This is a genomic window from Micromonospora sp. C41 (genome assembly GCF_018070485.1).
GTDB lineage: Bacteria > Actinomycetota > Actinomycetes > Mycobacteriales > Micromonosporaceae > Micromonospora > Micromonospora chalcea.
In genome coordinates, this window is sequence record NZ_JAGPXP010000004.1 from 112684 (window position 1) to 170081 (window position 57398).

Here is a 57398-nt window from a genome sequence, read left to right on the forward strand (position 1 = left end):
CTGGCCGGGAGCGTGCCGTCGGCGACCAGCTGGTGCATCAGCGGTCGCCGCTGTTCCTCGCTGTCGTAGTGCACGCCGTTGCCGTACGGGAGCCAGCCCAGCCCTTCGGTGAAGGGCCGCAGCGTCGGGCCGTAGCTGTCGGTGGCGCCGCCGGTGTGCCAGCAGATCGAGCCGGCGGAGACACCGCCGAGCACCACGCCTGCCTGCCAGCACTCGTGCAGGATCTCCGGCAGACCGTGCACCCGCCAGACCGCGCAGAGGTTGGCCACGCTGCCGCCGCCGACCCAGATGACGTCCTGCGCGAGCAGGTGGGCGCGGATGTCCTCGACGTTCGGCATCGGGTAGAGCGCCAGGTGGGAGGCGCGGAACCGGGTGCCGGCGAAGGCGCCGTAGAAGACGGTGAACCCGGTCGGCTGGTCCCCGGTGGCCTGGCCGAGGTAGCAGACGCGCGGCGCGTCACCGGCCCCGGCCAGGTCGGCCATCAGGTCGAACAGGGCGCTGGGCCGGGCGTCCCAGGGGCCACGACGACGGCTGGCGAAACCCATGCTGGTGGCGACGATCGTCGGTTCAGTGGCGGGCACGGGCGTCCTTCCGGCCGATGACAGTGACGATCATTGTGCCGGACCGGAGGTGTCGGCCGCGGCGAGCAGCGTACGCAGCAGGTCGGCCAGCCGCTCCTGGTCGGCCGGCGGCAGCGCGTCGAGGATCCGCCGCTGCACCGCGAGCCCGGCCTCGGCGGACTCCTCGACCACCCGGCGACCGGTGTCGGTGAGTGTGACCCGCAGCGCCCGCCGGTCGGCCGGGTCCGGCGAGCGCCGTACCAGGCCGGCCCGTTCGAGGCGGTCGAGCCGCCCGGTCATGCCGCCCGAGGTGAGCATCAGCGAGGCGGCGAGCGCCTTCGGCGCCAGCGTGTACGGCTCACCGGAGCGGCGCAGCGCGGCGAGCACGTCGAACTCACCTCGGCCGATGCCCCAGGCCGCGTACACCTTCTCCTGGCCGTCGCCGACCAGCCGGGCGAGCCGGTAGATGCGGCCGAACACGGCCATCGGCTCGGGCCGCATGCCGGGTCGTTCCCGCCGCCACTGCTCAACGATCGCGTCCACCTCGTCGCCTGTCACGGCTGCCGATTGTGCCCCACGTCCCACTTCCCTTTTCGCTCGGGCCTGAGTAGCTTAGCTCTAAGATACTTAGAGCTGAGGAAGCTGCTGTGAACTCTCGCTGGACCGACGTCGCGCTCACCGCCGCCGCCCCCGTCACCTGGGGCACCACCTACCTGGTCACCGCCGAACTCCTGCCCCCGGACCGGCCGCTCTGGGCCGGCGCGATCCGCGCCCTCCCGGCCGGTCTGCTGCTGCTCGCGCTGACCCGAAGGCGACCACACGGCCGCTGGTGGGGGCGGGCCGCCGCGCTCGGCGCGCTCAACATCGGGGTGTTCTTCCCGCTGCTCTTCCTCGCCGCGTACCGGCTGCCCGGTGGCACCGCCGCCGTGCTCGGCGCCGCCCAGCCGCTGCTGGTGGCGGTGCTGACGGTCGCGCTGCTCCGCGACCGCCCCACCCGGCCGGCGCTGGTCGCCGCCGTGGCCGCCCCGCTCGGCGTCGCCCTCGTGGTGCTGCGCCCCGGCGCCGGCCTCGACCCGCTCGGCGTCGCCGCCGGGCTCGCCGGGGCCGTGGCGATGGCCGCCGGGCTGGTGCTCACCCGCCGCTGGGGCCGGCCACCCGGAGTGGGCGTCCTGGCCGCGACGAGCTGGCAGCTCGTCGCCGGTGGCCTGATGATCGTGCCGGTCGCCGCCGCCGTCGAGGGCGCGCCGCCCGTGCCCGACGGACCGGCAGTGCTCGGGTACGCGTGGCTCGGGCTGGCCGGCACCGCGCTGGCGTACGTGCTGTGGTTCCGGGGCGCGGCGCGACTGCCGGTGTCCCGCGTGTCGGTGCTCGGCGCGTTGAGCCCGCTGACTGCGGCGACGCTCGGCTGGGCGGTGCTCGGTGAGGCGCTGGACCCGGTCCAGCTCGCCGGTTTCGCGGTGGCCGTGGCGGCGATGGTGCTCGCCCAGATGCCGGACCGGCCTCCTCGCCCGCGGCTGGGTGGCGACGCGGACCACCCGGCGATGGCGCTGGTCGGCGTTCGGGCGGGCGGCGGAGCGGTGGGCTGGTGGCGGCGCCGTCAGCCGGCCCGCAGCCGGCGCCAGTCGTCCGGCCACGCCTCGGCGGCGACACCCTCGGGCAGCGCACCGGCCGGCAGTTGCGCCGCGGCGGCCAGCGGCAGCGTGAACCGGTGCGCGGCGGCGGGCCCGGCCTCGTACGACCGGTCGAGCAGCCACCGCACCTCGTCGGCGGTCCAGCCCAGGCCGGACCGGGCGGCGATCTCCCGGACCAGCCGCAGGCCGACGCGGGTGTCGTCGTCGTAGAAGCGCATGCACCAGTGGTGCGCCCACATGCCGAGCGCGCGCAGCCCGTCCGGGTCGAGCGAGCCGGCCAGCCGGCCGCAGGCGGTGTCGGGGAAGGGGCGCCCGGGGTCACCGGCCCGGTCGCGCTCGATCGCGCCGTAGGCGGCCGGCGCCACCAACCTCATCCGCTCGTAGAAGCCCTGCACCACCGCGGCGTCCAACGGTGCCCGCCCCGATCGCATCAGCGGACACCCCGCCCGGCCACGCTCGCCATGCCCCGCACCTTTTCTTGAGTTGGTGGCGGGACCGTACCGACCACTTACGACACTTTCTCGGGTCCGCCGGGCATGATCCACACCATTCCGCCGAGGTGGCGGCATCCGGGAACCGGCGATACCGCCACCTCCCCGAGCTGGCGCGACTGCCACACGTCATGTCCGAATACCGCCAGCCACGCCGGCGGGGCGGGGGGCAGGATCGGGGGCATGGAGCTGGACTTTGAGCGGTGTTACCGGGCCGTCGACAGCCGCGATCCGCGGTTCGACGGCTGGTTCTACACCGGCGTGACGTCGACCGGGATCTACTGCCGGCCGTCCTGTCCGGCGATGACACCCAAGCGGCAGAATGTCCGCTTCTTCCCGTCGGCCGCCGCCGCGCAGGGTGCCGGGCTGCGGGCGTGCCGCCGGTGCCGGCCGGACGCGGCGCCGGGCTCCCCGCAGTGGGACGTCCGGGCCGACCTGGTCGGCCGCGCCATGCGGCTGATCGCCGACGGCGTGGTCGACCGCGACGGGGTGCCCGGGCTGGCCGGCCGGCTCGGCTACACCGAGCGGCACCTGCACCGGATGCTCCAGGCCGAGCTGGGCGCCGGCCCGCTGGCGCTGGCCCGGGCACAGCGCGCGCAGACCGCCCGGATCCTGATCGAGACCACCGGCCTCGGCCTGGCCGAGGTGGCCTTCGCCGCCGGGTTCGGCAGCGTCCGGCAGTTCAACGAGACCGTCCGTGAGGTCTACGGCGGCACCCCGTCCGAGCTGCGCGCCGGGCGACGCGGTCCGGCCTCGGCCACCGGCGCGGGCACGCTCTCGCTGCGGCTGGCATACCGGCCACCGCTGCACGCGGGCGCGCTGCTGGACTTCCTCTCGCTGCGCGCGCTGCCCGGCGTCGAGGTGGTCCGCGACGGCACCTACCACCGGGGGCTGCGCCTGCCGCACGGTCCCGGCACGGTGGCGCTGACCCCGTCCGACGGCCACATCGACGCCACGTTGCGGCTGGCCGACATGCGTGACCTGGCTCCCGCGGTGGCCCGCTGCCGCCGCCTGCTCGACCTGGACGCCGACCCGGTCGCGGTGGACGCCACCCTGGCCGCCGACCCGGCGCTGGCCCCGGCGGTCGTCGCCGAGCCGGGCGTCCGGCTTCCGCACGCGGTCGACGGCTTCGAGCTGGCCGTCCGCGCCGTCGTGACCCAGCAGGTCTCGCTGACCTCGGCGCGGACCACGCTCACCCGCCTGCTCTCCGCCGTCCGGTCGGCGAGCGGTTCGGGCACCGACGACCCGGCCGACGGCCTGGTGGCGTTCCCGGGTCCCGCCGACGTGCTCGCGGCGCCGGACCCGGCGTTCCGGATGCCGGCCGCCCGCCGGGAGACGATCCGGGCGCTGGCCCGCGCCGTCGCCGACGGGACGCTGGACCTGGAACCCGGAGGCGACCGGGAGGAGACGGTCCGGCTCCTGGCCGCGGTGCCCGGCGTCGGCCCGTGGACCACCGGCTACCTGGCCATGCGCGCACTCGGCGACCCCGACGTCGCCCTCACCACCGACCTGGGCGTACGCCGCGGCGCAACCGCGCTCGGCCTGCCCGACACCCCCAAGACCCTGCTCGCGTACGCCGAACGCTGGCGCCCCTGGCGGTCCTACGCGACGATCCGACTCTGGAGAGCAGCATGAGCACTGTGGACAGCACCGTCATCGACACACCGGTCGGCCCGTTGAGCGTGCTCGCCGGCCCCGACGGCGCGGTACGCGCGGCCGGCTTCACGCCCGACCCGGCGGCCCTGGCGCCGTTGACCCACCCGAGCCTCCGTGGTGACCTGCGGGAACGGGCCGACCTCGGTCCGGTCACCGCCGCCGTCCGGGCCTACCTGGACGGAGACCTCGCCGCGATCGACGCGATCCCGGTGGAGCAGCACAGCGGCGGGCTCTTCCTGACGCACGCCTGGCAGGTGCTGCGCGACGTCAAGCCCGGCGACCCGGTCACCTACACCGGGTTCGCCGCGCTGGCCGGACGCCCCGCCGCGGTCCGCGCCGCCGCGGCGGCATGCGCGCGCAACGCGGCAGCGCTCTTCGTGCCCTGTCACCGGGTGCTGCGCACCGACGGCACGCTCGGCGGCTACCGCTGGGGCCTGCCCGTGAAGAAGTGGCTTCTCGGGCATGAGGGACGGGTGACGGCTAGCTGACAGCGGAAACGTCACCCCCGGCGGCTACCGTCGGGTAGTGCCCGCGCCCAGCGACGGCAACCTCGCGGCGCAGAACGACGCCCGGTCCAAGCCGCTGCGCAACCTCTGGCGGCTGCGGCCCTACCTGCGCCCGTACGCGACGGAGTTCGCCTGGCTGCTGGTGGCGGCGCTCGCGGCCACCGCGGCGAGCCTCGCCGTTCCGCTGGTGGTGCAACGGGTGGTCGACGGGCCGGTGGCCCGGCACGACGAGGCCGGGCTGCTGCGCCTCGGCGGCCTCGCGCTGCTGCTCGGGCTGGCCGAGGCGGTTCTCATCTTCATCCGCCGCTGGACCCAGTCGTCGTCCTCGGTGGGCATGGAGGCGGCCATCCGCGCCGACATCTACGCCCACTTGCAACGGCTCCCGGCCGGCTTCCACGACCGCTGGCAGTCCGGCCAGTTGCTGTCCCGGATCACCAGCGACCTCTCGGTGATCCGGCGGTTCCTCTCCTTCGGGCTGCTGTTCCTGGTCCTCAACCTGATCACCTACGTCGCCGTGGTGGTGCTGCTGATCCGGCTGCACCCCTGGCTGGGGTCGCTGGTCGCGGCCAGCGCCGTTCCGCTGTTCCTGATCAGCCGCCGCTTCGCCCGGCACTACCACGCGGCGTCGCGCCGGATGCAGGACCAGCAGGGCGACGTGGCCACGCTCGTCGAGGAGACCGCGCAGGGGCTGCGCACCATGCGGGCGTACGGGCGGGGGCCGGAACTGGCCGCACGGTTCGCCGTCGGCGCGCGCCGGTTGCACGACACCGGGATCGGCAAGGCGCGGCTGCTGGCCCGCACCTCGGCGCTGTTCGACCTGGTGCCCAACCTGACCCTCGGCGCGGTCCTGGTGACCGGCGCGGCGGCCGTCGCCGAGGGCGCGCTGTCCATCGGGGAGCTGGTCGCGTTCGTCAGCCTCCAGCTCATGCTGATCTGGCCGGTGCAGTCGCTCGGCTGGATCATCGCCAACGGCCAGGAGGCCGCCACCGCCGCCGACCGGATCCAGGAGGTCCTCGACACCCGCCCGACGATCGTGGACGCGCCGCACGCCCGGTCGCTGGAGCGCGCCGACGTACGCGGCCGGCTCCGCTTCGAGGGGGTCACCTTTCGCTACCCGGGCACCTCGGCGCCGGTGCTGCACGACCTGGACCTGACCGTCGAGCCGGGCGAGACGATGGCGCTCGTCGGCGTCACCGGCTGCGGCAAGAGCACGCTGCTGTCGCTCGTCCCGCGGCTGCACGAGGTGACCGGCGGCCGGATCACCGTCGACGGGCGCGACGTGCGTGACCTGCGGCTCGGCTCGCTGCGACGGCTGGTCGGGGTGGCGTTCGAGGAGCCGACCCTGTTCTCCATGTCGGTCTGGGAGAACCTGACGCTGGGGCGGCCGGACGCGGGCGAGGAGGAGGTCCGGGCGGCGCTGGCGCTGGCGCAGGCGGACTTCGCGTACGAGTTGCCCTGGGGGCTGGCCACCCGGGTCGGTGAACAGGGGCTGTCGCTGTCCGGCGGGCAGCGGCAGCGCCTCGCGCTGGCCCGCGCGGTGCTCGGGCGGCCTGCACTGCTGGTGCTCGACGATCCGCTCTCCGCGCTCGACGTGCACACCGAGGCGCTCGTGGAGGCGGCGCTGCGCCGGGTGCTGCGGGAGAGCCGCACCACGGCCCTGCTGGTGGCGCACCGCCCCTCGACAGTGGCGCTGGCGGACCGGGTGGCGCTGCTGGACGGCGGCCGGATCGTCGCCGTCGGCACCCACTCGGAGCTGCTGGCCCGGGTGCCGGCGTACCGGGCGGTGCTCTCCGCCGAGCCGGAGCGCCGTTCCGGCGGCGTCGGTCTGGTGCGCTCGTGACCGGCGGCGCGCCGCGGGTGCCCCGGCCCCGCGACGCGCCGCGCGACACCGGCGCGCGCACCGCCGGGCACGGGCAGGCGCACGGCGCAGCCGGCGCACGCCACGACGACGCGAACCGCACCGGCGGACGCGACGACCTGTCCCGCTGGCGCGGCCGGGCCACCGACCCGGACGCCGACCGCAGCCGCGCCGAGGACTCCTCACCGGCGGCGGTGGCCCGGCTCCGCGCCCGCAGCCGGCTCCTGCTGCGGCAACTGCTGCGGCCGCACCGCCGTGCGCTCGGGCTGGCGGTGGCGCTGCTGCTGGCCCAGAACGCCGCCGCGATGTCCGGCCCGTACCTGGTCATGCTCGGCATCGACCGGGGCATCGGGCCACTGCGGGCCGGTGATCCCGGCCCGCTGATCGCTGTCGCCGCCGCGTTCGTGGTGGCGACAGCCGTCGAGTACGCGGCCCGGCGCGCGTTCCTCACCCTCGCCGCCCGGATCGGCCAGGCCGTCCTGCTGGACCTGCGCCGACGGGTGTACGGGCACTTCCTCCGCCTCGACGTCGGTTTCCACGAGCGCTACACCTCCGGGCGGATGGTGTCCCGGCTGACGAGCGACCTGGAGTCGATCGCCGAACTGGTCGACGGCGGCATCGACAAGCTGGTGATGGCCGGGCTGTCGGTGCTGTCGGTGGCGGGCATCCTGCTCTGGCTGGACCTGCCGCTGGCGGCGGTGACGCTGCTCGCGTTCCCGTTCCTGTTCCTGCTGTCACGCTGGTTCGCGCGCGCGTCGGCGGGCGCCTACCGGCGTACCCGGGAGGCGGTGGCGCTGGTCATCGTGCACTTCGTGGAGTCGCTGCGCGGGATCCGGGCCGTGCAGGCGTACCGGCGGGAGCCCCGCAACGAGCGCATCTTCGCCGCCGTGAACGACGACTACCGGCGCTCCAGCCTGCGCGCGTTCCGGCTGATCGCGATCTACTCGCCGGGCATCCGGCTGATCGGCAACCTGACCACGGCGGTGGTGCTCGGGTACGGCGGCTGGCGGGTGCTGGGCGGCGGCGTGGAGGTGGGTGTGCTCGCCGCGTTCCTGCTCTACCTGCGCCGGTTCTTCGAGCCGATGGAGGAGCTGAGCCAGTTCTACAACGCGCTCCAGTCGGCGACCGCCGCGTTGGAGAAGCTGGCCGGGGTGCTGGACGAGCGCCCGGCGGTGGCCGAACCGGCGGACCCGGTGCCGCTGCCGGCCGGGCCGCCGCGCGGGGCGGTGACGTTCCGCGCCGTCGACTTCGGCTACCGGCGGCAGACGCCGATCCTGTCCGGCCTGGACCTGACCGTGCCGCCCGGGCAGACGGTGGCGCTGATCGGGCCGACCGGCGCCGGGAAGTCCACTGTCGCGAAGCTGCTGGCCCGGTTCCACGACCCGGACGCGGGCGCTGTCGACCTGGACGGGGTGAACCTGCGTGACCTGGCCGACGCCGAACTGCGCCGGGCGGTGGTGCTGGTGACCCAGGAGACCCACCTGTTCAGCGGCTCCGTGGCCGACAACATCAGGTTCGGGCGGCCGGACGCGGACGACGAGGCGGTGGTCGCGGCGGCGCGGGCGATCGGCGCGCACGACTTCATCGCCGCGCTGCCCGACGGGTACGCCACGGACGTGCACCGGCGCGGCGGCCGGCTGTCCGCCGGGCAGCGGCAGCTCGTCGCGTTCGCCCGGGCGTTCCTCGCCGACCCGCGGGTGCTGATCCTGGACGAGGCGACCTCGTCGCTGGACGTGCCGACCGAGCGGTTGGTGCAGCGGGCCCTGCACAACGTGCTGCGCGACCGCACCGCCTTGGTGATCGCCCATCGTCTCTCCACCGTGGAGACGGCGGACCGGGTGCTGGTGCTCGACGACGGCCGGATCGTGGAGGACGGCCCACCGGCCGAGCTGATCGCCGCCGACGGCCGCTACGCCGCCCTGCACCGCCAGTGGCGCGACTCGCTCCTCTAGCTCGCTCCTCCGACCCTCGTTGATCTTGCACTTGCGGCCCGAGGGATGCCCGAAAAGCGGCTTGTGCCGGGGCGGCAAGCGCAAGATCGGCGAGGACGCGCGGGGTGGGGAAAGTCGTGGAGTGCGGCAACCGGGCTGCCTACCATCGGCTGATGACCGACACGACGATCAGCGCCCGCGGCGGCGTCCCCGAGCGTCCGAGCCTGGACGGCATCGAGGAGACCTGGGCCCGCCGCTGGCAGTCCGACGGCACGTACGCGTTCGACCGTACGAAGGAGCGGTCGGACGTATACGCGATCGACACTCCCCCGCCGACCGTGTCGGGCGAACTGCACATGGGGCACGTGTTCTCGTACACGCACACCGACACGGTGGCCCGGTTCCAGCGGATGCGCGGGCGCACGGTCTTCTACCCGATGGGCTGGGACGACAACGGGCTGCCCACCGAACGCCGGGTGCAGAACGTGTACGGCGTGCGTCCCGACCCGGCGCTGCCGTACGACAGCAACTGGCGGCCGCCGTCCGCGCCGGTGGACGACACGGCCCGGAAGAACCCGACGGCGATCTCCCGGCGCAACTTCATCGAGCTGTGCGAACTGCTCACCGTCGAGGACGAGAAGGCGTTCGAGGCGCTGTGGCGGCGGCTCGGGCTGTCCGTGGACTGGTCGCTGACGTACACCACGATCGGGTCGGCGGCCCGCGCCGCGAGCCAGCGCGCGTTCCTGCGCAATCTGGCGCGGGGCGAGGCGTACCAGGCCGAGGCGCCGACGCTGTGGGACGTCGGGTACGGCACCGCCGTGGCGCAGGCGGAACTGGAGGACCGGGAGCGGCCCGGCGCGTACCACCGGCTGCGGTTCACCGGGCCGGACGGCCGCGAGGTGCTGATCGACACCACCCGCCCGGAGCTGCTGCCGGCCTGCGTGGCGCTGGTCTGCCACCCCGACGACGAGCGGTACGCGGACCTGGTCGGCGCGTCCGCGCGTACCCCGGTGTTCGGGGTCGAGGTGCCGGTGCGCGCGCATCCGCTGGCGGACCCGGCCAAGGGCACGGGCATCGCGATGGTCTGCACGTTCGGTGACCTGACCGACGTGACCTGGTGGCGTGAGCTGCGGCTGGACACCCGCGTGGTGATCGGCCGGGACGGGCGGCTGCTGCCGGAGCCGCCGGCCGGCGTGCCGGCGGCGCCCTACGCGGCGCTGGCCGGGCAGACGGTGAACGGCGCCCGGCGGACGCTGGTGGAGCTGCTGGCCGACGCGGGTGATCTGGTCGGCGAGCCGCGCCCGATCACGCACCCGGTGAAGTTCTACGAGCGCGGCGACCGGCCGCTGGAGATCGTCTCGACCCGGCAGTGGTATCTGCGCAACGGCGGCCGGGACGCCGGCCTGCGCGAGGAGCTGCTGGCCCGGGGTCGGGAGCTGCGCTGGGTGCCGGAGCACATGCGGCACCGCTACGAGCACTGGGTGGGCGGCCTCACCGGTGACTGGCTGGTCAGCCGGCAGCGGTTCTTCGGCGTGCCGGTGCCGGTGTGGTACCGGCTCGACGACACTGGCGAGCCGGACTGGACCCACCCTCTCACACCGGACGAGGCGACGCTCCCGATCGACCCGAGCAGCGAACCGCCGCCCGGATACGAGGAGTCGCAGCGCGGCGTGCCGGGCGGTTTCACAGGCGACCCGGACGTGCTGGACACCTGGGCCACCTCGTCGCTGACCCCGCAGATCGTCGGCGGCTGGGACACCGACCCGGACCTGTTCGCCCGGGTCTTCCCGATGGACCTGCGCCCGCAGGGGCACGACATCATCCGGACCTGGCTGTTCGCCACCGTCGCCCGGTCCCACCTGGAGCACGGCGCGCTGCCCTGGCACACGGCGGTGCTCTCCGGCTGGATCCTCGACCCGGACCGCAAGAAGATGTCGAAGTCCAAGGGCAACGTGGTCACGCCGATGGCGCTGCTGGAACAGAACGGCTCCGACGCGGTCCGCTACTGGGCCGCCAACGGCAAGCCGGGCATGGACCTCGCCTTCGACCCGGCCCAGGTCAAGGTGGGCCGGCGGCTGGCCACCAAGCTGCTCAACGCGTCGCGGTTCGCGCTCGGGCTGGGCGCCGCCGACGCGCTGCGGGCCGCGGCGACCCAACCGCTGGACACCGCGATGCTCGCCGAACTGTCCGGCGTGGTCGCGACCGCGACCACCGCCTTCGACGGGTACGACCACACGGCCGCCCTGATGGCCACCGAGGCGTTCTTCTGGCGGTTCTGCGACGACTACATCGAGTTGGTGAAGGAGCGCGCCTACGGCACCGGGCCGGCGGCCGACTCGGCCCGGGCGGCGCTGGCGACCGCGTTGTCGGTGCAGTTGCGCCTGTTCGCGCCGGTGCTGCCGTTCGTCACCGAGGAGGTCTGGTCGTGGTGGCGGTACGGCTCGGTGCACCGCTCGCCGTGGCCGACCACGTACGAGGTGGGCCGCGCGACGCAGGCGCCGGGTGACCCGGAACTGCTGCGACTGGCCGCGGACGCGCTGGGTCAGGTGCGCCGCGCCAAGTCGGAACGGAAGCTGTCGATGAAGGCGGACGTGCCGCTGGCCGAGGCGCTCGGACCGGCGGCGGTGCTGGACCAGCTCGGCACGGTCGCCGACGACCTGCGCGCGGCGGGCCGGATCGCGAAGCTGGACCTGCTGCCGGATCGCACCACCGAACTGGTCATCGCCTGCGCGTTCTGAGCGCCGCCGGCGATGTAAGGAAGGGCCCCTTCTTAACGCCTGGCGTCGTAGAAGGGGCCCTTCTTAACACCCCGAAGGGCCGGCCGGACCGGCCCGCGGCGGTGCATTCCTCAGTCGGCCGCGCAGGCCGCCTTGAGCTTGTCCCGGGCGGCGGTGAGATCCGCCCTGCTCGGCGCCTTGCCCGGCGCCTTGGCCCAGGCGTCGGCGAGGTCGCTCATCTCGGTCGCGACGCCCTTCACCGCGCTGTTCACCTCGTCGCTGTTGGTGAAGGCGTGCGTGTAGAGCGTGGCCGCGCCCGCCGAGTACTGCGCGCTGACCGCCGAGTGACCGGCCGGCGGGCCGATCTTCTCCGCCTCGGCCACCTCCTTCAGGGCGGCCGTGATGTCCTTCTCCGCCGTCGTGCAGGTCTTCCGGGTGGCCTCGTCGAGGCCCACCGGGGCCGGCGTCACCGGCGGCACGGACGTGGCGGCCGGGGCGGAGGGCGCCGCCGACCCGGCCGAGGGGGTGTCCTCGTCGTCGCCGCAGCCGGACATGACGATCATCGCCACCGCGGCCGGAGCGAGCAGGGCGAAGCGAGCTGAACGCACAGTGTTCTCCCCGTGTCGGTGTTCGTAGCCGCCGCAAACTAGCAGACCGGACACGGCAGGGCGGAACCCGTTTTCCGTCGCGAACGCCGGAAAACGGGTCCCGCCCTGCGGGCTCAGCTCGTCTCGCCGGCCACGCTGAACGAGCGCAGGCGGTCGATCGCCAGCACGGTGAACCCGACCGCCACCAGCGCGGTGAGCACCGCCGCGACCGGCACCGAGACACTGGTGCCGAGCAGCGGCGTCGGCGCCATCCGGTCGGCCAGGGCGATCACCCACTGCTGGATCGACAGCACCCGGGTGCCGCTGACGAACCGGCCCAGCAGGCCTTCCCAGATCAGCACGTAGACCAGGCCGAGCAGCACCGGCCGCCGGGTCACCAGGCTCAGCGCCAGGAACAGCGCCGAGTACGCCAGCGCGCCCGCCGCCGAGGCGGCGACCAGGGCGAGTCCGAGGCGTACCGAATCGGCGAGCACGCCCGCGACGTAGATCGGGACACCGACGGTGACCGCCGTGACGCCGGCCGCGACCGCCAGCTTCGGCAGCACGATCTGCCAGCGCGGCAGCGGCTTGGTGAGGATGTGCACGACGGTGCCGTCGTCGATCTCCGCGCCGAGCACGCCGGTGCCCACGATCAGCGCCACCACCGGCAGCACCACCGCCAGGCCGAGGCCGACGAGCACCGGCGGGCCCCACTGGCCGGGGTCGACGCCGAGCGACCGGCAGAGCACCGCCAGGCCGATCAGGATCAGCGGCAACGGCAGCAGCATGAGGAACCGGCTCCGGCCGAACAGGCCGCGCGCGGTGATCCAGGTGACTGTCGACATCATGCCTCCACCAGATACGAGAAGACGCTCTCCAGCGACTCGTCCTCCGGCAGGAGCTGCCGGACCCGGATGCCGTGCCGGAGCGCGATCCGGGGCAGGGCCCGGGTGAACGCGCCGTAGTCGCCGGCCTTGACGGTCAGGCCGGTGCGGCCCAGCTCGACGCCGGAGACCGACGCCTCGGCCATCAGCGCCACCGCCAGGGCGCGGTCGTCGGTGGAGCGGACCGCGAACACGTGCGGCCGGTTGGTCATCAGGCGGCGGATGGTCCGGTAGTCGCCGGAGGCGGCCAGCCGGCCGGCGACCATCACCTGGACGGTGCCGGAGACCTGCTCGACCTCCTCCAGGATGTGCGAGCTGAACAGGATGGTCCGTCCCGCGTCGCCGAGCCGGTGCAGCAGCGCCATCATGTGCAGCCGCTGGCGCGGGTCCATTCCGTTGAACGGCTCGTCGAGCAGCAGCACCTGCGGGTCGTGCACCAGCGCGGCGGCGACCCGGGTGCGCTGCCGCATGCCCTTGGAGTAGGTGCCGATCCGGCGGGTCTGAGCGTCCTCCATCTCGACCAGCTCGATCGCCCGCTTCGTGGCGGCCTCCGGGTCGGGCAGCCGGTGCAGCTTCGCGCTGGCCAGCACGAACTCGTACGCGCTGAGGAACGTGTGCACCGCCTCGCGCTCGCTGACCAGGCCGAGCCGCCGGTAGACGCCGGGGTTGCGCCAGGTCGGCTCCCCGTCCAGCGTCACGGTGCCGCGCGACGGCGACAGGAAGCCCGCCATCATGTGCAGCAGCGTGGTCTTGCCGGCGCCGTTGGGGCCGAGCAGGCCGGTCACGCCGGGGCCGAGCCGCATGGTGACGTCGTTGACCGCCACCACGTTGCCGTACCAGCGGGAGACACCGGCCAGGTCGAGCGTGCTCGTCGCGGCGGCGGGCGTACCGGCCGTCGACTGGGTGCTGATCGCCGTCATCGGGCGGCCACCTTCCGGTATCGCAGGAGCAGCAGGCTGACGCAGGCGGCGACCAGCAGCACGGCGACCGCGGCGTAGACCGGCCCGAAGTCGCCGATCGGCATGCCGCCCCGTCCCTGGGTCAGCCGGTCGCCGAGCGCCCAGTTGCCCACGCCGCCGACGAGCGTCGGCGGGGAGGCGACGAAGGCCAGCTCGTTGATCGTCCGCGAGGGCAGGATGGACAGCACGCCGACGACCGGCGTGGTCATCAGGAAGACCGCCACGATGCCGCCGGCCGCGAACGCGCGCTTGCCGGTCAGCGAGGCGACGAGCAGCGCGATCGAGGCGAACACCACCGCCCAGAGCCCGGCGTAGAGCAGCCCGGGCAGCAGGTCGAGCAGTTCGTCCCACACCCCGCGTACGCCCCGGTTCGTGGTGAACGCGGCGCCGAGGAACATCACCAGCTGCGGGCCGCCGAGCAGCAGCCACAGCGCGGTGACAAGCGCCAGCAGCTTGGACAGCGCGTAGTCGCCGCGCGGCAGCGGCCGGGAGAAGTACAGCGGCAGCACGCCGCTGCGCAGGTCGCGGGAGACCAGCTCGGGCGCGGCCACCGCGGCGAAGAAGATGACCAGCCAGCTCATCGCGTCGGCGAACTGGGCGTACGTCATCACCACCTCGCCGATCTGGCTGCGCACCGCGGTGACCCCGGCGGCCACCACGGTCACCACGGAGACGACCAGCCACGGGAAGATCTTGGCCTTGGCGCTGCGGCCCAGCCCGAAGACGGTACGCACGCCGTGCAGGTAGAGCGCGCCGAAGACCTGCCGGCGGCCGAGCCGCGGGCCAGTGTAGCGCTGGTAGCCGATGTCGTGGATGACCCCGGTCGCGTCAGACATGGCTGGGCTCCCTCGCGGCGAAGAGTTCGGCCACCCGGTGCCGCCGCTGGTCCAGCCGGTGCAGCGGCAGGTCCAGCTCGGCGACCGCGCCGAGGATCTGGTCGTAGGTGGCGTCGTCGGCGAGCGGGACGAGCAGCAGCCGCCCGTCGCGGGTCACCGGCAGGTCGAGCGCGGCGAGCCGGGCGGCCAGGTCGTCGGTGCCCTCGCTCACCTCGACGGCGAGCACGTCGGTGGCGGTGGTCATGGCGGACACCCGGTCGGCGCGCAGCAGCCGGCCGCCGTCGATGGCGACGAGCGTGTCGCAGATCCGCTCCACCTCGCCGAGCAGGTGCGAGCAGACCACCACCGAGATGCCGAACTCGGTGCCGATCCGGTGGATCAGCGCGAGCATGGCGTCCCGGCCGGCCGGGTCGAGGCCGTTCGTCGGCTCGTCGAGCAGCAGCAGATCGGGATCGTGTACGAGCGCCTGGGCGAGCTTGACCCGCTGCTTCATGCCGGTGGAGTAGCCACCGACGGCCCGGTGCCGCTCCTCGTGCAGGCCGACGTGGCGCAGCGCCTCGGAGGCCCGTTCCCGGGCGACGGTGCGCGGCAGTCCGCTGATCCGGCCCAGGTGGGTGACCAGCTCGGCGGCGGACAGGTCGGGCGGGAGGGCGTCGTGCTCGGGCATGTATCCGACCCGGGCGCGGACCGCGGCCGGGTCGGTGGTCGGGTCGAGGCCGAGCACCTGTACCCGGCCGCTGGTCGGCGGGAGCAGACCCAGCAGGATCTTGATCAGAGTGGACTTGCCGGCGCCATTCGCGCCCACCAGCCCGATGATCCCCGGCTCGACCGATACGGTGAGGTCGGTCAACGCGGTGACCCGGCCTCCGTACGTCTTGGTCAGCGACTCGGTCGCGAGCAGTGTCACGCCGTTCAGCGTAGAACTCCGGGGCCGCGCCGGAGCCCGTCCTGACCCGGGCGATCCCCTGATCCCTCGGCTCCGGGCCCCCTAGGTGACCGACGGGGTAGCGGCGTCGCGGGGAAGCTGCCACCGTGTGAGGCGACTCGACGGGGGGCGTCATGAGCGACGGTACGGACCGGCCGGCGGTGAGCGTGGTGGTGCCCACGTACAACTGCGGGGCCCACCTCGATCCGCTCGTCGCGTCGCTGTCGCGGCAGGGGCTGCCGCCCGGCGGGTACGAGGTGATCTTCGCCGACGACGGGTCGACCGACGGGACGCCGCAGCGCCTGGACGAGCTGGCCGCTGCCGACCCGCACGTGCGGGTGCTGCGCCTGCCGCACTCGGGCTGGCCGTCGCGCCCGCGCAACCAGGGGCTGGAGCAGGCACGCGGCGAGTACGTCTTCTTCGCCGACGACGACGACTGGTTCGGCGACGAGGCGCTGGCCCGCCTGCACTCCTGCGCCCGGGCACACGACGCGGACATCGTCGTCGGACGGATGATCGGGCACCGGCGGGGCGTACCGCGGGAGCTGTTCCGGGAGAACCGGTTCGACGCCACCCTGGCGAACGCGCCGCTGGCCGACAGCATGACCTGTCACAAGCTGTTCCGGCGGTCCTTCCTCGACCGGCACGGGCTGCGCTTCCCGGAGGGCCACCCGCGACGCCTGGAGGACCACCGGCTGATGGCGGCGGCCTACCTGCTCGCCGAACGGATCTGCGTGCTGGCCGACCACCCCTGCTACCACCACGCCCGCCGCGAGGACGCGGGCAACGTCACCGCCACCCGGATGGACCCGGCGGAGTACTACGCGGCGCTGCGGGCCGCGATGGACATCGTGGACGCCCACCGCCCACCGGCTGCGGCCCGCCTGCGGCTGCACCGGCGCTGGCTGCGCAAGGAGATGCTGAACCGGCTGCGCGGGCAGGCGCTGCTGAGCGCGCCGGAGCCCTGGGCCGGGCAGGTGGCGGACGAGGTGGGACAGCTCGTGAAGGAGCGTGTCGCACCCGAGGCGATCGCCGGGGTGCCGCCGATGTACCAGGTGATCGCGCATCTCGCCGCGCAGGGGCGGATGGCCGACCTGCGCCGGCTGGCGGAGTGGGACGTGAGTGTCCGGGCGCACGCCGCCGTCGACCGGTGGCAGGTGGAGGGACGGACGCTGACCGTCGCCGTCTCCGCCCACCTGCGCGCCGGGGACGAGCCGCTGCGCTTCGACGACCGAGGGCTGCCGGTGCTCCCGGTGGCCGAGGCCGCGCCGGACGGTGTCGTGATGCGGGCCGGCGGGGCGAGGACCGACGTGGTGATCCGCCGCCGGGAGACCCGGGAGGAGTTCTTCCTGCCGGTCGACGCCACCACCGAGCCGGCCGCCGACGGCCGGGTCTGTCACCGCAGCACCGCCACCGTCGACTTCGCGGCGCTCGACGGCGGCCGGACCCGGGGCACCTGGGAGGTCCGGGCCCGGGTGATTCAGGCCGGGTGGGCGCTGGACGCGAACCTGCCGCTCGTGGTGCGCTGCGCGGCCGACGGCGGGCCGCCCCGGGTGGAGGATCCGCGCCGGCTCCGCGCCCGGATCCGGCGGGCGGTCCGGCGGATCCGGGATCGCGCGCTCGGCCGGACGGCGCGCGCCGGCAGCCGTTCGCACGATCGACCGGCGGCGGCCCGGCGGTAAGGATTCGAAGACCCCGGTTCGTCCTCGGCACGATCGCCGGAACGCGCGATTACCGGGAGGCCGGGTGGCGCTCTCGACCGATCGCCGGTGGGCTGCGAAACTGTGTGCCGGCCGGTGAGTTGGGGGTTCGATGAGCAACGGGTGGCTGCTGCCCGAGGACGTTCTGCGGGATGCGCCGTCGTACGCGCCCAGACCCGCTGAGCTGGCCGATCTCCAGTTGTTGCTGAGCGGGGCGTACGCGCCGCTCACCGGTTTCATGAGCCGGGCCGACCTGACCTCGCTGAGCCGGCGCGGCCGGCTGGCCGACGGCACCCCGTGGCCGGTGCCGGTGACGCTCCAGGTGCCGGCCGCGCTGGCCGACGGGCTCGACCCGGCGGACCCGGCCCGCCGGGCGGTGGTCCTCACCGACGGCGAGGGCGCGCCGGTCGCGGCGATGGACGTGACGGACGTCTGGCCGGGCCGCGAGGGCCTGGTGGGCGTCGGTGGCACGGTGCGCCGCCTGGGCGACGGCGGCCACGGACCGTTCCAGCGCCTGCGGCGCGGCCCCGACGAGGTACGCGGCCTGCTGCCGCCGGGCCGGGTGCTCGGGGTCTTCGCCGACCGTCCGCTGCACCGCCCGCAACTGGCGCAGATCGCGCACGCGGCCCGCACGCTCGGCGCGCACCTGCTGGTGCTGATCCCGGTGGGCGAGGGGTCGACCGGTGGCCTGCCGTCCGAGGCGCTGGTGCGTACCGTGTTCGCCGCCCGCGACCGGATGCCCCCGGCGACGCTGGTGGCGGTGCCGCTGGCCCGCCGGCGTGACGAGATCAGCGACGCGCTGCTGCGGGCCCGGGTCGCCGCCGCGTACGGCGTGACCCACCTGCTCTCCACCGAGGGCATGCTCTCCGGCGCCGGCCTGCGCGTGCTGGTGCCCCGCGAGCTGGCCTACGACAACCGGGACGGGCAGTGGCGCTGGCGGGAGGACATCCCGCCGCGCAACCGCCGGCTGGCGCTGAGCGTGGAGGAGATCGACGACCTGCTGGACCGGGGCTTCCCGCTGCCCGAGTGGCACACCCCGCCGGCGGTGGCGAAGGAACTGGTCCGGGCCCGCCCGCCGCGGCGGTACCGGGGACTGGTGATCTTCCTGACCGGGCTGTCCGGCTCGGGCAAGTCGACGATCGCCCGGGGCCTGGCCGACGTGCTCCGTGAGCAGGGCGACCGCACGATCACGCTGCTCGACGGCGACGTGGTGCGGCGGGAGCTGTCCGCCGGGCTCGGGTTCAGCAAGTCCGACCGGGATCTCAACGTGCGCCGGATCGGCTGGGTGGCCGCCGAGATCGCCCGGCACCGCGGGGTCGGCATCTGCTGCCCGATCGCGCCGTACGCGGCGGCCCGCGCCACCGCGCGGGAGATGGCCGAGGCGGCCGGCGCGGGCTTCCTGCTGGTCCACGTGGCGACGCCGCTTGAGGTCTGTGAGCAGCGCGACCGCAAGGGCCTGTACGCCCGCGCCCGGGCCGGCCTGCTCACCGGGATGACCGGCATCGACGACCCGTACGAGGAGCCCACCGACGCCGATCTCGTGGTGGACACCTCGGACATCAGCGTCGAGGAGGCCATCGGGAAGGTGATGGAACACCTCACCGAGACCGGCTGGGTGGAGCCCCGACTCCAGCCCGCCTGACCTTTCGGCCGCCGGACGCGTCCGGCCTGCGAGCACCTCGACCGCCGTCGTCCGGCCTTACGGACGACGGCGGTTTCGCATCGCCCCTCGCTGCGCGGTAGTGTTCGCCTTTGTTGGAACACGTTCGACCGCGTGAGCATCGCGGTCGGTGACGCTCGGAGGTGGGCCGGAATGCTGGCGCGGCAGCGGCAGACGGCGATCCTGGAACGACTACGTCTCGCCGGCGGCGTCCGGGTCACCGAACTGGCCGCCGAGTTCGGCGTGTCCGACATGACCATCCGCCGCGACCTGGACACGCTGCACGAGCAGGGCCTGCTCGCCAAGGTGCACGGCGGCGCGACGCCCGCCGGTCCCGGCTCGACCGACGAGCCCGGCTTCCGCGCCAAGGCCGACCGCCAGTCCGCCGAGAAGGCGGCGATCGCCGACCACGCCGCAGGGCTGGTCCGGCCCGGCGCCGCCATCGCGCTCTCCGCCGGCACCACCACCGCCGAGCTGGCCCGGCGACTTGTCGACGTGCCCGGCCTCACGGTGGTCACCAACTCGCTGCCGGTGGCGGAGGCGCTGCACGTCGGCGGCCGGCCCGACCAGACAGTGGTGCTCACCGGCGGGGTACGCACGCCGTCGGACGCGCTCGTCGGGCCGCTCGCCGTGGCCGCGATCGCCGCGCTCCACCTGGACGTGCTCTTTCTCGGCGTGCACGGCATCAGCGAACGGGCCGGGTTCACCACGCCCAATCTGATGGAGGCGGACACGAACCGGGCGCTCGTGGCCGCCGCGGACCGGCTCGTGGTGCTGGCCGACCACACCAAGTGGGGCACCGTCGGCATCTCGTCGATAGTGCCGCTGGACGCGGCGGACGTGCTGGTCACCGACGACCGGTTGGCGCCCGAGGCACGACGGGTACTCGACGACAGGGTGGGCGAGCTGGTGACGGTGCCCGCGCAGAGGGGGGCGCAGTGAAGCGTACGCAGATCGCGCTGGCCGACGGCCGCGAGCTGATCTACTTCGACGAGCGGGACGACGCGGTCCGGGACCAGCCGGACCGGCGGGACCTGCCCCCTCCCCCACCCGCCTCGCAGCTGCGGTACGACCCGCTGACCGACGAGTGGGTGGCGGTCGCGGTGCACCGGCAGACCCGCACGTTCCTGCCCCCGGCCGACCAGTGCCCGCTGTGCCCGTCCCGAGGTGACCGGCACAGCGAGATCCCGGCACCCGAGTACGACGTCGTCGTGTTCGAGAACCGGTTCCCGTCACTGAGCCAGCGGGTCGCCGACGAACCGGCCGAGATCACGCCGTTCACCCCGGTACGGCCCGGCCTCGGCAGGTGCGAGGTGGTCTGCTTCACCGACGACCACAACGCCTCGTTCGCCCGGCTCCCCCCGCACCGGGTGCGGACCGTGCTGGACGCGCTCGCCGACCGCACCGAAGCGCTGAGCGCGCTGCCCGGCGTGGAGCAGGTCTTCCCGTTCGAGAACCGGGGCGTGGAGATCGGGGTGACGCTTCACCACCCGCACGGGCAGATCTACGCGTACCCGTTCGTCACGCCGCGCACCCGCGACATGCTGGCCGCCGCCCGGCGGCACGCCGAGCGCACCGGCGGCAACCTGTACGCCGACGTGCTGGCCGCCGAACGCGCCTCCGGGGAACGGGTGGTGACGAGCAACGAGCACTGGACCGCGTACGTCCCGGCGGCGGCGCGCTGGCCGTTCGAGGTGCACGTGGCGCCGCACCGGCCGGTGCCGGACATCCCGGCGCTCGACGACGCCGAGCGGGACGCGTTCGGGCCGCTATACCTGGACCTGCTGCGTCGCTTCGACGGGCTGTTCGACCTGCCGATGCCGTACATCGCGGCCTGGCACCAGGCGCCGGTACGGATCGACAGGGAGTTGGGCCACCTGCACCTGCAGCTGTTCAGCATCCGGCGGGCCAAGGACAAGCTGAAGTACCTGGCCGGGTCGGAGTCCGGCATGGGGGTGTTCATCAACGACATCGCCCCCGAGCGAGCCGCCGAGCTGCTGCGCGCCGCATGAAAGGAAGGGCCCCTTGTTAACGCCTGCGGTAGAGAAAGGGCCCCTTCTTAACAACCGCAGCCCGGGCACGGGGGCGCGGGGGGCCCGGGACAGGACCCCCCGCAGGGAAGGGACGGCTGGCTGCGCTCAGCAGCCTCGAAGGTCGGCCGGCCGGCGCGCGGCGACGGCCCACCTTCACGGACGCGACTGGCATCTCGTCCACCCTGTCAACGAGAACGCACCGAGCGAGGTCACGCCGCCCCGACAGCCCTGAGGTGTTAAAAAGGGCCCCTTCTACAACGCGAGGCGTTAAGAAGGGGCCCTTCCTTACACGTCAGGCGGCGAGCCGGCGCGCCAGGTTCTCGTCGAGCGCGTTCATGAACTCGTCGGTGGTCAGCCACGGGGCGTCCCGCGAGATGAGCAGCGCGAGGTCCTTGGTCATCTGGCCGCCCTCGACGGTGTCCACGATGACCTTCTCCAGCGTGTTCGCGAACTCGGTGACCGCCGGGGTGCCGTCCAGCTTGCCCCGGTGGGCCAGGCCCCGGGTCCAGGCGTAGATCGAGGCGATCGGGTTGGTCGAGGTCTTCTCGCCCTTCTGGTACTGCCGGTAGTGCCGGGTGACGGTGCCGTGGGCGGCCTCGGCCTCGACGGTGCGGCCGTCCGGGGAGAGCAGCACCGAGGTCATCAGGCCGAGCGAGCCGAAGCCCTGCGCGACGGTGTCGGACTGCACGTCACCGTCGTAGTTCTTGCAGGCCCAGACGTACCCGCCCTCCCACTTGAGCGCGGCGGCGACCATGTCGTCGATCAGCCGGTGCTCGTAGGTGAGGCCGGCGGCCTCGAACTCGGCCTTGAACTCGTTCTCGAACACCTCGGCGAAGATGTCCTTGAACCGGCCGTCGTACGCCTTGAGGATGGTGTTCTTGGTGGACATGTAGACCGGGTAGTTGCGGTCCAGGCCGTACCGGAACGAGGCGCGGGCGAAGTCCCGGATCGACTCGTCGTAGTTGTACATGCCCATGGCGATGCCGCCGCCGGGGAAGTTGGCGACCTCCATCTCCATCGGGGTGCCGCCGTCGGCCGGGGTGTAGGTGATGGTCACCGTGCCCGGGCCGGGGACGACGAAGTCGGTGGCCTTGTACTGGTCGCCGTGCGCGTGCCGGCCGATGATGATCGGCTTGGTCCAGCCCGGGACGAGCCGCGGCACGTTCGACATGATGATCGGCTCGCGGAAGACCACGCCGCCGAGGATGTTGCGGATGGTGCCGTTCGGCGACCGCCACATCTTCTTCAGGCCGAACTCCTCCACCCGGGCCTCGTCCGGGGTGATGGTGGCGCACTTGACGCCGACGCCGTGCTCCTTGATGGCGTTGGCGGCGTCGACGGTGACCTGGTCGTCGGTGGCGTCACGGTGCTGGATCGACAGGTCGTAGTAGTGCAGGTCGACGTCGAGGTAGGGCAGGATCAGCTGCTCCCGGATCTGCTTCCAGATGATCCGGGTCATCTCGTCGCCGTCGATCTCCACGACCGGGTTGTTTACCTTGATCTTCGCCATCGGCCGGCGCTCCTCTCGGGGGACACGTGCTCAAGCAGTACGAGCGTACTGGAAACTGGCCGGCAGTCCCCAGGCGGCCCGGGTGGGCCGCCGGAAAAGCGGGCTGCGCCGTACCGCGACCCGCTGGCATCATCGTGCGATGCCGCGCAGCCGCACCCTCGGGTCTATCACGGTCACCGCGCTGTCCGACGGCGAGGGGCCCTTCTTCCAGCCCCGCGACGAGGCGTTTCCCGGCGCCACCCAGGCGCACTGGGCGGCTGCCGACCGGCTCGACCCGGGCGCCGTCACCGCCGACGGCCGGTGGTGGCTGCGGTTCCGCGCGTTCGCGGTGCGGACCGGCGACGGGCCGGTCACGCTCGTCGACGCCGGCATCGGCCCGGCCGACTCGCTCGCCGCGAGCTGGGCGCCGGTCCCCGGCCGGCTGCCGGCCGAGCTGGCCGCCGCCGGGATCGATCCGGCCGACGTCCGCACCGTGGTCCTCACCCACCTGCACACCGACCACGTGGGCTGGGCCGGCGCGCTGTTCCCGAACGCGGACCACCTGGTCCAGCGCGCCGAGCTGGACGCGCTGGAGCTGTTCCACCCGGAACTGCCGGCCCGGCTCCTGGGGCCGTTGCGCGCCGCCGGCCGCCTGCGGGTGGTCGACGGCGAGACGCCCCTCACCCCGGGGGTACGGCTGCTGCACACCCCAGGCCACACGCCGGGTCACCAGTCGGTGCTCATCGAGGCGGACGACGAGCGCCTCCTGATCACCGGCGACCTGCTCGTGCACGCGATCCAGTTGGTCGCCCCGGAGCTGGCGTACGCCCACGAGGTGGACCCGGACGAAGCCCGCCACTCCCGCACGACCCTGCTGGCAACCCTCTCCCCCGCCACCCTGGCCACCCCCCACCTGACCGCTCCCTTCACCCCCCACCCCCGACCGGGTCGATCATGAGGTTGGCGGCGGAATTGGAGATCGAATACGCCGTCAACTTCATGATCGACGGGGAGAGTGGGGAGAACTGGGAGGGCGGGGAGAGACGCGGGCGGGACAGCGGCAGGCCCGCCGGCGGAAGCCGGCGGGCCTTCTGCGCGGTTGGTCGGGCTCACATGCTGGCGACGTCGCCCTGCTTGGCGCGGACGGCCTCGGCGGCCTCCTTCAGCGCGGCCAGCTCGTCGGCGTCCAGGTCGGTCTCGACGACCCGCTTCACGCCCTCGGCGCCGATCTCGGCCTCGACGCCCAGGTAGACGCCGGAGATGCCGTACTCGCCGTCGACCCAGGCGCAGACCGGCATGACCTCGCCGGAGTCCTCGGCCACTGCCTTCGCCATCCGGGCCGCGGCGGCGGACGGGGCGTAGTACGCCGAACCGGTCTTGAGCAGCGCGACGACCTCGGCGCCACCGTTGCGGGTCTTGACGACCAGCTCCTCGATCTGCTCGGCCGGCATGACGTCACGCAGCGGCTTGCCGTTCACGGTGCTCTTGGACGGCACCGGGACCATCGTGTCGCCGTGCGAGCCGAGCGTCAGGGTCCGTACCGACTTCACCGGTACGCTCAGCGCCTCGGCGACGAAGTTGGTGAAGCGGGCGGTGTCCAGCATGCCGGCCTGGCCGAGCACCCGGTTCTTCGGGAACTGGGTGGCGAGCTGGGCCAGCGCGGTCATCTCGTCGAGCGGGTTGGACACCACGATGACGACGGCGTTCGGCGCGTACTTGGCGACGTTCTCGGAGACCTGCCGGACGATCTTGGCGTTGGTCTCCAGCAGGTCCATCCGGCTCATGCCCGGCTTGCGCGGCAGGCCGGCGGTGATGACGACCACGTCCGAGCCCTCGATGGCGTCGTAGCCCTCGCCGTTCGGGCCGGTGGTGACGCCGACAACCTTGGTCTCGAAGCCCTCGACCGCGCGGGACTGGTTGAGGTCGAGCGCGAGACCCGCCGGCTTGCCCTCCACGATGTCGGTGATCACGACGGTGTCGAAGACGTCGTACTCGGCCAGGCGCTGTGCGGTGGTCGAGCCGTAGAAGCCGGCGCCGACGACAGTGACCTTCTTACCCATGGTCGTCCCACTCCCTGATCCCAGTCGGTTTTCCGGACCGTATCAGCCATCCTGGCACCGATCGGGCCAGGGGCGGACGGTTATGACCTGGGTGGGTGTCAGCCCGCCCGCTCGGCCCGTTCGACCACGTTGGTGAGCAGCATCGCCCGGGTCATCGGACCGACGCCGCCGGGCATCGGCACGAGCTTGCCGGCGACCTCGGCGACCTCCGGGTCGACGTCGCCGGTGTAGCGGCCCTTGCCGTCGTCGCCGATCACGCGCGTGATGCCGACGTCGACCACTGTCGCGCCCGGGTTGACCATGTCGGCGGTGAGCAAACCCGGTACGCCGGCGGCGACGATGACGACGTCGGCGGCGCGGGTGTGCGCGGCGAGGTCGAGCGTGCCGGTGTGGCAGAGCGTCACCGTGGCGTTCTCGCTGCGCCGGGTCAGCAGCAGGCCCAGCGGACGGCCGACCGTGTTGCCCCGGCCGACGACGGCCACGTTCGCGCCGCGCAGCGGCACGTCGTGGCGGCGCAGCAGCTCCACGATGCCGCGCGGGGTGCAGGGCAGCGGAGCGTCGTACCCGAGGACGAGCCGGCCCAGGTTGACCGGGTGCAGCCCGTCGGCGTCCTTGTCCGGGTCGATCGACTCCAGCGCGCGCTGGGTGTCGAGGTGCCCGGGGAGCGGGAGCTGGACGATGTAGCCGTGGCAGGCCGGGTCGGCGTTCAGCTCGGCCAGAGCCGCGTCGAGCTGCTCCTGGGTGGCGTCTGCGGGCAGCGTGACCCGCAGCGAGGCGATGCCGACCTCGGCGCAGTCGCGGTGCTTGCCGTTGACGTACGCCTGGGAGCCGGGGTCCTCCCCGACCAGCACCGTGCCGAGGCCGGGGGTGATGCCGCGTTCCGCGAGCGCCTTGACCCGGGCCCGTAGCTCGTCCTTGATCTCCGCCGCGGTGGCCTTGCCGTCCAGGATCGTCGCCGTCACGTCGTGATCGTCTCACGCCCGCTGGCGGGCCCGGACGACGACGGCCGACGATCACGCTGCGCAACGTGCGCTAAGTCACGGAGAGTCACCAATCACGGTGACGCCGCAGCCCGGTCACACCCGGACGGGCAGGGACCGGACAGCGGGAACAGCCGTCGCAGACCGCCCGGCCACGCGCGGACCGGAACAGAGGCAACCAGGAAAGAACCAGGCAGGAGCGAGGTTTAGCACGCGCGAGCGGCAACGACAAGACAGGGCGAACACGATCCGTCATCGATCAACCACGCGCCAGTTGTCGATGGGCCGAACCGCGACCTACCGTTACCGCTCGTTGCGCAGAGTCACCCAACGTCGGGACGACCGCGCAGCGTGAGGAGATGAGGAGACCCCATGCGTGTTCGTAGGCTCGCGGCCTGGGCCGCGCTCCCGCTCGCGGTGACGCTCGGCCTGACGGCCTGCGGCTCGGGCGGCGGCAGCGGCGGTGCCGGCAACCCCGACGCGGCCGTGCGGATCGAGATCGCCGAGCCGCAGCACCTGGTGCCCACAAACACCAACGAGACGAGCGGCTCCCAGGTCCTGTCGGCCCTGTTCAGCCCGCTCGTCGACTACGACGAGGCGAACAAGCCGCACGAGGTGGCGGCGGACTCGGTGACGACGTCGGACAACAAGGTCTGGACGATCAAGCTGAAGCCCGGCTACACGTTCCACAACGGCGAGAAGGTCACCGCCGACAACTACATCGACGCCTGGAACTACGGCGCGTACGCCCCGAACGGCCAGAACTCCAGCTACTTCTTCGAGAAGGTGGCCGGCTACGACGACCTCCAGGGCGAGACGCCGAAGGCGAAGACGCTCAGCGGCCTGCAGAAGGTCGACGACCTGACCTTCACCGTGACGCTCAACGAGCCGTACGTGGACTTCAAGTCGATGCTCGGCTACACCGCCTTCTACCCGCTGCCCGAGGCGGCCTTCTCCGCGCCGAGCGTACTGGCCGAGGGCTACGAGCAGGCCCCGATCGGTCAGGGCCCGTTCAAGATGAAGGGCAGCTGGCAGCACGACGCCAAGGTCGAGGTGGAGCGCTACGACGCCTTCCCGGGCCAGCAGCCCAAGGTCGCCGGTGTCGAGTTCCGCATCTACCAGCAGCCGACCGCCGCGTACGCGGACGTGCTGTCGGACAACCTCGACGTGATCAAGACGATCCCGACCGAGAACCTGTCCACCGCCGCGACCGACCTGGGCGACCGCTACCAGGAGAGCCCGGCCTCGTCGCTGCAGGTGCTGGCCTTCCCGACGTTCCAGGAGGAGTTCAGCAAGCCCGAGGTGCGCAAGGCCATCTCGATGGCGATCGACCGGGACGAGATCACCAAGTCGATCTTCAAGGACTCGCAGCGGCCGGCCCGCTCGTTCGTCTCGCCGGTGGTCGCCGGCTACCGGGAGAACACCATCGGCACCGCGGGCGCGTTCGACCCGGTCAAGGCCAAGGCCATGTACGAGGCCGCGGGCGGCCCGAAGAAGATCGAGCTGTCCTACAACGGCGACGGCGGCCACAAGGACTGGATCGACGCCACCTGTAACCAGCTCAAGGCCAACCTGGGCGTGGACTGCGTCGGCACCGCCGAGCCGAAGTTCGCGGACCTGCTGACCAAGGTCAAGAAGAAGCAGCCGGTCGGCCTGTTCCGGATGGGCTGGGTCATGGACTACCCGTCCATGGAGAACTACCTCGGCCCGCTGTACAGCAGCACCGGCTCGTCGAACTACTACGGCTACAGCAACCCGGAGTTCGACAAGCTGCTCGCCGAGGGCGCCCGCGCGGCGACCGAGGACGAGGCGATCAAGAAGTACCAGGCGGCTGAGGACCTGCTCGCGCAGGACATGCCGGTGATCCCGCTGCGGTACGGGCAGAACAACTTCGGCCACTCGACCAAGGTCAAGAACGTCCACGTGGACCTCTTCGACCGGGTGGACCTGCTGAAGATCGAACTCGCCTGACACCCTGCTGACGGGCCGGGCCACCCCCACCGGGTGGCCCGGCCTTGGCATTGGCCCGCATTTGCGCCGTTTTCGGCAGACTTGCCAGCATGCTCCGCTTCATCCTGCGGCGACTCCTGCAGATGGTCCTCGCCTTCTTCGGGACCACTCTGATCGTCTACGCGCTGATGTTCGCCGGGCAGGGCGACCCGATCCAGGCCCTCGCCGGGGAGCGGCCGGTGACCCCCGCGCAGCGGGCCTACCTGACCGAGAAGTACCACCTGGACGCGACAGGGGTCGGCGGCTTCTTCTACCGCTACTTCAACTACCTCGGCGGTCTGGTCCAGGGTGACCTCGGGCAGTCGCTGACCGGGCGGCAGATCAGCGACATCCTCGCCGCCGCCTGGCCGGTCACCCTCAAGCTGGCGGTGATCGCGATGGCGGTCACGGTGATCTTCGGAGTCACCGCCGGCGTGATCGCGGCCATCCGCCGCTCCGGCGTGTTCGACCACGCCACGCTCGTGCTCACGCTGCTGGTGCTCGGCATACCCACCATCGTGCTCGCGCCGCTGGCGCAGTACTTCCTCGGCGTACGCTGGCCGATCTTCCCGCCCACCGCCGGAGCGCAACCCTCCTTCTACGCGCTGCTGCTGCCCGGCATCGTGCTCGGCTCGCTGTCCCTGGCCACCGCGCTGCGGCTGACCCGTACCTCGGTGACCGAGAACCTGCGCGCCGACTACGTCCGCACCGCCCGCTCGAAGGGCCTACGGCGACGCCGCATCGTCGGCGTACACGTGCTGCGCAACTCGCTCATCCCGGTGATCACCTTCCTCGGCGTCGAGCTGGGCAACCTGATGGGCGGCGCGATCATCACCGAGGGCGTGTTCAACGTGCCCGGCGTCGGCTTCAACCTGTTCCGCGGCATCCGCACCGAGGACGGCCCCCTGGTGGTCGGCATCGTCAGCGTGCTCGTCGTGGTCTACCTGCTCTCCAACCTGGTGGTGGACGTGCTCTACGCCGTCCTCGACCCGAGGATCCGCTATGAGTGACTTCGAGACGGTGGCGGCCACCGAGAACCAGGCGGCGCGGCGCGGCGTCTCCGGCGAACCGGGCACGCCCGGCCGGGCCGGGCGGCCGGACCGGGCCCGCAGCCTGGCCGGGGACGCGTGGCGGGACCTGCGCCGCAACCCGGTCTTCTGGATCAGCCTGCTCCTGGTGGTGCTCGTCGCCGCGATGGCGGTGGCCCCCGGGCTGTTCGCCGCGAACGACCCGCGCGACTGCGTGCTCTCCCGCCAGCACGCCGGGCCGTCCGGCGGGGCCATCTTCGGGTACGACTTCCAGGGCTGCGACACGTTCGCCCGCGCGGTCTACGGCGCCCGCGCCTCACTGCTGGTGGGGGCGCTCTCCGCGCTGATCACCGGCGTGATCGCGCTCGTCGTCGGGATGCTCGCCGGCTACTTCGGCGGCTGGGTCGACGCGGTGCTCTCCCGGGTGATCGACATCGTGCTCGGCATCCCGCTGCTGCTCGCCGCGATCGTGCTGCTCAAGCGGGTCAGCACCAGCGGCGACACGGTACGGCTGTTCGCGGTGATCTTCGTGCTGGCGCTGCTCGGGTGGACCACAGCGGCCCGGGTGGTCCGCTCCTCGGTGATCACCGCCCGGGAGCAGGACTACGTGGCCGCAGCCCGGATGCTGGGGGCCGGCAACGGTCGGATCATGTGGCGGCACATCCTGCCGAACGCGCTCGCCCCGGCCATCGTGGTGCTCACCATCGCGCTCGGCTCGTTCATCGCGGCCGAGGCGACGCTGAGCTTCCTCGGCATCGGCCTGAAGGCGCCGACCATCTCCTGGGGCATCGACATCGACGCCGGGCGGGTGCACATGCGCGAGTCGGCGACGCCGCTGATCGTACCGTCGGCCTTCCTCGCCCTGACCGTGCTCGCCTTCATCATGCTCGGCGACGCGATCCGCGACGCCTTCGACCCGAAGCTGCGGTGACAACCCATGACCCAGTCGTCGGCCCGGCCCACGCCGGCCTCGCCCACCCCGCCGGGCGGGCACCTGCTGGAGGTACGGGACCTGCACGTCGAGTTCCGCACCCGCGAGGGCGTGGCCCGGGTCATCAACGGGGTGACGTACCACCTGGACGCCGGGGAGACGCTCGCGGTGCTCGGCGAGTCCGGCTCCGGCAAGTCCGTCACCGCCCAGGCGATCATGGGCATCCTGGACACCCCGCCCGCGTACGTGCGCGGCGGGCAGATCCTCTACCAGGGGCGGGACCTGCTGACCCGGCCAGAGGAGGAACGCCGTCAGATCCGGGGCACCGAGATCGCGATGATCTTCCAGGACGCGCTGTCGGCGTTGAACCCGGTCTTCCCGGTCGGCTGGCAGATCGGCGAGTCGCTGCGCGAACGGGCCGGGATGTCCCGGGCCGACGCGCGCAGGCGCACGATCGAGCTGATGGACCTGGTCCGGATCCCGGCCGCGGCGAAGCGGCTCGGCGACTACCCGCACCAGTTCTCCGGCGGCATGCGCCAGCGGGTCATGATCGCCATGGCGCTGGCTCTCGACCCGAAGGTGCTGATCGCCGACGAGCCGACCACCGCGCTGGACGTGACGGTGCAGGCGCAGATCATGGACCTCCTGGCCGACCTGCGCCGCGACCTCGGCACGGCGCTCATCCTGATCACCCACGACCTGGGCGTGGTCGCCGGTGTCGCGGACCGGATCGCGGTCATGTACGCGGGCCGCATCGTCGAGCACGCCGACGTGCACGCGCTGTACCGGGCGCCGGCCCACCCGTACACGAAGGGGTTGCTGGAGTCGATCCCGCGCCTGGACGTGCGCGGCCAGGAGCTGTCGAGCATCCGCGGCCTGCCGCCGAACCTGATGGCGATCCCCTCCGGCTGCCCGTTCCACCCCCGGTGCCCGTACGTCCAGCAGGTCTGTGTGGACGAGGTGCCGCACGACCTGGTGCTCGGCGACGGGCGGACCAGCGCGTGCCACTTCGCGCAGGAGGTGCACGATGACAGCGCCGGCTGACGCCACGAAGGTGCGCGGCGAGACCATCCTCTCCGTCGACCACCTGGTCAAGCACTTCCCGATCAGCCAGGGCGTGCTGTTCAAGAAGACCATCGGCCATGTCAAGGCGGTCGACGGCGTCTCCTTCGAGCTGCGGCGCGGTGAGACGCTCGGCGTGGTCGGCGAGTCCGGCTGCGGCAAGTCCACGCTGGCCCGGCTGCTGATGCGCCTGGAGACGCCCACCGCCGGGCGGGTCACGCTGGAGGGCCGCGACCTGCTGCGGGCCGGCGGGGCGGACCTGCGCCGGCTGCGCCGCAACATGCAGATGGTGATGCAGGACCCGTACACCTCGCTCAACCCGCGGATGACTGTCGGCGACATCGTCGGCGAGCCGTTCGAGATCCACCCGGAGGTGGCGCCGAAGCGCAGCCGGCGGCAGCGGGTGCAGGAGCTGCTGGACGTGGTCGGGCTCAACCCGGAACACGTCAACCGGTACCCGCACCAGTTCTCCGGCGGCCAGCGGCAACGCATCGGCATCGCCCGGGCGCTCGCGCTGCGGCCCGAGATCATCGTCTGCGACGAGCCGGTGTCGGCGCTCGACGTCTCCATCCAGGCCCAGGTGATCAACCTGTTGGAGCAGCTCCAGGACGAGTTCGGGCTGTCGTACATCTTCATCGCCCACGACCTGTCGGTGGTGCGGCACATCTCCGACCGGGTCGCGGTGATGTACCTGGGCCGGATCGTCGAGATCGGCACCGAGGAGCAGATCTACCAGCGGGCCACCCACCCGTACACCCAGGCGCTGCTGTCGGCGGTCCCGGTGCCCGATCCGGAGGCCCGCGACCGGCAGACCATCATCCGGCTCAGCGGCGACGTGCCCAGCCCGGCCGACCCGCCGTCCGGCTGCCACTTCCGGACCCGCTGCTGGAAGGCCGAGGAGGTCTGCGCGGTCCAGGACCCGCAGACCGTGCCCCGGGCGGCGGACCCGCACCCCAGCGCCTGCCACTTCGCCGAGGTCCGCACCGACGTGTGAGCGTGACGAAGGCCCCGTCCCCCGGAGGAAGAGGGGGCGGGGCCTCCGCTGCGGCGGGTTGGGCGTGGACCCGGGGCGATCCCGGCGGCGTTGAGGCGCGCCGCCGTACGTGATCGGTGTCCCGCGACGGAACCGCCGGGTCGACGCGGCGGTCCGGTGCGGCTCGGGTGAGGTGTCCCGGCGTGCGGGTCCCGGGTCCGGCGTGGCTCAGGCGGCCGGCGGGGCGCGCGCGGCGAGCGGGTCCCGGGTCCGGCGTGGGTGAGGCGGCCGGGGGGGCGCGCGCGGCGAGCGGGCCGCGGGGCGGCAGCGGCACGACCGGCGGCCGGGGCGCGGGCACGACTGGTTCCGGCACGGCCGGAGCGGCCACGCGCGGGCGCGCGGCGGGGGCCAGGTCGTCCGGTCCGTCGGCGTAGCCGAGGCCGCCGCCGTGGTCGTGCCACGGCCCGGCGGCAAGCTCCGACCAGGAGATTCCGGGGTACGCGGTACGCAGCGCGACCGGGCTCGTTCCGGCGGCCGGCGCGGCGGCGAGCGTTCCGGCGGCCGGCGCGGCGGCGAGCGTTCCGGCAGGTGGCGCGGCGGCGGGCGTATCGGCGGGCGGCGCGGCGGCGAGCGCGGCAACGATCGGGGCGGGGGCCGGTGCGACGGCGGGCGCGGCGGCCGATCCCAGTCCGGCCAGGACGAAGGCCAGCGTGACGACGACGGCGGTCAACCGGTCGCGAACGCGCATGGCACACCTGCCGGTCTCACGGGCGGCGGAGACGGTCGATCGTCGCCGCGCACACGCTAGCAACCGGTTCCGGCGGCGGGCAACGGCCCGGCGTCCGGGTGCGTCCGTCGGGTGGACGACCGACGCACCCGGGCGATTACGGCCTGGTCAGTGGAAGAAGTGCCGCGTCCCGGTCAGGTACATGGTGACGCCGGCCGCCTTGCAGGCCGCGATGGTCTCCTCGTCCCGGATCGAGCCGCCCGGCTGGACGATCGCCCGTACCCCGGCGTCGATGAGGATCTGCGGGCCGTCGGCGAACGGGAAGAACGCGTCGGAGGCGCAGACCGAGCCGCGGGCCCGCTCGTCGCCGGCGCGGCTGACCGCCAGCCGCGCCGAGTCCACCCGGTTGACCTGACCCATGCCGACGCCGACGGTGGCGCCGTCGCGGGCCAGCAGGATCGCGTTGCTCTTGACCGCGCGGACCGCCCGCCAGGCGAACGCCAGGTCGCGCAGCGTCGCGGAGTCGGCCGGGTCGCCGGTGGCCAGCGTCCAGCCGGACGGGTCGTCGCCGGGCGCGTCGACGGCGTCCCGCGACTGCACCAGCACGCCGCCGCTGACCTGCCGCCACTCGGCGGGCCGCACGGCGAACTCGGGCGCCCGCAGCAGGCGGAGGTTCTTCTTGGCCCGCAGCAGCTCCAGCGCGTCCTCGTCGAAGCCGGGCGCCACCAGAACCTCGGTGAAGATCTCCGCGACCTGGCCGGCCATCGCCGCGTCGACCGGCCGGTTCACCGCGATCACCCCGCCGAACGCGGAGACCGGATCGCAGGCGTGCGCCTTGCGGTGCGCCTCGGCCACGTCCGCGCCGACCGCGATGCCGCACGGGTTGGCGTGCTTGATGATCGCCACCGCCGGCTGGTCCGGGAAGTCGTTGGCGGCCCGCCAGGCGGCGTCCGCGTCGACGTAGTTGTTGTAGGACATCTCCTTGCCGTGCAGCTGCTCGGCCTGGGCCAGCCCGGCCGGCGCGCCCGGATCGGTGTAGAGCGCCGCCGCCTGGTGCGGGTTCTCGCCGTACCGCAGCACGGCCTGGCGGCGCAGCGCCAGCCCGGCGAACTGCGGCCAGCCGTCCTCGGCCGGCGCCACGGTGGTGGCGAACCAGTCGGCCACCGCCACGTCGTAGTCGGCGATGTCGGCGAAGGCCCGGGCGGCGAGCGCCCGGCGCTGGGCGATCGTGAAACCGCCGTCGGCGAGCGCGGCCACCACCGCCGGGTACGCGGCCGGGTCGGTCACCACCGCGACCGAGGCGTGGTTCTTCGCCGCGGCCCGCACCATCGCCGGGCCGCCGATGTCGATCTGCTCGACACACTCTTCGGTGTCGGCGCCGGAGGCGACGGTGGCCTGGAACGGGTAGAGGTTGGAGACCAGCAGGTCGATGCCGGCGATGCCGTGCTCGTCGAGCTGGGCGGCGTGCGCGTCCTTGCGCAGGTCGGCGAGGAGACCACCGTGGATCTTCGGGTGCAGCGTCTTGACCCGCCCGTCGAGGATCTCCGGGAAGCCGGTGACCTGCTCGACCGGCGTGACCGGCACCCCGGCGCCGGAGATCGTCGACGCGGTGCTCCCGGTCGACACGATCTCCACGCCGGCCCCGTGCAGGGCGCGGGCCAGCTCGGCCAGGCCGGTCTTGTCGTAGACGCTGACCAGCGCGCGCCGGATCGGGCGGCGGCCGGCGTCCTCAGTGGCGTTCACGGGATGGTGACCTTTCTTCCGGTGATCGTCCAGCCTTCACGGACCAGGCGGCCGACCTGCTCGACGAGCTGGCGCCGCTCGGCGGACTTGATGCGCTCGGTGAGCGTGTCCTCGTCGTCGCCGTCGAGCACCGGCACGGCGACCTGGGCCACGATCGGCCCGGTGTCCATCCCGGCGTCGACGAAGAACAGCGTGGCCCCGGTGACCTTCACGCCGTACGCCAGCGCGTCACGGGGGCCGTGGATGCCGGGGAACGCCGGCAGCAGCGTGTTGTGCGTGTTGAGGTAGCGGTCGCCGAACGCGGCCAGGAACTCCGGCCCGACCAGCTTGAGGAACCCGGCGCTGATGACCAGGTCCGGCCGGTGCTCGGCGACCCGCGCGGTGAGCGCCTTGTCCCAGTCGGCGCGGGTGGGGTGGTCCTTGAGCCGCTCGACGAAGGACGGCACGCCGGCAGCGGCGGCCCGGTCCAGGCCGGCGATCCCGTCCCGGTCGGCGCCGACGGCGACGACCCGGGCGCCGAAGCCGGGGTCGGCGGTGGCGTCCAGCAGCGCCTGGAGGTTGCTGCCGGAACCGGAGACGAGGACGACGAGGCGGGCGACGGACGCGGGCTCGGTCACGCGGCAACCCTATCGGGCAGGTCAGGCGGCCCGGCCTCGGGGCGGCGGCTCAACGGTTGACCTCTCGGGTGGCGTGCTCGCGGTACGCTGCCGGTCGCCCGGTGTCCGGCCTCGCGCCCGGCCCGCACCCCCACGAAGAATCCGGCACGCCGCGTGCCGTCGGACCGAGGAGTACGTCGCATGCAGCCCGGATACCCCCCGCAGCAGCCGCAGCAGATCGACAACAACATGACGATGTCCATCGTCGCGATCTTCCTGTTCTGGCCGCTCGCGATCCCGGCCATCATCAACGCGTCGAAGGTCAACCCGCTGATCCAGCAGGGCGACTACGCCGGCGCCCAGGCTGCCGCCGCCGAGTCCAAGAAGTGGTCCAAGTGGGCCCTCATCGCCGGCCTGGCCTGGATCGCCATCATCGTGGTGGGATGTTGCCTCCTCGGCGGCCTGGCTGGTATCGCCGGCAACAGCGGCAGCAACTGACGCACAACCGAACCGAACCTGAGGAGCACCCAGACATGCAGCCCGGTTACCCCGGCCAGGACCCGTACGGCCAGCAGCCGAACCAGGACCCGACCGCTCAGCCGAACGACCCGTACGCCCAGCCGCCGCAGGCCCCGCAGTACGGCCAGCAGCCGACGTCGGGCCAGCCGTACGGCCAGCCCACCTCGGGTCAGCCCGCCTACGGCCAGGACCCGTACGCGCAGCAGCAGCAGCCGTACGGTGCCGCGCCGCAGTACCCGACCGCCGGCTACCCGGCCGGCCCGGCGCAGGGTCAGGGCCAGAACAACACCATGGGCCTGGCCGGCATGATCGTCGGCATCGCCTCGATCGTGCTCGGCCTGTGCTGCCCGCTGCTGGGTGTCCCGGCCGGCATCGTGGCGGTCGTCCTCGGCGTGCTCGGCCAGAAGAAGGTCCAGGCGGGCGAGGCCAGCAACGCCGGCCAGGCGCGGGCCGCCCTGATCTGCGGCGCCGTCGGCGTGGTCGTCGGCATCGTCAGCGCCATCGCGGGCGCTGCGATCAACATGAACAACTTCGGCGCCTGACCGTCGTTCGAACGAGGGGCGTCCGGCGACCGCCGGGCGCCCCTCGCGCGTCTCTCTCCCCGCGCGGCACCGGACGGATCAGCGGGGCGCCGGGGTGGCGCGGGGCGGGGGTGCCGGACGCGCCGGGCGGGTCAGGGTGCGGGTGGCGGCCGCGCCGAGTACCGCGCCCACCGCGATCACCAGGGTGGCCACCACCGCCACCGGCCAGGGCGACGGGCCGACCTCGGCCAGCCGCCCGCCGCCGAGCGGCCCGCCGGAGACCGCCGCGACCAGCCCCAGCAGCACGCCGGCCACCGGTCCGGCGAGCGCGGCCGGCCCGAGCAGCGCCGGCCAGGCCACATCGGCCCGTTCCTCGGCGGCCGCCCGGATCAGCCGCCGGGCCAGGAGCCAGCCGGCCGCCATCGCGGCCAGCACCGGCACCGCGAGCAGCGCGGCGCCGAGCCCGTCCATCGGGCCGCGGGGCAGGCCGGCCAGCAACGGTACGGCCGGCAGCGCGCCGACCGACACCTCACTCGTGCGGACGGCGGTGTCGGTGCCGACGGCGAACCCGGGACCGAGCAGGTAGCTGGCCGACCAGGCGATGGCGTTCGGCGCGTACGCGAGGCTGACCAGGGTGATGCCGGCCTGACCGGCCACCCCGGTCCGGTAGGCGCCGATCATGTCGGCCGCGTCGCCGCCGCCGGTGGCCACCGCCAGTCCGGCCGCCCCCGCGCCCGCGCCGAGCAGCAGCAGCGCCGCGACCAGGCCGGTACGCAGGCCGTCGCGCAGCGGCGGTGGGCAGCGCGCGGTCAGCAGCACCCAGACGCCTGTGGTGCGCAGCGCCCCGACCAGGGCGGCCGGCACGCCGAACGCGGCGAACGTGAGCGCGGCGGTGACCGGGGAGACCCGCAGCCCGCCCGCGTCGACGGCGAACGCGGCGAGCGCGCCGAGCAGCGCGTACGCGATCCCGACGGCGGCCGCGACGGTGAGCGCCTGGCGGGGCGAGCCGGCCCCGCGCGCGCCGACGGCCCGGCTGACGTGCACGCCGGCGCGGGTGAGCCGCCAGACGGCGAGCGCGCTCAGCGCGAGCGGGATCAGGCCCAGCGGCCCGGCTGTGGTCTGCAGCGGCACGCCGTGCCCGAGCAGCCAGCCGGCCAGGCCGGCGCGCAGCGCGCCACCGAGCGAGCCGGCGTCCTCGCTGAGCTGGGCCAGGCCCAGCACGACGGAGACCGGCAGCCACGAGGTCAGCGCGGCCCAGAGCGCCGCCACCCCGGCCGCGACGGGCAACGGCGCCCGGCTGCGCGGCTCCTCGCCCGAGCGCGGCGCGGGCACCCGCGCGGCCGGGCGGGCGCGGCCGGGTGGCCGTTCCCCGGCGCGGGGACCGGAAGCCGGACGGCGTGGCTGGTCAGGGGTGACACGTGACATCGGGTCTACTCTGGCACGCCGCGGGAAGGACGGCAGTCCGATACCGGGTCGGCAGCGCGGCGAGTTCGCCGAACCCCCGCCTCAGCGGTGGTGATCCGGTCTAGCCTCGGCCTCAGACGCGACCATTCCCGTCGCGGCGCCTACCGTTCGGAGGAAGCCGTGCACGCTCCGTATCCGCCACCACCGCCGCCGCCGGCCGTCGGCCGGGACCGGACCACGCTCTGGGGCGTCCTCGGCATCGTCTTCGGCCTGTTCTGCTGCGGCATCCTGGGCATCGTCTTCGGCGCGCTGTCGATCCGCGACGCGCGGCGCAACGGCAAGTCGCAGCTGCTCGGCTGGCTGGCCATCGCGTTCGGTGTGATCAACATCGTCGCCAGCGCCATCGTGCGGGCCCGGGGCAACTCGTACTACCCGTACTGGTACCGCTGAACGCGAGGGGGCCGGCCGGTTCCCCGGTCGGCCCCTCGGCGCGTGGTGCGGCCGCTCAGCGGCCGGACATGAGCTCCCGCATCAGGTTGGCGGTCTCGGTCGGGGTCTTGCCGACCTTGACGCCCACCGCCTCCAGCGCCGCCTTCTTGGCGTCGGCGGTGCCCGCCGAGCCCGAGATGATCGCGCCGGCGTGACCCATGGTCTTGCCGGGCGGGGCGGTGAAGCCGGCGATGTAGCCGACCACCGGCTTGGTGACGTTGGCCTTGATGAACTCGGCCGCCCGCTCCTCGGCGTCGCCGCCGATCTCACCGATCATGACGATCGCGTCGGTCTCCGGGTCCGCCTCGAAGGCGGCCAGGGCGTCGATGTGGGTGGTGCCGATGATCGGGTCACCGCCGATGCCGACGCAGGTGGAGAAGCCGATGTCGCGCAGCTCGTACATCATCTGGTAGGTCAGCGTGCCGCTCTTGCTGACCAGGCCGATGCGGCCGGAGCCGGTGATGTCGGCCGGGATGATGCCGGCGTTGGACGCGCCCGGCGAGGCGATGCCCGGGCAGTTCGGGCCGATGATCCGGGTGCGCTCGCCCTTGGACTTGTTGTACGCCCAGAACGCGGCGGTGTCGTGCACCGGCACGCCCTCGGTGATCACCACGGCCAGGTCGATGCCGGCGTCGATCGCCTCGACCACGGCGGCCTTGGTGAACTGCGGCGGCACGAAGATGACTGTGACGTCCGCGCCGGTGGACTTCATCGCGTCCGCGACGGACGCGAAGACGGGCAGCTCGGTGCCGTCGAAGTCGACGGTGGTGCCGGCCTTGCGCGGGTTCACGCCGCCGACCACGTTGGTGCCGGCGGCGAGCATCCGCCGGGTGTGCTTGGAACCCTCGGAACCGGTCATCCCCTGCACGATGACCTTGGAGTCCTTGGTCAGCCAGATAGCCATTGTCAGACCCCCGCAGCTGCCAGCTCGGCGGCCCGCTCGGCCGCGCCGTCCATGGTGTCGACCCGCTGGATCAGCGGGTTGGCCGCGCCGTCGAGGATCGCCCGACCGGCCTCGGCGTTGTTGCCGTCGAGACGGACGACGAGCGGCTTGGTGGCCTTCTCGCCGCGCTGCTCCAGCAGCGCCAGCGCCTGCACGATGCCGTTGGCGACCGCGTCGCACGCGGTGATGCCGCCGAAGACGTTGACGAAGACGCTCTTGACCGACGGGTCGGACAGGACGATCTCCAGGCCGTTCGCCATCACCTCGGCGCTCGCGCCGCCGCCGATGTCGAGGAAGTTGGCCGGCTTGACGCCGCCGTGCCGCTCGCCCGCGTACGCGACCACGTCGAGCGTGGACATGACCAGGCCCGCGCCGTTGCCGATGATGCCGACCTCGCCGTCGAGCTTGACGTAGTTGAGGTCCTTGGCCTTGGCGGCCTGCTCCAGCGGGTCCACCGACGCCTGGTCGACCAGGGCCTCGTGGTCCGGGTGCCGGAACGCGGCGTTCTCGTCCAGCGTGACCTTGGCGTCCAGGAGCAGCAGCTTGCCGTCCTTGGTGGTGGCCAGCGGGTTCACCTCGACGAGCGTGGCGTCCTCGGCGACGAACGCCTGCCACAGCTTCACCGCGACGTCGACGACCTGGTCGGCGACCTCGGCCGGGAATCCGGCCGCGGTGACGATCTCCCGGGCCTTCGCCTCGTCGACGCCGGTGTTGGCGTCGATCGGAGCCTTGACGACCTTCTCGGGCGTCTCGGCGGCGACCTGCTCGATGTCCATGCCGCCGGCCACGCTGGCGATGCAGAGGAAGGTGCGGTTCGCCCGGTCGAGCAGGTAAGAGAAGTAGTACTCCTCGGCCACGTCCGCGGTCACGGTGATCATGACCTTGTGGACGGTGTGACCCTTGATGTCCATGCCGAGGATGTCGGTGGCCCGGGCCACCGTCTCCTCCGCGCCCTCGGCCAGCTTCACGCCGCCGGCCTTGCCGCGGCCACCGACCTTCACCTGCGCCTTGACGACCACCCGACCGCCGAGGCGTTCGGCGATCGCGCGGGCCTCCTCCGGGGTAGTGGCGACGCCGCCGGCGAGCACGGGCAAGCCGTGCCGCTCGAACAGGTCCCGCCCCTGGTACTCGTACAGGTCCACGTTTGCGCGTCCCGTCCCGTCTCCGCGGCGCGCCGTCGCGCCGCCACCAGCGTTGGAAAATCAGTTTGACGCCTGTCATCAGAAGAGACAGGCCATTTGCCGCAGCCTAACGAGATGGGAACCGGCGGCAACCGAGCGGGTGCGGGGTGTGCGGTAATGCACAGCCCTCTTCGGCCGGCACCGGTTTCCGGCGGCGCCGGCACGCGGCGGCGGCCGCGGTTGTCAGCCGTCCGGGGGATGTGCCGGACCGGGCGTAACCGCCGGTCGGGGGCGTCGTTGAGTGTGATGTCGGAGCGCTGGTCAAGCGCGACGACGGGAGCGGCCGATGCCCTGTCGGTCGAGGGGTGGCGGCGGGGCATCGTGCATAGAGGGGCCGGGCGTGTGAGGGGTGCGTCCGGCCCCTCCCCCGTGCCCGGAGCCGCAGATGCGGCGGATCAGCCGACCGGCTGGGCCACGTTCTCCCGCACCCATTCGACGATCGACCCGGTGGTCGCGCCGGGGGTGAAGATCTTCGCGACGCCGAGCCGCTCCAGCTCCGGCAGGTCGGCCTCGGGGATGATCCCGCCGCCGAACACCACGATGTCGGTGGCCTCGCGCTCGGCGAGCAGTTCGAGGACGCGCTTGAACAGCGTCATGTGCGCGCCGGAGAGCACGGACAGGCCGACCGCGTCCGCGTCCTCCTGGATGGCGGTCTCCACGATCTGCTCGGGCGTCTGGTGCAGGCCGGTGTAGATGACCTCCATGCCCGCGTCGCGCAGGGCACGCGCGACGACCTTCGCGCCCCGGTCGTGGCCGTCCAGGCCGGGCTTCGCGACGACGACCCGGATACGAGAGCTCATCTGCGCACACCTTTCACCAGGACTCCTGACCTGAACGAACGGTAACCCGGCGGAGCGGGAGGCGGAAAGCGGGGCCTGGACCGTCCCACGCCCGGGCTACTCTCCTACCGCTCAGGCGCGGACGCGGAAAGTCGGACACCTCCGCCGATCGGTCACTGTCCGCGACGAATGGACAGTCGGAGGCCCATCCGACCGGCGGCACGAGACATGACAAGCCAGGATGGAAACGGACATAACGAATCGCCAGTTCGGCGCTTCGGCTTGTGACAGGAGTGGCAGTTGGCTAACGTGTCCACGGTTGTCATCAGGTCCACGGACGGGTGACGACGCGACACCGGAGGTTCCACCGAGCTTCACCGAACGGTCCGGAGTCGCATCGGATCCCCGACAACGGAGGGTGTGCGTGCGCCAGCGCCTGTCGTCTGAGCCCGATCGCTATCGCGGCCGCCGTCGCGTACCCACCCCCCCGCGGAGCCGCTACGCGGCGGTGGTCACCACCGCGTTCGTCGGCGCCGGCATCGTCGCCATCGGCGCGAACGCCCTTCCTGACGCCAAGAGCGTCAACCCCTCGGTCCTCGACGAGCTTCGGCAGGCCTCGGTCGCCAGCCAGGACGCGGCGGCCCGTGCCGACAGCGCCGACCGCGCGTCCCGGTCCGACCGCACCGACAGCAAGATCACCGAGCAGGACCCGTGGCTCCTGCCGCTGCACGGCTACGACTTCAAGTCCCCCTACGGCATGCGCTGGGGCAAGCTGCACACCGGCATCGACCTGGTTGCGCCGGAGGGCACGCCGTACAAGGCGGTCCACGCCGGGACGGTCACCAAGGCGGGCTGGTTCGGCGGCTACGGCTACGCGGTGATCGTGAAGCACTCCGACGGCACCGAGGCCATCTACGGCCACTCCTCCGCCGTGTCGGTCAAGGAGGGCCAGGAGGTGAAGGCCGGCGACCAGCTCGGCCTGGTCGGCAACACCGGCCACTCCTACGGCTCCCACCTGCACCTGGAGATCCATGTCAAGGGCCAGCCGCAGGACCCGGTGGCGTTCCTCAAGGAGCGCGGAGTGGACATCCAGCTCGAAATCGAAGCGATTTACGGCGACGTAGCCGCCTCCTGACGCTCAGTACGCCCCGTCACCGCCCGGATCACACGATCCGGGCGGTTTCGTTTGGCGGAAGTCTGCCACGTCACACCCGCCGGTGTGAGCGGGACCACATCGGTAGGTGATCGTCTTCGCCGATGAACCGCCCGTCCGGTCCGCAACCGGGCACGCCGCGACGGCCCGCAGCCACCGCTCCGGCCACCCGATACCCGCCACCACCTGCGCCGACACCAGTATTTCGTGGTCACGTGCCCCTCGACTGGTGAAGGATCCCGTGCAGCACAGCAGCCCCACCCCGGACAACGCTCCCGCCCGGCACCGGCGTCCGCGCCGCGCCCGGCGCACCGCATACGTGGTCACCGGCGCGGTGGCCCTGCTCGGCCTCGGCATCGGCGGCGTGGTCACCGTCGCCGACCGGTCCGCGCCGACGCCGGCCGCCGTCGACCTCGGCGTACAGGCCCGCGTCGACGACGCGGCCCGCGCCGACCGCTCGGCCCGCGAACCGATCACCCCGTCCGCCGTCCCGGCCAGCCCCGCGCCGAGCCCGAGCGCGACCACCCCGGCGCCGAAGAAGACGGCCACCGCCAAGCCCAAGCCGAAGAAGACCGTGGCGAAGAAGGCGGTGGCGAAGAAGCCGACCTGGGTCATCCCGATGAAGGGCGCGGACATCACGTCCTGCTACGGGCCCCGCTGGGGCACCCAGCACGCCGGCATCGACTTCGCCATGCCGGCCGGCACCCCGATCCACGCCGCCGCGGCGGGCACCGTGGTCAAGGCCGGCGACGTGGGCGACGGCTACGGCATCTCGGTCTTCATCGACCACCACAACGGCTACCTGACCCACTACGCCCACCAGAGCCGGCTCGCCGTCGCCGTGGGCGACAAGGTCACCGCCGGTCAGGTCATCGGCTACGAAGGCTCCACCGGCGACTCCACCGGCCCGCACCTGCACTTCGAGGTGCACCAGGGCGCCATGTGGAACCAGATCGACCCGGCGCCGTTCCTGCGCGCGCGGGGCATCGACGTGGCCTGCTGACCGCGCCACGACAGGGGCAGGGCCCGGTCCGGCCACGAGCCGGGCCGGGCCCGCTCACGCTCAGAGCTTGTCGATCGGGGCGTGCCGCAGCACCAGCCACATCGTCTGGTCGCCGAAGTCGATCTGCGCCCGGGCGCCCGGCCCGGCCCCCTCCACCGCCAGCACCCGGCCCAGGCCGTACCGCTGGTGGTTGACCCGGTCCCCGGCCGAGACCTTCGGGGCCTGCTTCAGCTCACTCGCCGTGGACAGCCGGCTGGCGTCCACGCCCAGCCGCTTCGCCAGCTCGGTCGCCTTCGGCGTGCCGCCGGCGAAGCCGCCGCGGCCCAGACGGTCCGCCCGGCCGCCGACGCCGCCGCCCCCGCCACCCCACGAGGTGTACGACCCCTCGGTGCGCTCCCAGCGGACCAGCTCCGGCGGCAGCTCCTCCAGGAACCGCGACGGCGGGTTGTACGCGGGCGCGCCCCACGCCGACCGGGTCACCGCGCGGGACAGGTAGAGACGCTGGCGGGCCCGGGTGATGCCCACGTACGCCAGCCGCCGCTCCTCCTCCAGCTCCCGGGTGTCGCCGAGCGAGCGCAGGTGCGGGAAGACGCCGTCCTCCAGGCCGGTCAGGAAGACCACCGGGAACTCCAGGCCCTTGGCCGTGTGCAGCGTCATCAGCGTGACCACGCCCTGGTGGTCCGGGTCGTCGGAGGGGATCTGGTCGGCGTCGGCGACGAGCGCCACCTGCTCCAGGAACCCGGCCAGGGTGGCCCGCTCGTCCTCGGCGCCGAGCGCCTCGATCCGTTCGGTGTACTCCCGGGCGACGCTCACCAGCTCCTGGAGGTTGTCCACCCGGCCGGCGTCCTGCGGGTCGAGGCTCTCCTCCAGCTCGGCCAGGTAGCCCGAGCGGGTCAGCACCGCCTCCAGCGCCTCCTCCGGCGTGCCGGTGGCGGCCAGCTCCCGCGCCGCGTCGAGCAGCGCGACGAACTCGGCGATGCCGTTCGCGGCCCGGGTGGAGATGCCTGGTGCGTCCTTGGCCCGGCGCAGCGCGGCGCCGAAGGAGATGCGGTCGCGCGCGGCCAGCGCCTCCACGCACGCCTCGGCCCGCTCGCCGATGCCCCGGCGCGGGGTGTTGAGGATCCGCCGCAGGCTGACCGTGTCGTCGTCGTTCACCACCGCGCGCAGGTACGCGAGCGCGTCGCGGACCTCCTTGCGCTCGTAGAAGCGCACCCCGCCGACCACCTTGTAGGGCAGGCCGACCCGGATGAACACCTCCTCGAACACGCGGGACATGGCGTTGGTGCGGTAGAAGACGGCCACGTCGCCCGGGCGGGTGTCGCCGTCGTCGACCAGCCGGTCGATCTCGCGGGCGACCCAGTCGGCCTCGGCGTGCTCGGTGTCGGCGACGTACCCGACGATCTGCTCCCCGGCCCCGGCGTCGCTCCACAGCCGCTTCGGCTTGCGCGAGGTGTTGCGGTCGATGACCGCGTTCGCCGCGTTGAGGATGGTCTGGGTCGAGCGGTAGTTCTGCTCCAGCAGGATCGTGCGGGCGTCGGTGAAGTCCCGCTCGAACTCCAGGATGTTGCGGATGGTCGCGCCGCGGAACGCGTAGATCGACTGGTCGGCGTCGCCGACCACGCACAGCTCGGCCGGCGGGATCCCCTCGGTGCCGGAGACCAACTCCTTGATCAGCACGTACTGGGCGTGGTTGGTGTCCTGGTATTCGTCGACCAGCACGTGCCGGAACCGCCGCCGGTAGCTCTCCGCCACGTGCGGGTGCGACTGGAGCAGGTGCACCGTGGTCATGATCAGGTCGTCGAAGTCCAGCGCGTGCGCCTCGCGCAGCCGCCGCTGGTAGAGCGTGTACGCCTCGGCGAGCGCCCGCTCGTTCGGCCCCTTGGCCCGGCCGGCGAACTCCTCCGGGTCGACCAGCTCGTTCTTCAGGTTCGACACCTGGGCGGCCAGACCCCGGGCCGGGTAGCGCTTCGGATCCAGGTCCAGCTCGCGGGCGACCATCTGCATCAGCCGGCGCGAGTCGTCCGCGTCGTAGATCGAGAACGTCGACTTCAGGCCGGCGTGCTCGTGCTCGGCCCGCAGGATGCGTACGCACGCGGAGTGGAACGTCGACACCCACATCATCCGGGCGCGCGGGCCGACGAGCGCGGCCACCCGCTCCTTCATCTCGCCGGCGGCCTTGTTGGTGAAGGTGATCGCGATGATCTCGCCGGGATGCACGTCCCGGGCGGCAAGCAGGTAGGCGATCCGGTTGGTCAGCACCCGGGTCTTGCCGGAGCCGGCGCCGGCCACGATGAGCAGCGGGGAGCCGGCGTGGGTCACCGCGTCCCGCTGGGGGCCGTTCAGGCCGTCGAGGAGGGCCTGCGGGTCCGACCCGGGGGCCCCGGGGCGGCGCGGCGGGGTCGGCCGGGACTCCGGCGCAGGCGGGGACGCGGGGATGTCGAAGAGAGGATGCATCGCAGTCCGAGTCTATGCCGTCGGCCGGACACTTCCCCGCCCGCGCGGCCGGTCGGCGCCCGGCGGCACGTCTCACCTGTTGGTGCGTCTTCTTGCGCGCCCGCCCGGGTGGTCGGCATACTCGACGACGTGTTCGATCAGCGCTTCTACTTTTACTACGGCACCGGGAGTCCGGCAGCCGTGGGTCGCGCCTGATCACAGACCTACGAAACGCCCCGGGCTCGGAGAGCCCGGGGCGTTTCCGTCCCGGGATCCGGGTACCGGGCCCGAGCCCCGAGAGGGACGACGATGATGACTGACGTGGTGGAGTCCAGCGGCAGCCCGGCGCGCAACGGCCGGCCGGCCGACGCCGACCCGAGCGGCGCCGCGGCGTCCCGGACCGGCACCGACGACGCGACGGCCGCCGAGCGGATCGGTGAGATCCGGCGGCGGATCGACGAGATCGACAGCACGCTCATCGCGCTCTGGCAGGAGCGGGCCGCGCTCTCCCAGGAGGTCGGCGCGACCCGGATGGCCTCCGGTGGGACCCGGCTCGTGCTCTCCCGCGAACGGGAGATCCTGGAGCGGTTCCGGGCCGAGCTCGGCGCGGACGGCACCCAGCTCGCGCTCCTGCTGCTGCGCGCCGGTCGCGGCCCGCTGTGACGCCGTGACGCCCCCGGATACGACGAACCGCCTACCGGCGTCGAGTTGACGCCGGCAGGCGGTCCGGTTCGGTTCAGGCCGCGTCGTGGGTGACGACGATCTCCCGCTTCTCCGCGAAGTGGCAGGCGCTCGGGTGATCCGAGCCCGGCCGGATCTGGAGCAGCGGCACCTCCTGGGCGCAGACGTCCTGCGCCTTCCAGCACCGGGTCCGGAACCGGCAGCCCGAGGGCGGGCTGACCGGCGAGGGGACGTCGCCCTGGAGCCGGATGATCGCCTTGCTCTCGCGCACCGTCGGGTCGGGCACCGGCACCGCCGACAGCAGCGCCTGGGTGTACGGGTGGGTCGGACGCTCGTAGATCTCGTCCTCGGTGCCGATCTCCACCATCTTGCCCAGGTACATCACCGCGACCCGGTCGGAGAGGTGACGCACCACCGACAGGTCGTGGGCGATGAAGACGTACGACAGCCCGAACTCGGCCTGGAGCTTCTCCAGCAGGTTCATCACCTGCGCCTGGATGGAGACGTCCAACGCCGACACCGGCTCGTCGCAGACGATCACCTCGGGCCGCAGCGCCAGCGCCCGGGCGATGCCGATGCGCTGCCGCTGACCGCCGGAGAACTGGTGCGGGTAGCGGTTGATGTGCTCGGGGTTGAGGCCGACCAGGTCCAGCAGCTCCTTGACCTTGCTGCGCCGGCTGCCGCGCGGGGCCACCTCGGGGTGGATCTCGAACGGCTCGCCGATCAGGTCACCCACCGTCATCCGGGGGTTCAGCGAGGTGTACGGGTCCTGCATCACCAGCTGGATCTGCCGGCGCAGCCGCCGCAGCGCGCCACCGGAGAGCTTGGAGATGTCCTGGCCCTTGTAGAGCACCTGGCCGCCGGTCGGCTTCTCCAGGTTCATCAGCACCCGGGCCAGCGTCGACTTGCCGCAGCCGGACTCGCCGACCACACCGAGCGTCTCGCCGGCCTTGAGGTCGAAGGAGACGCCGTCGACCGCCTTGACGTGGCCGATGGTCTTCTTGAACACCACGCCCCGGGTCACGGGGTAGTGCTTGACCAGGTCACGAACCTCGATGATGTTCTCAGTCACGGTTCACCAGTTCCTCGGCGAAGTGGCAGGCGCTGGCCCGGCCGTTGCCCAGTTGCAGCAGCGGCGGGACCTTCTCCCGGCACACCGGCTGCGCCATCGGGCAGCGCGGGTTGAACGCGCAGCCCGGCGGGATGTTCATCAGGTTCGGCGGGAGGCCCTTGATCGTGCGGAGCTCCTGGCCCTTCTCGTCCATCCGCGGGATCGAGTTGAGCAGGCCGAGCGTGTACGGGTGCGCCGGCTTGCGGTACAGGTCGTAGACGTCGGCTTCCTCGACGATCCGGCCGGCGTACATGACCGCGATCCGGTCCGCGACGTCGGCGACCACGCCGAGGTCGTGGGTGATCAGGATCATGCCCATCTGCCGTTCCCGCTGGAGCTCACCGAGCAGGTCCATGATCTGGGCCTGCACGGTCACGTCCAGCGCGGTGGTCGGCTCGTCGGCGATCAGCACCTCGGGGTCCAGCGCCAGCGACATGGCGATCATGGCGCGCTGCCGCATACCGCCGGAGAACTGGTGCGGGTAGTTGCTGAACCGGCCCTTGGCGTTGGGGATCTTCACCTGGTCGAGCATCTCGATCGCGCGCTTCTTGGCGTCCGAGCGGCTCATGCCGCGCCGGATGCGGAACTGCTCGGCGATCTGGAAGCCGACTGTGAAAACCGGGTTGAGGGCCGAGAGCGAGTCCTGGAAGATCATGGCGATGCCCTCGCCCCGGATCCGCCGCCGCTGTTCGGGGGACATGGTGAGCATGTCCTTGCCGTGGAAGCGGACCTGGCCGCCGGTGACGAACCCGGGCGGGGTGTCCAGGATGCCCATGATGGTCTGCGCGGTGACGCTCTTGCCGGAGCCCGATTCGCCGAGCACGGCGAGGGTCTCCCCCGCGTCGACGTGGTACGTGACTCCGTTGATGACCTTGGCGACGCCGTCCCGGGTACGGAACTCCACCCGAAGGTCGTCGACCTCGAGCAGCCGGCCCGAGGGGCGACCGGATCCGTCGGCGCCCGGCGCGGACTGCTCGGACACGAGAATGTCGGACAACTCAGTTCCCCTATCGAAGCTTCGGGTCGAGGGCCTCGCGGACCGCCTCGCCGAGCATGACGAAGCTCAGCACTGCGGCGACGAGGAACGCGGAGGGGAAGAACAGCAGGTACGGCGAGACCCGGATGTAGTTCTGCGCCTCGCTGATCATGATGCCCCAGGAGACGACCGGGCTCTTCAGGCCGATGCCCAGGAACGAGAGCGTGGCCTCCGCGCCGATGAACGAGCCGACCATGATCGTGCCGTAGACCAGAAGCGGGGCCAGGCAGTTCGGCAGCAGGTGCTTGAGGATGATCCGGCCGGTGCTGGCGCCGAGCGCGCGGGCCGCGACGATGTAGTCGGCCTCCTTGGTGGCGAGCACCGAGGAGCGCATCAGCCGCATCACCACCGGCCAGCTCAGCACGCTCAGGGACAGGATGACCAGGCCCATGATCGTCCACTCGCCGTTGTCGGTGCCGGAGCCGTTGAACGTGGTCAGGATGACGATCGAGCCGAGCACGAACGGCAGGCCGAAGAAGATGTCCGCGACACGGGACAGCAGCGCGTCCACCCAGCCGCCGCGGTAGCCGGCGATGATGCCCATCGTGCCGCCGACGAGCAGCGTCAGGACGGTGGAGACCACTGCGACCACGATCGAGGCGCGGGCGCCGTAGATGACCCGGGCGTAGACGTCGCGGCCCTGCACGTCGTAGCCGAACCAGGCGGCCGACGACGGCTCGACCCGGCTGCGGTCCAGCGAGCCGTTGACCGCGTCGCCGGAGGTGAACAGCCACGGGAAGGCCGCCATCACGAGGAAGATCAGGATGATCGTCGCCGAGATCCAGAACAGCGGCTTGCGGCGCAGGTCGATCCAGGCGTCACCGAGCAGGCCACGCGGCTTGTTCTGCTTCGCGCTCTCCGGCAGGCCCGCGTTGGTGGGCGCGCCCGACCCCGCCTCGGTGGGCATGGTCGCGGGCGGCGTCGACACGATCGACGCGGTATTCGGGTCACTCATGCCCGTACCTCGCTGCGCTCGGCGCGGGCGTGGTTACCCGCGCAGACTGCTGGGACGTTTCGTACGCTGCGGCGGTCACTCATAGCGGATCCTCGGGTCGAGGGCGGCGTAGAGCAGGTCCACCACCAGGTTCATGATGAGATAGACGAGCACCAACACCACGACGATGCCGACAACGGTAGCGCTCTCCTTGGTGACGATCGAGCGGAGCACCTGACGGCCGATGCCGTTGATGCCGAAGATGCCCTCCGTCACGATCGCGCCACCCATCAGCGCGCCGAGGTCGGTGCCGAGCAGGGTGACCACCGGGATGAGCGAGTTGCGCAGCAGGTGCACGCCGACCACGCGGCGCATCGGGAGGCCCTTGGCGATCGCGGTGCGGACGTAGTCGGCACGCCGGTTCTCGGCGATGCTCGTACGCGCCACCCGGGCGATGTACGCCATCGATGCGCTTCCGAGCACGAAGCCCGGCACGATCAGTTCACTGAACCGCATCTCGTTGGACACGGTCGGGTTGATGATGCCCCACTTCACACCGAGCAGCCACTGCAGCACGAAGCCGATGACGAAGACCGGGAGGGCGATCAGGAAGAGGGTGGAGACCAGGACCAGGTTGTCCAGGAAGCCGTTGCGCCGCAGGCCGGTGAGGATGCCGGCGCCGAGACCGATCACGGCCTCGATGGCGAGGGCGACCACCGCCAGCTTCAGGGTGTTCGGGTACGACGTGGCGATGATGTCGCTGATCTCGCGACCGCCGAACGTGATACCGAAGTCACCCTGCAGAAGGTTCTTCATGTAGCTGGCGTACTGCACCCAGATCGACTCGTCGAGGTTGTACTTCTCGGTCATCATGGCGCGGTAGTTCGGCGGGCAACCGCGGTCGCCGCACTTGCCGGCGAAGGGGTCACCGGGCACTGACCAGACGAGCCAGTAGATCAGGAACGTCGTACCGATGAACACCGGCACGAGTTGCAGCAGCCGTCTCAAGAGATAACGGCCCATGGGGTGGTCCTCCAGACAGGGAGCGCCGGGGCGGGCCGGCGCGGCGGCGACAACGTTGCGAGGGGTTCGTTGTACACCCCCTCGCGGAACGGCCCCGGGTCGGGCTCACCGGTAGGCGAGCCCGACCCGGGGTCAGAGCGTTCGGATCAGAGCTCGACCGAGGTGATGTCGAGCTCGCCGACGTTGGTCAGCTCGAGCTTCTTGATCTTCTCCGAGTGGCCGGACTGCTGGCCACCGAAGTAGATCGGCATCGACGGAACGTCCTGGTCGATCAGCTTGACGGCCTCAGCGAACTTCTTGTGGGCCTCCTCGATGCTGGGGGCCGCGGTGGCCTCCTTCGAGAGGGCGTCCACCTGCGGGTTGCTGTACTTGCCGTCGTTCGAGGAACCACCGGTGACGTAGAGCGGGTTGATCCAGTTCTCCACGTCCGGGTAGTCCTGCTGCCAGCCGGCCCGGTACGCGCCGGTCATCTTGTAGGCGTTGATGTTGGCGCGGAAGACCGCGAAGGTCGGCACGCCGACGGCGACCGCGTCGATGCCCAGGTTGGTCTTGATCTGCTGGGCGACGGCCTCCATCCACTCCTTGTGGCTGGCGTCCGCGTTGTACGACAGGGTCAGCTTGCCCTGGAAGCCACCGGACTCGGCGTAGAGCTTCTTGGCCTCGGCCACGTCGAACTTGCAGGCGGTGCAGTTGCCCGGCTCGGCGCCCGGGGTCAGCGGGTTGGCCCAGCTGTCGGCCGGCTTACGGGTACCGAAGAAGATCTTGTCGGTGATCGCCTGCCGGTCGATGGACAGCGAGATCGCCTTGCGCAGCTTCGGGTTCTGGAAGCGCTTGTCGTAGATCGGGAAGGCGATGATGCCGGTCGACGGGGTGGTCGAGGACATGGCCCGCTCGGCCAGGTCGGTCTTCCACTTGTCACCGGCCAGCGCGGAGACCGGAACCTGCTGCTGGAAGTCCAGGTTGCCGGCGAGCAGGTCGTTGTAGGCCGCCGTGTCGTCCTGGTAGATCTTGACGGTGACGTCCTTGATCTTCATCTTGTCGCGCAGGCTGTAGTCGTCGAAGCGGGTCAGCTTGATCTCGACGTCGTCCTGCCAGGAGACGAGCTTGACCGGGCCGTTACCGATCGGCTTCTTGCCGAACTCCGCCGGGGTGGTGGAGAAGAAGGCGTCCGGCAGCGGCACGAAGGCGCTGTAGCCGAGCTTGGTCGGGAACACGGCGGTCGGCGCGTTCAGCGTGACCTCGAAGTTCCAGTCGTCGACGACCTTGAGGCCGGACATGTCCTTGGCCTTGGGCTCCGGGGCCTTCTGCGGGCCGTCCGGGCCGTCCGGGTCCTCGGTGTAGACCTCGTCGAAGCCCTGGATGTCGGAGAAGAAGGAGGCGTTCTGCGCGCCGTTCGGGCCGTACGCCGCCCAGTTCCAGGCCTTGACGAAGCTCTCGGCCTTGACGGTGGTGCCGTCGTGGAACTTGGTGTTCTGCTTGATCTTGATCTTGAAGACCTTCGAGTCGCTCGTCTCGATCGACTCGGCGAGCAGGTTCTGCGGCGCCCCACCGTTGTTGGGGTACTCGACCAGACCGCTCCACATCCAGTCGATGATCGCGCCGCCACCGGTCTCGGTGGTGTTCGCCGGAACCAGGGGGTTCTCCGGCTGGGTACCGTCGATGACGATCGCGCCGTCCGAGCTGGCGCCGGCGTCGCCACCGTCGTTGTTCCCGCTGGAGCAGCCGGACGCGACGAGCGCGAATGCCGCGCCCACCGCGAGCGCGCCGCTCGCCCGCTTCGAGACTCTCATTCCGAGGGGCCTCCTCTTTCTTAACCTGGTTCCGTCGTGGGTTTCACGCACGTTTGGGGGTGACACCACCGGCGACCCGGACAAGCCGGACGTCGGTTTACCGCAGAGGATTTCGGGACACCCCAGGGGTACCGATCCGCCGGGCGCCACACCTTGGACGTGGGCACCGCGCAGGGTCGACAACCACGCGGCGACGCTGGTGGCGGCGTCCACGTGGTCGGCAGGCCCGACGAGATGCCTCACACCGGGGGGTGAGGTGCTGCCACTGTGACACCCACCGGCCCTTTCCGTGAAGGTGCCGTTATCAAGACGTTAGTTGCCCGCCACGTTGCCGATACTTGAGAAAAGATCACAAAGCGTACGGACGATAGGGCCCTGAACAGGCAAGACGGGCACATGGAGGTTGACGGGCATCCCTGCCGCCCGCAAGCGCTGTGACGTGGACCGCGCCCGCTCCCGGCCCGTCAACGGGCGCACGGCTGCGGCTTTTTTGTCCGTCCGGAGGATACCGACGTCGACTGTGCGGACAACAACGACCCCCCGGGGGGACGATGCCTCCCAGGGGGTCGCCGAGCGACGTGGGCTCAGACCAGGCGGCGGTCGGCAGCCCAGCGGGACAGCTCGTACCGGTTCGACATCTGGAGCTTGCGCAGGACGTTGGAGACGTGCGTCTCGACCGTCTTGATCGAGATGTACAGCTCCTTGGCGATTTCCTTGTAGGCGTACCCGCGGGCGAGCAGCCGGAGCACCTCGCGCTCCCGGTTGGTGAGCTGGTCCAGCTCGGGGTCGGCCACCGGCGCGTCCGGCCGGGACGCGAACGCGTCAAGCACGAACCCGGCCAGCCGGGGGCTGAACACGGCGTCGCCGTCGGCCACCCGGCGGATCGCGTCGGTCAGCTCCTCCGGGGAGATCGTCTTGGTGACGTAGCCCCGCGCGCCGGCCCGGATCAGCCCGATCACGTCCTCGGCGGCGTCGGACACGCTCAGCGCGAGGAACCGCACCTGCGGGTGGGTACGCCGCATCGCCTCCAGCACCGCGCGGCCGCCGCCGTCGGGCATGTGCACGTCGAGCAGCACCACGTCCGGCGCGGTGGCCGCGATCCGGGTCACCGCCTCGGCCACCGAGCTGGCCTCGCCGACCACCTCGACCCGCGCGCCCAGCTCGGCGCGCACGCCGGCCCGGAACATCGCGTGGTCGTCGACGAGGAAGACCCGCAGCGGCCCGCGCGGCGCCGTGCCCTCGACCGGTTCCTGCTCGGACATGTCACCTGTCCCTTTCCGCCGTGGAGCCGGAGCCGCTGATCGGCAGGATCAGCCGGACCTCGGTCCCTTCTCCCGGCTCGGACCGGATCTCCGCCCGGCCGCCGTGCCGCTTCATCCGCCCGATGATCGATCCTCGGACGCCGTGCCGGTGATTCTCCACCGTATCCGGGTCGAAGCCCTTGCCCCGGTCCCGGACGAAGACGCTCACCTGCTCCGGCTCCACCTCGGCGTAGAGCGACACGGTCTGCACACCGGCGTGCCGGGCCGCGTTGACCAGGGCCTCCCGGGCGGCGGCCACGAGCGCGCCGACCCGCTCGTCGGTCTCCCGGTCGCCGACGACCACCGCCTCGACAGTGATGGCGAACGTGTCCTCCACCTCGGCGGCGGCCTGCTCCAGCGCGGCCGCGAACCGCTCGGTCGGCGAGGCGGTCGGCTTGTAGAGCCAGTTGCGCAGCGAGCGCTCCTGGCCACGGGCCAGCCGCTGCACCGTCTTGACGTCGCTGGCGTTGCGCTGGATCAGGGCCAGCGTGTGCAGCACCTGGTCGTGGACCATGGCGGCCAGCTCGGCCCGCTCCTGCTCGCGGATGCGTCCCTCCCGCTCCGAGCGGAGCTGGTTCCAGGTCCGCCAGAGCACTGGGCCGGTCACCACGCCGACGCCGGCCAGCCCGACCAGCGCGAAGATCACGCCGTTGAGCACCGCGTCGAAGTTCTGCGCCGGCGAGTAGACGGCCGCCACGCCGATGATGCCGACCGCGACGAGCACGCCGCCGCCGATGAAGCGCAGCACGAACGCGCGCCGGTCGGTCTCCTCCACCACCGCGCCCAGCCAGGGCACCGCCGCGTCGCCCCACTGCCGGCGCCGCTCCGGCCCGGACTGGTGCCAGATGACGCCCGCGCCGACCGCGATGATCGCCACCAGCCAGCCGGCGGTGCCGGCCGCGCCCACCGAGTTGAAGGCGAAGACCTGCAACAGCAGTACGCCCAGCCCGATCGCCACGAACGGCAGCAGCTGGGTCAGGTCACGGCGCGGCGGGACGGCGGTGTCGCCGGGGCGGGGTGGCACCACCGCCCAGAAGGCGGCGTACAGCAGCAGCCCGAGGCCGCTGAGCCCGAGCAGGACCATGAACGCCATCCGCACCCGCAGCACCGGGATGCCCAGGTGCTCGGCGATGCCCGCGGCCACCCCGGCGGCCAGCCGGTGCTCGGTGGCCCGGTAGAGGCGCGGGGCGTGCGGGGCAGGGGTGCTGCTGATCGGAAACTCCCAGGTCGAGATGGAGAGGGCGGCGGCGCCGACGCTCAGATCGTCACACGGCGGCGACGTCCCGGACCACGGGGACGCCCCGGACTTTCGCCACCGGCGGATCTCAGGGTGGGGTCAGGGTCGGGTCCTGAGGCAGTCCGGGCGGCCGGGCAAGCAGTATCGGAGGCATGACCGAGGACGCTGCCCGTCCGCCCCGCCCCTGGGCGGCAGCACAGGACGCCCCGCCGCCGCCCCCACCGGGGTCGGCGCCCCCCACCGACCACGCGACCACGCCGCCCGGCGGCGAGCCGTTCACCGGCCCGCCACCCGGGGGGTACGCCCCGCCGCCGGGTGCCGCCGGCTTCACCACCCGGTACGGGCTGGTGCGCCCTCGCGAAGGCCGCTACCTGGCCGGGGTGTGCGCCGCCATCGGCCGGGCCACGAACACCGACCCGGTGCTGTGGCGCGTGCTGCTGGCCGTGCTCGGCTTCTTCGGTGGCATCGGCATCATCGTGTACGTCGCCGGCTGGCTGATCATCCCCGGCGAGGGCGACACCGCTTCCCCGGTGGAGGCCATGCTCGGCCGCGGCCGGTCCAGCATGTCCCCGATCACCGTGATCGTGCTCGGCATCGTGGTGGCGCTCGGCTTCGCCTACGTCGTCACCGACGGGTTCCGGGCCATCCTGCTGGGCGCGGTGATCCTGATCGGCGGCGCGCTGCTGCTCAACCGCGAGCAGCGCGGCCCGGGGCAGCGGCCGGCTCAGCCGGCTCAGCCGGCACCGCCGCCCGGCCCGGTGCCGGGTCCGGTGCCGCCGGTGGCCTGGCCCGCGCCGCCGGCCCCCGGCACGTGGACCGCGGGGGCCGCCGGGCCGCCGTGGACCGCCGCGCCGCCGGTCGGTACCACGCCACCGGTACGCCCCGAAGCAGCGTCGTACGCCGCCCACGCCGAGCCCGGCTACCCGCCGGCCGGCCGCACCGAGCCGGGCTATCCCCCGGCGCCCGCCTCCGAGCCCGGCTACCAACCGGCGTCCCCGTCCGGCCCGGGCCACCCGGCGACGCCGGGACGCGAGCCGGGCCTGCCGGAGGCCGGGACGAGCTACCCGACGCTCCCGGCGCCGGGCTGGCCCGCCGCGGCCGGCACCCGGCCGGGCTGGTCCGAGCCGACGACCGCCGCGATGCCCCCGGTGAGCGGTCCGGTCGCGGACACCGCCACCTGGCCGGCCTACGGCGCGGCGCCCTCCTGGCCGGGTGCGCCGGGCACCGGCGCCCCGCTGGGTGAGCCGGCCGCCGTGCCGCCCCCCGCGCCGGTGGGCGCGCCGCTGCCGCCCGGCGGATACCGCCCGCCGTTCGCCCCGCACGGCCCGTACGCCGGGTCGCCGCCCTCGCCACCGCCGGGCCGGCCGCCGCGACCGCCGAAGCGGCCCAAGGAGCGGTCCCCGCTCGGCGCGATCACGTTCTCGCTGATCTTCCTGGCGCTGGGCGTGGTGGCCATGCTCGACCTGCTCGACGTCTTCCCGGTCGGCGCCGCCGGCTACTTCGCCGCGGTGCTCGCCACCATCGGCCTCGGCCTGCTCGTGGGCACCTGGTTCGGCCGGGCCCGCTGGCTCATCGCCCTCGGCCTGGTGACCGCGGCGGCGCTCGGCATCGCCACCGTCGCCGAGTCCTACGACCGGGTGCGCGGCATCGACGGCAACGTCACCTGGGCGCCGACCGACCTGCGCGACCTGGCCGACCGGTACGAGAACAACCTCGGTGACGCCGTACTCGACCTGCGTGGGATCAACTTCGACAAGCAGGACGTGCAGGTGACCCTCGACGTGAACCTCGGCAACGCCACAGTGGTCGTACCGCCGGACGTGGACGTGACAACCGTCGCCGAGGTGAACGCCGGTGACGCCTCGGTCTTCGGCAAGCGCAGCGGCGGGCTCGGCAACCGCCAGTGGGAGAGCACCGACACCGGCGCCGACGGCCCCGGCGGGGGCAAGCTGCGCCTCTACATCCACGTGAACGCCGGCAAGCTGGAGGTGACCCGATGAAGGCGCACCGCACCGACATCGTGTCGTTCGCTTTCGGACTCGTCTTCCTCGGCCTGTCCGTCTGGTGGCTGCTGGCCCGCATCCTCGGGCTGTCCGTACCTCCGGTCGGCTGGTTCCTGGCCGGCGGCCTGGTCCTGATCGGGTTGCTCGGGCTGATCGGCGCGCTGCGCTCGGGGCGGGCCGCGGAGCAGCCCGCGCCGCCGGAGGCGACGGTCTCCGCGCCGTACCGGGACGACAGCCCGGCCGGCGACGGCGAGACGACGTCCGACGTGGCCGACGAGTGGGCCACCGAGGCGACGACCGACGACGCGGGGCCCGCCACCCGCGAGATGCCGGCGGTGGACCCGCCGGCGGACGAGACACGCGAGGAACGGCGTACGCCGGGCGACCCGGCCTGACCGCGCCACTGCGGGGCCCTCGGAACGCGGCCTATGCTGGTCGGCGGAGATCTCGCCTCCGCCGGCCGGCCCGCGCACCCGACCACGCCGGAGCCGCCGGTCGGGACGCCGGAGAGCCGCCGCCCGTCCGTCCGCTACCTCGTCAGGAGCCCGCCCGACATGACCCAGTCCCCCGCCGTGCGCGTCACCGGTCCCTCCGGTGCGGTCCGCATCGGCGAGCGCGCCGCCCGCACGCTCGTCAGCGAGTTCGCCCGGCGTAACGACCCGAAGGCCGGCCTGCTGGTCGGCGCGACTCCGGAGTCCGCGGTGCTGGCCGCGGCGATCGAGGCGCTGCTACCCGGCGACCGGCTCACAGTGGTGCCGGCGGAGGGCGCCGCGGCGGCCGCGCTGCGGGAGCACGTCACCGCGCAGGGCCGTTGGGTCGCCGACCGGGTACGGGTGGTCGACACCCTCGCCGAGGCGGACGCCGCCGCCGTGGTGGTCGTCGCCGAGCCGTTCACCGGCACCGCCGAGCAGGCGCGTGCCGCTGTGGACGGGCTGACGAAATACCTGGCCGACGGCGCGGTGCTGAGCGTCGCCGCGCCGCTGTTCCGCACCGAGGGCGCGGACGGCGAACTGGACCGGCAGGGCGTGCTGCACGGCGTACGCACCGACCTGGTGCTGCGCAACACCCCGCCGGTACGCGTGCACCACCTGCGGTTCACCCCGGCGCCGGTCGCGCTCGCGGCCTCGCTGTCCCCGGCGTACCGGCCGTCGAGCGTGCCGCTGACCCGGGGCATGCACATCGACTCGAACGGGGTGGCCGCCGCCGGCATCACGCTCGGCCTGGCCGCCCTGGCCCGGGCCGCCCGCCCGAAGTCGAAGCTCTGGCTGCTGCCGACGCTGGCCGCCGCGCCGGTGGCCGCGTTCTTCCGGGACCCGGAGCGGGACGTGCCGGAGGACCCGTCGGC

Annotated in this window: 49 protein-coding genes and 1 pseudogene (2 of these 50 only partly in view); 25 read left to right on the forward strand and 25 right to left on the reverse strand. The window is 72.7% G+C overall.

Going from position 1 to position 57398, the window contains the following annotated elements; genetic code table 11:
• Positions 1 to 581, reverse strand: the 5' portion of a protein-coding gene (locus tag KBX43_RS06335; RefSeq protein ID WP_113974743.1) for a peptidase E. It extends 157 nt beyond the left edge of the window; only the first 581 of its 738 coding nucleotides appear in the window; the start codon lies at positions 579 to 581; the stop codon falls past the left edge of the window.
• Positions 582 to 611: 30 nt separating this feature from the next.
• Positions 612 to 1118 carry a MarR family winged helix-turn-helix transcriptional regulator gene (locus KBX43_RS06340; RefSeq protein WP_043328390.1) on the reverse strand — a complete coding sequence of 169 codons (507 nt, stop codon included), beginning with the start codon at positions 1116 to 1118 and terminating at the stop codon, positions 612 to 614.
• 89 nt (positions 1119 to 1207) lie between these two features.
• Between KBX43_RS06340 and KBX43_RS31370 the strand changes: the two are divergent.
• Positions 1208 to 1981, forward strand: a pseudogene (locus KBX43_RS31370) (EamA family transporter); the annotation flags it as partial.
• Positions 1982 to 2157: 176 nt separating this feature from the next.
• On the opposite strand, the gene KBX43_RS31375 reads toward KBX43_RS31370, so the two are convergent.
• Positions 2158 to 2622, reverse strand: coding sequence for a hypothetical protein (locus tag KBX43_RS31375; protein ID WP_223201312.1), 465 nt, complete (start codon positions 2620 to 2622; stop codon positions 2158 to 2160).
• 243 nt (positions 2623 to 2865) lie between these two features.
• Between KBX43_RS31375 and KBX43_RS06350 the strand changes: the two genes are divergently transcribed.
• The 5 genes from KBX43_RS06350 (at position 2866) to valS (ending at position 11371) form a co-directional block, all read left to right on the forward strand.
• Complete coding sequence (locus KBX43_RS06350; RefSeq protein WP_210883720.1) at positions 2866 to 4317, forward strand: AlkA N-terminal domain-containing protein; 1452 nt, start codon at positions 2866 to 2868, stop codon at positions 4315 to 4317.
• Entirely contained in the window at positions 4314 to 4826 is a 513-nt protein-coding gene (locus tag KBX43_RS06355) for a methylated-DNA--[protein]-cysteine S-methyltransferase (protein WP_069088261.1), read from the forward strand. Before KBX43_RS06350 ends, KBX43_RS06355 begins: the two co-directional genes overlap by 4 nt.
• A gap of 37 nt (positions 4827 to 4863) precedes the next feature.
• Positions 4864 to 6684, forward strand: a complete 1821-nt coding sequence (locus KBX43_RS06360) for an ABC transporter ATP-binding protein (protein WP_210883722.1) — start codon at positions 4864 to 4866, stop codon at positions 6682 to 6684.
• 137 nt (positions 6685 to 6821) lie between these two features.
• The gene (locus tag KBX43_RS06365; protein ID WP_231915671.1) at positions 6822 to 8654 is read left to right on the forward strand and encodes an ABC transporter ATP-binding protein; all 1833 of its coding nucleotides are present in this window, start codon (positions 6822 to 6824) and stop codon (positions 8652 to 8654) included.
• A gap of 152 nt (positions 8655 to 8806) precedes the next feature.
• A complete protein-coding gene (gene valS / locus KBX43_RS06370) occupies positions 8807 to 11371 on the forward strand; it encodes a valine--tRNA ligase (protein ID WP_210883726.1) in 2565 nt (854 codons plus the stop codon).
• A gap of 110 nt (positions 11372 to 11481) precedes the next feature.
• Here the strand turns inward: valS and KBX43_RS06375 are convergent, their stop codons facing one another.
• From KBX43_RS06375 to KBX43_RS06395, 5 genes are all read right to left on the reverse strand, one after another.
• Positions 11482 to 11919 carry a hypothetical protein gene (locus tag KBX43_RS06375; protein ID WP_176722806.1) on the reverse strand — a complete coding sequence of 146 codons (438 nt, stop codon included), beginning with the start codon at positions 11917 to 11919 and terminating at the stop codon, positions 11482 to 11484.
• A gap of 152 nt (positions 11920 to 12071) precedes the next feature.
• On the reverse strand, positions 12072 to 12782 hold the full coding sequence (locus KBX43_RS06380; protein ID WP_064448849.1) for an ABC transporter permease subunit: 711 nt from the start codon (positions 12780 to 12782) through the stop codon (positions 12072 to 12074).
• Positions 12782 to 13741 (reverse strand): ABC transporter ATP-binding protein, encoded by a 960-nt coding sequence (locus tag KBX43_RS06385; RefSeq protein WP_210883728.1) that lies wholly within the window; start codon positions 13739 to 13741, stop codon positions 12782 to 12784. The genes KBX43_RS06380 and KBX43_RS06385 overlap by 1 nt, the downstream gene beginning before the upstream one ends.
• Entirely contained in the window at positions 13738 to 14616 is an 879-nt protein-coding gene (locus KBX43_RS06390; protein ID WP_043328381.1) for an ABC transporter permease, read from the reverse strand. The genes KBX43_RS06385 and KBX43_RS06390 overlap by 4 nt, the downstream gene beginning before the upstream one ends.
• Complete coding sequence (locus tag KBX43_RS06395) at positions 14609 to 15523, reverse strand: ABC transporter ATP-binding protein (RefSeq protein WP_064448851.1); 915 nt, start codon at positions 15521 to 15523, stop codon at positions 14609 to 14611. Before KBX43_RS06395 ends, KBX43_RS06390 begins: the two co-directional genes overlap by 8 nt.
• A gap of 152 nt (positions 15524 to 15675) precedes the next feature.
• Between KBX43_RS06395 and KBX43_RS06400 the strand changes: the two genes are divergently transcribed.
• From KBX43_RS06400 to galT, 4 genes are all read left to right on the forward strand, one after another.
• The gene (locus tag KBX43_RS06400; protein ID WP_084789606.1) at positions 15676 to 17223 is read left to right on the forward strand and encodes a glycosyltransferase family 2 protein; all 1548 of its coding nucleotides are present in this window, start codon (positions 15676 to 15678) and stop codon (positions 17221 to 17223) included.
• Positions 17224 to 17353: 130 nt separating this feature from the next.
• Complete coding sequence (cysC, locus tag KBX43_RS06405) at positions 17354 to 18883, forward strand: adenylyl-sulfate kinase (RefSeq protein ID WP_043328378.1); 1530 nt, start codon at positions 17354 to 17356, stop codon at positions 18881 to 18883.
• A 171-nt stretch (positions 18884 to 19054) separates the two neighbouring features.
• Positions 19055 to 19843, forward strand: coding sequence for a DeoR/GlpR family DNA-binding transcription regulator (locus tag KBX43_RS06410; RefSeq protein WP_043328376.1), 789 nt, complete (start codon positions 19055 to 19057; stop codon positions 19841 to 19843).
• Positions 19840 to 20913: a galactose-1-phosphate uridylyltransferase gene (gene galT, locus KBX43_RS06415; protein ID WP_187693380.1), complete on the forward strand. Its 1074-nt coding sequence runs from the start codon at positions 19840 to 19842 to the stop codon at positions 20911 to 20913. Before KBX43_RS06410 ends, galT begins: the two co-directional genes overlap by 4 nt.
• A 313-nt stretch (positions 20914 to 21226) precedes the next feature.
• Here galT and KBX43_RS06420 read toward each other — a convergent pair whose 3' ends face one another.
• Entirely contained in the window at positions 21227 to 22444 is a 1218-nt protein-coding gene (locus tag KBX43_RS06420) for an NADP-dependent isocitrate dehydrogenase (RefSeq protein ID WP_043328372.1), read from the reverse strand.
• Positions 22445 to 22583: 139 nt separating this feature from the next.
• Here KBX43_RS06420 and KBX43_RS06425 point away from each other — a divergent pair, with 139 nt between their 5' ends.
• Positions 22584 to 23381 (forward strand): MBL fold metallo-hydrolase, encoded by a 798-nt coding sequence (locus tag KBX43_RS06425; protein ID WP_210883736.1) that lies wholly within the window; start codon positions 22584 to 22586, stop codon positions 23379 to 23381.
• Positions 23382 to 23532: 151 nt separating this feature from the next.
• Here KBX43_RS06425 and mdh read toward each other — a convergent pair whose 3' ends face one another.
• Together mdh and KBX43_RS06435 are read right to left on the reverse strand one after the other, a co-directional pair.
• Positions 23533 to 24483 (reverse strand): malate dehydrogenase, encoded by a 951-nt coding sequence (gene mdh / locus KBX43_RS06430; RefSeq protein ID WP_064446555.1) that lies wholly within the window; start codon positions 24481 to 24483, stop codon positions 23533 to 23535.
• Positions 24484 to 24581: 98 nt separating this feature from the next.
• The gene (locus tag KBX43_RS06435) at positions 24582 to 25445 is read right to left on the reverse strand and encodes a bifunctional methylenetetrahydrofolate dehydrogenase/methenyltetrahydrofolate cyclohydrolase (RefSeq protein ID WP_043328369.1); all 864 of its coding nucleotides are present in this window, start codon (positions 25443 to 25445) and stop codon (positions 24582 to 24584) included.
• A gap of 390 nt (positions 25446 to 25835) precedes the next feature.
• Between KBX43_RS06435 and KBX43_RS06440 the strand changes: the two genes are divergently transcribed.
• From KBX43_RS06440 to KBX43_RS06460, 5 genes are all read left to right on the forward strand, one after another.
• Positions 25836 to 27434, forward strand: coding sequence for an ABC transporter substrate-binding protein (locus KBX43_RS06440; RefSeq protein ID WP_210883744.1), 1599 nt, complete (start codon positions 25836 to 25838; stop codon positions 27432 to 27434).
• An 89-nt stretch (positions 27435 to 27523) separates the two neighbouring features.
• Positions 27524 to 28462, forward strand: coding sequence for an ABC transporter permease (locus tag KBX43_RS06445; protein WP_043328367.1), 939 nt, complete (start codon positions 27524 to 27526; stop codon positions 28460 to 28462).
• Entirely contained in the window at positions 28455 to 29411 is a 957-nt protein-coding gene (locus KBX43_RS06450) for an ABC transporter permease (RefSeq protein ID WP_030501500.1), read from the forward strand. Before KBX43_RS06445 ends, KBX43_RS06450 begins: the two co-directional genes overlap by 8 nt.
• 6 nt (positions 29412 to 29417) lie before the next feature.
• A complete protein-coding gene (locus KBX43_RS06455; protein ID WP_064446559.1) occupies positions 29418 to 30455 on the forward strand; it encodes an ABC transporter ATP-binding protein in 1038 nt (345 codons plus the stop codon).
• Entirely contained in the window at positions 30439 to 31467 is a 1029-nt protein-coding gene (locus KBX43_RS06460; RefSeq protein ID WP_187694173.1) for an ABC transporter ATP-binding protein, read from the forward strand. Before KBX43_RS06455 ends, KBX43_RS06460 begins: the two co-directional genes overlap by 17 nt.
• A gap of 874 nt (positions 31468 to 32341) precedes the next feature.
• On the opposite strand, the gene purH is transcribed toward KBX43_RS06460, so the two are convergent.
• Both purH and purN read right to left on the reverse strand, forming a co-directional pair.
• A complete protein-coding gene (gene purH, locus KBX43_RS06465; RefSeq protein ID WP_043328363.1) occupies positions 32342 to 33916 on the reverse strand; it encodes a bifunctional phosphoribosylaminoimidazolecarboxamide formyltransferase/IMP cyclohydrolase in 1575 nt (524 codons plus the stop codon).
• The gene (gene purN, locus KBX43_RS06470; RefSeq protein WP_064446563.1) at positions 33913 to 34533 is read right to left on the reverse strand and encodes a phosphoribosylglycinamide formyltransferase; all 621 of its coding nucleotides are present in this window, start codon (positions 34531 to 34533) and stop codon (positions 33913 to 33915) included. Before purN ends, purH begins: the two co-directional genes overlap by 4 nt.
• 180 nt (positions 34534 to 34713) lie before the next feature.
• On the opposite strand from purN, the gene KBX43_RS06475 reads away from it, so the two are divergent.
• On the forward strand, positions 34714 to 35010 hold the full coding sequence (locus KBX43_RS06475; RefSeq protein ID WP_043328361.1) for a CD225/dispanin family protein: 297 nt from the start codon (positions 34714 to 34716) through the stop codon (positions 35008 to 35010).
• A gap of 35 nt (positions 35011 to 35045) precedes the next feature.
• Complete coding sequence (locus KBX43_RS06480; RefSeq protein ID WP_210883746.1) at positions 35046 to 35573, forward strand: DUF4190 domain-containing protein; 528 nt, start codon at positions 35046 to 35048, stop codon at positions 35571 to 35573.
• A 78-nt stretch (positions 35574 to 35651) separates the two neighbouring features.
• Here the strand turns inward: KBX43_RS06480 and KBX43_RS06485 are convergent, their stop codons facing one another.
• Entirely contained in the window at positions 35652 to 36977 is a 1326-nt protein-coding gene (locus KBX43_RS06485) for a DUF6350 family protein (protein ID WP_210883748.1), read from the reverse strand.
• A gap of 159 nt (positions 36978 to 37136) precedes the next feature.
• Between KBX43_RS06485 and KBX43_RS06490 the strand changes: the two genes are divergently transcribed.
• Positions 37137 to 37406: a hypothetical protein gene (locus KBX43_RS06490; RefSeq protein ID WP_043328358.1), complete on the forward strand. Its 270-nt coding sequence runs from the start codon at positions 37137 to 37139 to the stop codon at positions 37404 to 37406.
• Between the two features lie 55 nt (positions 37407 to 37461).
• Here KBX43_RS06490 and sucD read toward each other — a convergent pair whose 3' ends face one another.
• From sucD to KBX43_RS06505, 3 genes are all read right to left on the reverse strand, one after another.
• Complete coding sequence (gene sucD / locus KBX43_RS06495; protein WP_030501510.1) at positions 37462 to 38349, reverse strand: succinate--CoA ligase subunit alpha; 888 nt, start codon at positions 38347 to 38349, stop codon at positions 37462 to 37464.
• A 2-nt stretch (positions 38350 to 38351) separates the two neighbouring features.
• Complete coding sequence (gene sucC / locus KBX43_RS06500; protein WP_043328357.1) at positions 38352 to 39530, reverse strand: ADP-forming succinate--CoA ligase subunit beta; 1179 nt, start codon at positions 39528 to 39530, stop codon at positions 38352 to 38354.
• 434 nt (positions 39531 to 39964) lie between these two features.
• On the reverse strand, positions 39965 to 40369 hold the full coding sequence (locus KBX43_RS06505) for a cobalamin B12-binding domain-containing protein (protein WP_030501512.1): 405 nt from the start codon (positions 40367 to 40369) through the stop codon (positions 39965 to 39967).
• A gap of 403 nt (positions 40370 to 40772) precedes the next feature.
• Between KBX43_RS06505 and KBX43_RS06510 the strand changes: the two genes are divergently transcribed.
• Positions 40773 to 41483, forward strand: a complete 711-nt coding sequence (locus KBX43_RS06510) for a M23 family metallopeptidase (protein ID WP_043328356.1) — start codon at positions 40773 to 40775, stop codon at positions 41481 to 41483.
• 259 nt (positions 41484 to 41742) lie between these two features.
• Complete coding sequence (locus tag KBX43_RS06515) at positions 41743 to 42504, forward strand: M23 family metallopeptidase (RefSeq protein ID WP_176722804.1); 762 nt, start codon at positions 41743 to 41745, stop codon at positions 42502 to 42504.
• 60 nt (positions 42505 to 42564) lie between these two features.
• Here the strand turns inward: KBX43_RS06515 and pcrA are convergent, their stop codons facing one another.
• Positions 42565 to 44958, reverse strand: coding sequence for a DNA helicase PcrA (gene pcrA / locus KBX43_RS06520; protein ID WP_210883749.1), 2394 nt, complete (start codon positions 44956 to 44958; stop codon positions 42565 to 42567).
• Between the two features lie 288 nt (positions 44959 to 45246).
• Here pcrA and KBX43_RS06525 point away from each other — a divergent pair, with 288 nt between their 5' ends.
• The gene (locus tag KBX43_RS06525; RefSeq protein ID WP_043328352.1) at positions 45247 to 45600 is read left to right on the forward strand and encodes a chorismate mutase; all 354 of its coding nucleotides are present in this window, start codon (positions 45247 to 45249) and stop codon (positions 45598 to 45600) included.
• Positions 45601 to 45673: 73 nt separating this feature from the next.
• Here the strand turns inward: KBX43_RS06525 and KBX43_RS06530 are convergent, their stop codons facing one another.
• The 7 genes from KBX43_RS06530 to KBX43_RS06560 all read right to left on the reverse strand — a co-directional run bounded on the left by KBX43_RS06530 (position 45674) and on the right by KBX43_RS06560 (position 54047).
• The gene (locus KBX43_RS06530; RefSeq protein WP_210883751.1) at positions 45674 to 46690 is read right to left on the reverse strand and encodes an ABC transporter ATP-binding protein; all 1017 of its coding nucleotides are present in this window, start codon (positions 46688 to 46690) and stop codon (positions 45674 to 45676) included.
• Positions 46683 to 47711 (reverse strand): ABC transporter ATP-binding protein, encoded by a 1029-nt coding sequence (locus KBX43_RS06535; RefSeq protein ID WP_043328350.1) that lies wholly within the window; start codon positions 47709 to 47711, stop codon positions 46683 to 46685. The genes KBX43_RS06530 and KBX43_RS06535 overlap by 8 nt, the downstream gene beginning before the upstream one ends.
• Before the next feature lie 25 nt (positions 47712 to 47736).
• Positions 47737 to 48720: an ABC transporter permease gene (locus KBX43_RS06540; RefSeq protein WP_043328349.1), complete on the reverse strand. Its 984-nt coding sequence runs from the start codon at positions 48718 to 48720 to the stop codon at positions 47737 to 47739.
• Positions 48721 to 48795: 75 nt separating this feature from the next.
• Positions 48796 to 49722 (reverse strand): ABC transporter permease, encoded by a 927-nt coding sequence (locus KBX43_RS06545; protein WP_013288523.1) that lies wholly within the window; start codon positions 49720 to 49722, stop codon positions 48796 to 48798.
• Positions 49723 to 49868: 146 nt separating this feature from the next.
• On the reverse strand, positions 49869 to 51512 hold the full coding sequence (locus KBX43_RS06550; RefSeq protein ID WP_043328348.1) for an ABC transporter substrate-binding protein: 1644 nt from the start codon (positions 51510 to 51512) through the stop codon (positions 49869 to 49871).
• Between the two features lie 584 nt (positions 51513 to 52096).
• Complete coding sequence (locus tag KBX43_RS06555; protein WP_030501521.1) at positions 52097 to 52774, reverse strand: response regulator transcription factor; 678 nt, start codon at positions 52772 to 52774, stop codon at positions 52097 to 52099.
• A gap of 1 nt (position 52775) precedes the next feature.
• On the reverse strand, positions 52776 to 54047 hold the full coding sequence (locus KBX43_RS06560; RefSeq protein WP_082930979.1) for an ATP-binding protein: 1272 nt from the start codon (positions 54045 to 54047) through the stop codon (positions 52776 to 52778).
• A 155-nt stretch (positions 54048 to 54202) separates the two neighbouring features.
• Between KBX43_RS06560 and KBX43_RS06565 the strand changes: the two genes are divergently transcribed.
• The 3 genes from KBX43_RS06565 to KBX43_RS06575 all read left to right on the forward strand — a co-directional run.
• Positions 54203 to 56050: a PspC domain-containing protein gene (locus KBX43_RS06565; protein WP_069087930.1), complete on the forward strand. Its 1848-nt coding sequence runs from the start codon at positions 54203 to 54205 to the stop codon at positions 56048 to 56050.
• Positions 56047 to 56448: a hypothetical protein gene (locus tag KBX43_RS06570; RefSeq protein ID WP_043328346.1), complete on the forward strand. Its 402-nt coding sequence runs from the start codon at positions 56047 to 56049 to the stop codon at positions 56446 to 56448. The genes KBX43_RS06565 and KBX43_RS06570 overlap by 4 nt, the downstream gene beginning before the upstream one ends.
• Before the next feature lie 159 nt (positions 56449 to 56607).
• Positions 56608 to 57398: the 5' portion of a phosphatidylserine decarboxylase gene (locus KBX43_RS06575; protein WP_069087963.1), read on the forward strand. Its footprint extends 457 nt past the window's final position; 791 of the gene's 1248 nt are visible here — the first part of the coding sequence; it begins with the start codon at positions 56608 to 56610; its stop codon lies beyond the right edge, outside the window.

What these genes read in the sequence shown, in the direction of transcription:
- KBX43_RS31375 (WP_223201312.1), bottom strand. Translation starts at nt 2,622, where the DNA reads ATGCGATCGGGGCGGGCACCGTTGGACGCCGCGGTGGTGCAGGGCTTC.
- KBX43_RS06350 (WP_210883720.1), top strand. Translation starts at nt 2,866, where the DNA reads ATGGAGCTGGACTTTGAGCGGTGTTACCGGGCCGTCGACAGCCGCGAT.
- KBX43_RS06355 (WP_069088261.1), top strand. Translation starts at nt 4,314, where the DNA reads ATGAGCACTGTGGACAGCACCGTCATCGACACACCGGTCGGCCCGTTG.
- valS (WP_210883726.1), top strand. Translation starts at nt 8,807, where the DNA reads ATGACCGACACGACGATCAGCGCCCGCGGCGGCGTCCCCGAGCGTCCG.
- KBX43_RS06380 (WP_064448849.1), bottom strand. Translation starts at nt 12,782, where the DNA reads ATGTCGACAGTCACCTGGATCACCGCGCGCGGCCTGTTCGGCCGGAGC.
- KBX43_RS06385 (WP_210883728.1), bottom strand. Translation starts at nt 13,741, where the DNA reads ATGACGGCGATCAGCACCCAGTCGACGGCCGGTACGCCCGCCGCCGCG.
- KBX43_RS06390 (WP_043328381.1), bottom strand. Translation starts at nt 14,616, where the DNA reads ATGTCTGACGCGACCGGGGTCATCCACGACATCGGCTACCAGCGCTAC.
- KBX43_RS06400 (WP_084789606.1), top strand. Translation starts at nt 15,676, where the DNA reads ATGAGCGACGGTACGGACCGGCCGGCGGTGAGCGTGGTGGTGCCCACG.
- cysC (WP_043328378.1), top strand. Translation starts at nt 17,354, where the DNA reads ATGAGCAACGGGTGGCTGCTGCCCGAGGACGTTCTGCGGGATGCGCCG.
- KBX43_RS06410 (WP_043328376.1), top strand. Translation starts at nt 19,055, where the DNA reads ATGCTGGCGCGGCAGCGGCAGACGGCGATCCTGGAACGACTACGTCTC.
- KBX43_RS06420 (WP_043328372.1), bottom strand. Translation starts at nt 22,444, where the DNA reads ATGGCGAAGATCAAGGTAAACAACCCGGTCGTGGAGATCGACGGCGAC.
- KBX43_RS06425 (WP_210883736.1), top strand. Translation starts at nt 22,584, where the DNA reads ATGCCGCGCAGCCGCACCCTCGGGTCTATCACGGTCACCGCGCTGTCC.
- mdh (WP_064446555.1), bottom strand. Translation starts at nt 24,483, where the DNA reads ATGGGTAAGAAGGTCACTGTCGTCGGCGCCGGCTTCTACGGCTCGACC.
- KBX43_RS06440 (WP_210883744.1), top strand. Translation starts at nt 25,836, where the DNA reads ATGCGTGTTCGTAGGCTCGCGGCCTGGGCCGCGCTCCCGCTCGCGGTG.
- KBX43_RS06445 (WP_043328367.1), top strand. Translation starts at nt 27,524, where the DNA reads ATGCTCCGCTTCATCCTGCGGCGACTCCTGCAGATGGTCCTCGCCTTC.
- KBX43_RS06450 (WP_030501500.1), top strand. Translation starts at nt 28,455, where the DNA reads ATGAGTGACTTCGAGACGGTGGCGGCCACCGAGAACCAGGCGGCGCGG.
- KBX43_RS06455 (WP_064446559.1), top strand. Translation starts at nt 29,418, where the DNA reads ATGACCCAGTCGTCGGCCCGGCCCACGCCGGCCTCGCCCACCCCGCCG.
- KBX43_RS06460 (WP_187694173.1), top strand. Translation starts at nt 30,439, where the DNA reads ATGACAGCGCCGGCTGACGCCACGAAGGTGCGCGGCGAGACCATCCTC.
- KBX43_RS06475 (WP_043328361.1), top strand. Translation starts at nt 34,714, where the DNA reads ATGCAGCCCGGATACCCCCCGCAGCAGCCGCAGCAGATCGACAACAAC.
- KBX43_RS06480 (WP_210883746.1), top strand. Translation starts at nt 35,046, where the DNA reads ATGCAGCCCGGTTACCCCGGCCAGGACCCGTACGGCCAGCAGCCGAAC.
- KBX43_RS06485 (WP_210883748.1), bottom strand. Translation starts at nt 36,977, where the DNA reads ATGTCACGTGTCACCCCTGACCAGCCACGCCGTCCGGCTTCCGGTCCC.
- sucD (WP_030501510.1), bottom strand. Translation starts at nt 38,349, where the DNA reads ATGGCTATCTGGCTGACCAAGGACTCCAAGGTCATCGTGCAGGGGATG.
- KBX43_RS06505 (WP_030501512.1), bottom strand. Translation starts at nt 40,369, where the DNA reads ATGAGCTCTCGTATCCGGGTCGTCGTCGCGAAGCCCGGCCTGGACGGC.
- pcrA (WP_210883749.1), bottom strand. Translation starts at nt 44,958, where the DNA reads ATGCATCCTCTCTTCGACATCCCCGCGTCCCCGCCTGCGCCGGAGTCC.
- KBX43_RS06525 (WP_043328352.1), top strand. Translation starts at nt 45,247, where the DNA reads ATGATGACTGACGTGGTGGAGTCCAGCGGCAGCCCGGCGCGCAACGGC.
- KBX43_RS06540 (WP_043328349.1), bottom strand. Translation starts at nt 48,720, where the DNA reads ATGAGTGACCCGAATACCGCGTCGATCGTGTCGACGCCGCCCGCGACC.
- KBX43_RS06545 (WP_013288523.1), bottom strand. Translation starts at nt 49,722, where the DNA reads ATGGGCCGTTATCTCTTGAGACGGCTGCTGCAACTCGTGCCGGTGTTC.
- KBX43_RS06550 (WP_043328348.1), bottom strand. Translation starts at nt 51,512, where the DNA reads ATGAGAGTCTCGAAGCGGGCGAGCGGCGCGCTCGCGGTGGGCGCGGCA.
- KBX43_RS06555 (WP_030501521.1), bottom strand. Translation starts at nt 52,774, where the DNA reads ATGTCCGAGCAGGAACCGGTCGAGGGCACGGCGCCGCGCGGGCCGCTG.
- KBX43_RS06565 (WP_069087930.1), top strand. Translation starts at nt 54,203, where the DNA reads ATGACCGAGGACGCTGCCCGTCCGCCCCGCCCCTGGGCGGCAGCACAG.
- KBX43_RS06570 (WP_043328346.1), top strand. Translation starts at nt 56,047, where the DNA reads ATGAAGGCGCACCGCACCGACATCGTGTCGTTCGCTTTCGGACTCGTC.